Here is a 56314-nt window from a genome sequence, read left to right as displayed (position 1 = left end):
GCTCGCCGCTCGCCACCATGTCGTTGAAGCGCTCGCCGGCCTTGTCCCGCTCGCCGTAGCCGAGCCAGCAGATACGGGCCGGGAGCCCCTGGAAGTGGACCCGCTCGCCGGCCATCTTGATCCAGCGCGCGAGGGACTCGTTCTCGGGGAACAGGTCCAGGATCGCCTTGTCGGTCTTGGCGATGTCGGACGCCTCGCCCGACAGCGCGGCCCAGCGGAAGGGGCCCTTGCCCTCGCAGAACAGCGGGCGAATGTAGGCGGGGACGAAGCCGGGGAAGGCGAACGCCCGCTCGTAACCGGCGAGTTGGGCTTCGCCGCGGATCGAGTTGCCGTAGTCGAAGACCTCCGCGCCGGCGTCCATGAAGCCGACCATCGCCTCGACGTGCTTGGCCATGGCCTCACGGGCACGGGTGGTGAAGCCGGCCGGGTCCTTCACCGCCGCGTCGGCCATGTCGTCGAAGTCGATGCCGAGCGGCAGGTAGGCCAGCGGGTCGTGCGCCGAGGTCTGGTCGGTGACGATGTCGATGGGGGCGCCCATGGCGAGGAGCTGCGGGACCAGCTCGGCCGCGTTGCCGAGGACGCCGATGGAGAGCGGGCGGCGGGCGTCCCGGGCCTCGGTGGCCAGCTGGAGGGCGTGGTCCAGGGAGTCGGCCTTGACGTCCAGGTAGCGGTGCTCGATGCGGCGGTCGATCGCGCGCGGGTCGCAGTCGATGCAGATGGCGACGCCGTCGTTCATGGTCACGGCGAGGGGCTGGGCGCCGCCCATGCCACCGAGGCCGGCCGTCAGCGTGATGGTGCCCGCCAGCGTGCCGTTGAACTTCTTCGCGGCGACCGCGGCGAAGGTCTCGTAGGTGCCCTGGAGGATGCCCTGGGTGCCGATGTAGATCCAGGAACCGGCGGTCATCTGGCCGTACATGGTCAGGCCGAGGGCCTCCAGGCGGCGGAACTCCTCCCAGTTGGCCCAGTCGCCGACCAGGTTGGAGTTGGCGATGAGGACGCGCGGGGCCCACTCGTGGGTCTGCATGACGCCGACCGGGCGGCCGGACTGGACGAGCATGGTCTCGTCCTGCTTCAGCCCCTTCAGGGTCCGCACCATCGCGTCGAAGGAGCGCCAGTCGCGGGCCGCCTTGCCGGTGCCGCCGTAGACGACGAGCTTGTCGGGGTGCTCGGCGACCTCGGGGTCGAGGTTGTTCTGCAGCATCCGCAGGGCGGCTTCCTGCTGCCATCCCAGGGCGCTCAGTTCCGTACCGCGCGGCGCTCGTACGGGGCGGGGTCCTGACATGGTCTGCCTCCTGGTGGATTGTTGCTGCCGTTATTCACATCCTGGCGCCATGAATAGAACTAGTCAATACGTTCTTGGGCCAGCATGGGCCCGCCGCGGGTGTTTGGCTGGTTGCAGCAGGCACGGACAACGGGGACGGCGACGGAGCGGGGGATGTCGTGGGCGGTACGGAGGAGCGGGTGACCCGCCGGGACGAGGCGGTGCGGGCCGCCGTGGAGCAGGGGCTGCTGGGTGCGGGCACCCCCATCGTGGGCCTGCTCGACGTGACCGGCATCCGGGAGTCGGCGCGGGAGCTGCGGGCGGCCTTCGACGCGGTCACCGCGCCCGGCACGCCCGTGCTGCACGCCTTCGCGGTGAAGGCGACCCCGCTGGTGCCGGTGCTGCGGCTGCTGTACGACGAGGGCCTGGGCGCCGAGGTGGCGAGCCCGGGCGAGCTGGCCCTGGCGCGGGCGGCGGGGGTGCCGCCGCACCGGACGGTGCTGGACTCGCCCGCGAAGACGCCGGCCGAGTTGCGTGAGGCGCTGGCGCTGGGGATCGCCGTCAACGCGGACAATCCGCAGGAGCTGGGGCGGATCGACGCTCTGATGCGGTCCGCCGAGAGTCGCTCACCGCTCGGGATCCGGGTGAATCCGCAGGTCGGCGGGGGTTCGATCGGGGCGACCTCGACCGCCACGGCGACCTCGAAGTTCGGGGTGGCGTTGAAGGACGAGGGGGCACGCGAGTGGGTCGTACGGGCGTACGCGCAGCGGCCGTGGCTGACGCGGCTGCACGCGCACACCGGCTCGCAGGGGATCCCGCTGTCGCTGATGGCGCAGGGCGTGGCCCAGGTGTACGCGCTCGCGGAGGAGATCAACGGGCGGCTCGGGCGGCGGCAGATCGACACGCTGGACATCGGCGGCGGGCTGCCGGTGAACTTCGGCTCGGACGAGTCGACGCCGACGTACGCGCAGTACGCGCGGCTGCTGAGTGAGGCGGTGCCGGGCCTGTTCTCCGGGCGGTACGGGCTGGTGACCGAGTTCGGGCGGTCGCTGCTGGCCAAGCACGGGACCGTGGTGGCGCGGGTGGAGTACGCCAAGAGCGCGGGCGGGCGGCCGGTCGCGGTGACGCACGCGGGCGTGCAGGTGGCGGCGCGGACGGTGTACGTACCGGGGTCGTGGCCGCTGCGGATCGCCGCGTACGACGCGAAGGGGCGGCCCAAGGAGGGGCCCGCGGTGGTGCAGGACGTGGCGGGGCCGGCCTGTTTCGCGGGCGACCTGCTCGCCGAGGGGCGGGCGCTGCCGCTGCTGGAGCAGGGGGACTACGCGGCGGCGCTGGACACGGGCGCGTACTACTTCGCGCACCACTACGCGTACAACTCCCTCGCCCGGCCGGGCATCTACGGCTTCGCGCCGGACGGCTCGGGGGGCGTGGGCTTCGCGACCGTGCGGGCGGCGCAGACGCTCGACGAGATCGTGGCCGAGTCCGGAGGGGCGCACGCCACCGCGCTCACCACCCTGCGCGCACCCGGGCGCCGTTGACGCACGCCGGGGGCGCTGCGGTTCAACTGCCCTGAAAACCAGGCAAGTCGACCCACCTTAGTCCCCTGGTCGCATGTTCCACCGGAAAATGCCAGAACCCTCACCCGTCGCACTCACGTTGCGTAGTTTCGGCGTCACTCAGCCGAACCCCAGGGTGGAGGGGAACCACGGTGCCCGGAATCGACGAGTGTCTGCTGGAAGCCATGCGACTGCCCGGTGCCCGCGGCGCCGCGCTGATCGACTGGACGAGCGGGCTTGCCCTGGGCACCGTGGGCGAGTCCCCCGGCGGGGACCAGGAGACGGCCGCGGTCGAGGCCGCCGAGATCGCGCGGCTGGCCGCGGAGCAGCACGCGTTCGCGCCGGACGACGACCCCGACGCGGGGGTGGCGGCCGACGCGGATCCGCCGGTCGAGGACCTCATCGTCAGCAACCGGGACAGCTACCACGTGCTGCGGTTCGTGGGGGCGTCCTTCGACGGCAGCGTCTTCCTGCACCTGTGGCTGGCCCGCACCGAAGGCAACCTCGCGCTGGCCCGCATCCGGCTGGGCGAGATGGCCGAACGGCTGGTGCTGGCATGACGGTTCTCCGTACGGCCGAGCCGCCGCGGCTGCCGGTGCGCGACAAGGCGGCCGCCGCCGCGCGGGGCTGGGGCGGTGTCTCGCCGATGCTGACCCGGCTGGCCGCCGAGCGGGCCACCGGCGTCCTGATGCGCGAGCGCGGCACGCTGCACCTCGCCGACGGACAGGTGGTCCTCGCCGACAGCCCGTTCGCGACCGGGCTGGACGCCCTGCTGACCGCGCGCGGCGTGCTCAGCGCGCAGGCCTGGCAGGAGGCGCTCGCCGCGGCCGGGGACCGGCACCGGGCCGGTCGGCGGCTCGTCGACACCGGGCGGCTCGCGCTCGGCGCGCTGGAGCTGTGCCATCTGACGGCCCTGTACGACGCCGCGTACTTCGCGCTCGCCCCCAGCAGCACGCCCGGCCGCTTCCGCTACGGCACCGCTCCCGGCCCCGGCGTCCTGACGCCCGTGCCGGTGGCGGCCCTGGAGCGCGAGACGCTGCGCCGCCGCGACCTCCTGCACCGCATCTGGCCCAGCCCGGCCATGGACGACACCCCGCTCGTGCGCACCGGACTCCCGGCGGCGCCCACCCTCACCCACCGCCAGCGGCAGGTACTGGCCGAGGTGGACGGCGTGCGCACGGCGACGGACATAGCCCGCCGCCTGGGCCACCTGACGTTCCACACCCTGGTGGACGTACGCAGACTGGCGGCGGCGGGCGTACTGGCCCCGACCCTGCCGGCCCACACCGAACCCGGCCGGCCGCCCTCCCCCACGGAGCCGACCGGTCTGCCCACGCGCGGAGCACCGACAGGCCGCGGGGCCGCGGGCGGTACGTCCACCCGCGGGGCGGCGGGCGGTCTCCCCACCCGCGGGGAGCCGGGCGGTTCCCTCACGCGCGGAACGCCGAACGGCATGCCGAGCCACGGCCGGCCCGCCGCCCCGCCCGCCGGCACCGGACCAGGCGATCCACACACCCGCCCGGAGCCCACCGGCCTGCCGGTCCCAGACGCACCCTTCGGCGTCCCGAGCCACGCGACACCCACCGTCCCGGGCCACACGGCACCCTTCGCCGTCCCGGGCCATACCGCCCCCGCCGACGTCCCACCCCACGGCCAACCCGGCCCGTCGCCCCACGGCCAACCCGGCGCCTCGCCCCACGGCGAACCCGGCCTCCCGCCCCACGGCGACCCCGGCCTCCCGCCCCACGGCCAGCCCGGTCTCCCCACCCGCGGGGAGCCGCCGGACGGCCGCCGTCGGCCGCCGCAGCCAGGCCGTGAGCAGCCGTTCCGCATACCGGAACGGGTGGGCGCGGCCACCGGACCCGCACCCGGCCACGAGACCTCAGCCCCCACCGGAGAGATTCCGGCGGATCCCCACATCACGCTGCTGAAGAGGCTCAGAGATGCGCTGGAGGCCCTTTGAGAGGAGACCCCGGATGGCTGCCGACCCCGACATCCTCGACGAGCTCCGCCGGCTGAGGGCGCGCGTCCCCCAGCTCACCGGCGCCCTCACCACCGGCACCGACGGCGCGATCCTCGCCCAGGACACCCCCGGCGTCGACCCGGGGGCCATGGCCACGCTCACCGGGACCGCGCACGGCACCGCGGCGAAGCTGGCGGACGCGACCGGCCAGGGCGAGTTCCGCGAGCTGCTGGTGCGCGGGATGTACGGCTACGTCGCGACCTTCGCGGCCGGCAGCGGCACCGCCGTACTGACCCTGCTCGCCCAGGACCGGGTGAACCTCGGTCGGCTCCTGCTGGAGGGACGCCGGGCGGCCGCCCGTATCGCCGAACTCCTCGACAGCCGTACGACACCCGCGAAACCGGCCAGGGCGGCCAAGCCGGAGACGAAGGCCGCCGCGAAGACCACCACCACCACTCGGACCAGAACCCCGCGCGCACCACGCACGACGACCACCAACGCGCGCACCACCACGGAAAGTTGAGAGGAACAGCACTGTCATGGCCAACACCGAAACCGCACTGAAAGAGGCACTCGCCTCCATCGAGGGCGCCACCGGCGTCGCACTCGTCGACTACACCAGCGGAATGGCGCTGGGCACGATGGGAGGCAGCAAGGGCTTCGACCTCAACGTCGCCGCCGCCGGCAACACCGACGTCGTCCGCGCGAAGATGCGCACCATGGAGCACCTCGGCCTCAAGGGGCAGATCGAGGACATCCTGATCACCCTGACCGACCAGTACCACCTGATCCGCCTGATCAGCGGCCGCGGCGGCAACGGCCTCTTCCTCTACCTGGTGCTCGACGCCAAGAGGTCCAACCTCGCGATGGCCCGCCACCAGCTGAAGACGATCGAGGCGGACCTGGAGGTCTGATCTCAGAGGTCTGACCTCAGACGAGCGCCGCGGTGCGGCGTCGCGTGCCACCCGGGGCCGCGTCGCCCGCCGCGATGCCCGTGCTGCGGTACGCCTTGACCGCCTTGCCGGCCGGGCGGCCGCCGTTGCCGGCGAGCCAGTCGACCCGCACCCACAGCAGCGCGTCCTCGGCCCGCTCCCGCCGCCCGAGCCAGGCGGCCTTCAGCCGCAGCCCGGTCCCCGCACCGGCGAGCAGCATCCCGCCCGCGGCCGGTACGGCGAAGGAGGAGCCCAGCGCGACCACGAACGCGAGCAGCAGCCACCAGCGGTGTCCGCGCCGCCAGTTGCGCACGCTGACCGCACGGTCCTGCAGCACGTCGTGCCGGCCGGCGCGGGCGGCCGAGCGGGCGAGTCGCGTGTAGCGGCTCCGTCGCGTGTACGACACGACCGCCGCGGCGACGATGAACAGCGCCGCTCCGGCCATGACGCCGATCCGCCGACCGGTGACACCCGGCACCAGCACCCCGACCCCCGCCGCGAACACCCCGGCCCACCACAGTGGTGCGGCTCCGGCCCGTACGACGACGGCCACCCGAGCCAGACCCTGCGCCCTGCCTTCTCCGCGTGCCACGTCCGTCTCCCGTCTCACGTGTGTTCGGCATCCGTGAGACGCACGCTAACGAGCCAACGTGAGACGAGTCTGAAAACGGCCGCCTGCTCGGCCTGCTCGGCCTACTCGACGAACAGCCCCCGTGCCGCCGCCCTCGCGTCGAACTCCTCCAGGCGGGCCTGCGCGTCCGGCAGGTCGTCGCACATCGCCTCCAGCAGCACCCGGCCCAGCAGCATCGGCGCGCAGGCGGTGTCGAAGGCGAGCCCGGTGCCGACGGCGGCGGGCAGCAGCAGGTCGGAGACCTTGGCGACCGGCGCGAAGGCGGAGTCGGCGACGGTGACGACCGTCAGGCCGGCCTCCTTGGCGAAGGCCAGGGTGTCCACCACCTCGCGCGGGTGCCGGGGCAGGGCGAAGCAGAGCAGGGCGGTGGCGCCCGCGAGCACGGCGGCCTCGATGCGGTCGTGGATCATCGTGCCGCCCTCGTCGAGGAGGCGGACGTCCGGGTGGACCTTGGCGGCGAAGTAGGAGAAGCCGTAGGCCTGGGAAGCGGCGGCGCGCAGGCCGAGGACGGGCAGGGGGCGGGAGGCGGCCAGCAGCCGGCCCGCCTTCCGCACCGGCCGGGGGTCGGCGAGCAGTTCGGCGAGGTGCCGGAGGTTCTCGATCTCGGCCTCGACGGCCTGCTGGTACTCGTTGTAGGAGCCCGCCTCGGCCGACTGCTCGGCGGGCGCGACCTCGCGCAGGTGCTTGCGCAGTGCCGGGTAGCCGTCGAAGCCGAGGGCGACGGCGAACCGGGTCACCGAGGGCTGGCTGACCCCGGCCAGCTCGGCCAGTTCCACGCTGGACAGGAACGGCACGTCGGAGGCCCGCCGCACCATGCTGTGCGCGATCCGCCGCTGGGTGGGCGTCAGTCGATGCCCCTCGAACAGCGCCTGGAGCCGCGCGGCCGGGGTGTCGATCACCCCGGGACCCACCGCCGGGCCTCCGCTCACGCCCGCCTCCGCACCGGAACCCGCTCCCGTGTCCACGTGCCCGCCCCTCTCCGCGCCCGTCACTCGCTCCCCCTCCAGATGTCCGTGAACCGGTCGAGGAGGGCGGCCGCCTTGGCCACGTCCTCCGTGAGCGGCCGGTCGGCCTGTTCCTCGTCGAGCACCGACTCGGCGAGCTCCAGCGCCCGGCCCACCGGGAGTTCCGGATCGGGCCGGAGGTCGCGCTGGCGCAGCGCCCGTACGGCGGCGACGAGTTCGCAGCCCACGACGAGACGGTACGCGCGGCAGGCGCGCAGTGTCTGACGTGCGGCGAGCGAGGCGAAGCTGGCCTGTTCCTCGACGCCCCGGGAGAGTACAGCGTGCCCGAGGGAGGCGGGAGCCGAGAACGCGCGCAGATCCCCGAGGGCGGCCGCGGCGGCGTACTCCATGATCATCACGCCGGAGGAGGCGGGCTCGGCGTCGGCGAGGAAGGGGCGCAGGCGGGTGAAGGCGGGCTCGTTCAGCGTCGAGAGGCGAGAGGTGGACAGGCGGGCCACCTGGGTGAGCGAGAGCCTGAAGTGGTCCAGGGCGAGGGCGAGTTCGGCCTGGTAGAAGCCGCCGTGGTGGTACGCGGCCATGTCCTCGGGGGAGATCAGGGGGTTCTCGGCGGCCGCGTTGATCTCCATGGCCAGCACCTCCTCCAGGGCGTCGGCGGCGTCGTGCGCCGGGCCGTGGATCTGGGGCAGACAGCGGAAGCCGTACGGGTCCTGGATACGGCCGAGCGGCGGGGTGGGCCGGTCGGCGGCGCCGATCAGCTCCCGCATCCGACGGGCGACCCTGGCGCTGCCCCGGTGCGGCCGGGCGGCGTGCACGGGGGCGGCGTACGCCTCGTGCGACCCGTCCACGGCCAGCAGGGACAGCGCACCGACGACCTGGGTGGCCTCCACCAGACCCCGCAGTTCGTGCAGGGCGAGCGCGGACTGGCCGAGGGTGAGGGCGTTGGAGCTGATGAAGGCGAGCGCGTCGTTGTTGTCGAGCGGCTGGGGCTTGGGGGCGCCCTCCCCCGACCAGGGGTGTTCTCCGGCCAGCGCCAGTCCCGCCTGGGCCAGCGCCGCGATGTCCCCCGTCCCCACCGAGCCGAACTCGTTGACGACCGGGTACGCCCCGCTCTCCAGCGCCTCGCACAAGGCGGTCACGACGGTCGGCCGCAGGCCCGCGCCGCCCGCCAGCAGCTGGTTGGCGCGCACGGCGAGCATCGCCCGCACCTGCCGGGCCGGCAGTTCGTCGCCGATCGCGCCGGCGTGGCTGCGCAGCAGTCGCAGGCCGTGTTCGGCGGCCGCCTCGGTGGGCACCGGCTCGTTCCGGTTGGCGCCGACGCCGGTCGAGCGGCCGTAGACACGCCCGGTCGCCGCGATCTGCCGGGCCGCGTCCCAGGACTCGGTCACCCGCTTCATCGCGTCGGTCCCCGGCACCGGCCGCGCGCTGCCGTCGGCGAGCCGCACGACGTCCGCGATGCCGAGGCCGATCCCGTCGAGGACGACGAGCCCTGTGTGGACGGAATCGGGCGTGTCCACGATCCGAGACGACATCAAGCCCAAACCCTCCTCAATACGGACATTGGATCTTGCTCTGTGGTCATCCGTTACCTCGGATTAACACCGAACCGTTGACAAGCTATTCAGATACCAAGAACTCTGCATGACGTTATACAGCCGGGCAAGGGACAACTCATGATCCAGTTCGATGCGGTCCACAAGCGCTTCCCCAACGGCACGACAGCAGTCCACGACCTCACCCTCCGGATGCCGGAGGGCGGGGTGACCGTCCTCGTCGGATCCTCCGGTTGCGGCAAGACGACCACCCTCAGGATGATCAACCGGATGGTAGAGCCGACCTCGGGCACCATCCGCGTCGGGGGCAAGGACGTGACCCGGCAGGACGCCGCCGAGCTGCGCCGCTCCATCGGTTACGTCATCCAGCAGGCGGGCCTGTTCCCGCACCGCACGGTGCTGGACAACATCGCCACCGTGCCGCTGCTGCTCGGCCACGGCCGCCGCAGGGCACGCGCGAAAGCGGCCGAGCTGCTGGAGACCGTCGGCCTCACCGCCGAGGCCGGCAAGCGCTACCCGCACCAGCTCTCCGGCGGCCAGCAGCAGCGCGTCGGCGTGGCCCGCGCCCTCGCCGCCGACCCGCCGGTGCTGCTCATGGACGAGCCCTTCGGCGCCGTCGACCCGGTGGTCCGCACCCAGCTCCAGGACGAACTGCTCAGGCTCCAGAAGGAGTTGAGCAAGACCATCGTCTTCGTCACGCACGACGTCGACGAGGCCGTACGGCTCGGCGACCAGATCGCGATCTTCCGCACCGGCGGCCACCTCGTCCAGTGCGCCTCCCCCGCCGAGCTCCTGGCCCGCCCGGCCGACGACTTCGTGGCCGACTTCCTCGGCGCCGAGCGCGGCCTGAAGCTGCTCTCGCTGAAGACCCTCGCCGGGGTCCCGCAGGGCCCCGCGCCGGAGGGCGAGGCATGGACCCTCGTACTCGACGCGGCGGACAAGCCCCTGCACTGGGCGTCGAAGGACGGCGCGGAGATCCCCGTACGACCGCTCAAGGACGGCGACTCCCTGCTCGCCGCACTCGACGAGTCCATCGCCTCCCCCACCGGCCTGGTCGCCCGCGTCGACGCCGCGGGCAGGCTCACCGGCGTCACCTCCCGCGACGACATCCACCGGCATGCGGGCCAGGCGCACTCGGAAGCGCGGGTGGCCGCATGACCATCGACTGGTCGTGGATAGGCGACCACACCGACGACCTCACCTCGCTCACGCTCTCGCACCTCCAGGCGGCCATGACCGCCGTCTTCCTCGGCGTCCTGATCTCGCTCCCGCTCGCGGTCGTCGCCCACCGGATCCGCCCCCTGCGCGGCTTCCTGCTCGGCGTCTCCAACGTGCTCTTCACGATCCCGTCGATCGCGATCTTCGTCCTCCTGCTGCCGGTCAGCGGCCTGACCCGCACCACCACGGTCATCGGCCTGACCGTCTACACGCTGGTCGTGCTGCTGCGGAACACCGTCGAGGGCCTCGACTCGGTCCCCGCGAAGACCAAGGAGGCGGCCAAGGCGATGGGCACGCGCCCCCTGCGCACGCTGCTCACCGTCGAGTTCCCGCTCGCGCTCCCCGTGATCATGGCGGGCGTCCGCATCGCCACGGTCATGTCGATCTCCCTGGTGTCCGTCGCGACCTACATCGGCGACGGCGGCCTCGGCCAGCTCTTCACCGACGGCTTCCAGCGCAACTTCCCCACCCCGGTGATCGCCGGCGTGGTCCTCACGATCCTGCTCGCGGTGGTCGCCGACGCGCTGCTGGTGGCCGTGCAGTACGTCCTGACCCCGTGGCGGCGGAGGCGAGCCTGACATGTACGAACTCTTCAAGAACCTCGGCACCTGGCTGACCAGCGGCGCCAACTGGTCCGGCTCGGACGGCATCGCCCACCGCCTCGCCGAGCACCTCCAGTACTCGCTGCTCGCCACCCTCATCGCGGCCGCGATCGGCCTCCCCCTCGGCCTGCTGATCGGCCACACCGGCAAGGGCGCCTTCGTCGCCATCAACCTCGCGTCCTTCGGGCGCGCGCTGCCGACGGTCGGCCTGGTCGTGCTCGTCTTCCTGGCCGGCGGCCTGTCGATGCTCCCGGTGTACGTCGCCCTGGTCGCCCTCGCGGTCCCGGCGATCGTCACCAACACCTACGCCGGCATGACGGCCGTCGACCCGGAGGTCCGCGACGCCGCCCGCGGCCAGGGCATGCGCGGCCACCAGGTGCTGTTCCAGGTCGAGTTGCCCCTCGCCCTCCCCCTGATCATGACCGGCCTGCGCCTGGCGCTCATCCAGGTCGTCGCCACGGCCACGATCGCCGCGTACGTCTCCTTCGGCGGCCTCGGCCGCTACGTCTTCGACGGCCTCGCCCAGCGCGACCTCGTGCAGGTGCTGGGCGGCGCGGTGCTGGTCGCCGTGGTCGCCGTAGCCCTCGATCTGCTGCTGTCCGGCCTCCAGCGCTTCCTCTTCCGCCACCGCACCGCCTAGGGACTCTCCGATGAACCGACGCACTCTCCTCGGCGGCCTCTTCGCCGCGGCATCCGTCCCCGCCCTCTCCGCCTGCGCGAGCGGCATCACCTCCCTCGACAGCCAGGGGAGTTCGTCCGGTGGGGGCGGCTCCAGCAAGGGCGGAGTCACCATCGGCACCGCCAACTTCACCGAGAACCAGGTGCTCGGCTACCTGTACGCGGCCGTCCTCCGGAAGGCCGGCGTGAAGGTCAAGGTCCGCCCGAACCTCGGCACCCGCGAGATCGTCATCCCCGCGCTCAAGGCCGGTGACATCGACCTGCTGCCCGAGTACCAGGGCGCCCTCCTCAACTACCTCGCCCCGAAGGACGACTCCGCCGAACCCGGCACCATGCAGAACGCCCTCACGCTGGCCATGCCCAGCGGCCTCCAGGTGCTGCCCTACGGCCAGGCCGCCGACTCCGACTGCTTCGTCGTCACCCGCGAGACCGCCAGGAAGTACGGCCTGACCACGCTCGCCGACCTCGCCAAGCAGAACGGCAAGCTGGTCATCGGCGCGGCGCCCGAGGTGAAGAAGCGCCGGGTGGGCGCGATCGGGCTCAAGGAGGTGTACGGCGTCGAGTTCAAGGAGTTCAAGTCGCTCGACTCCGACGGGCCACTGGTCAAGGGCGCACTGAAGAAGGGCGACGTGGACGTGGCGAACCTCTTCACCACCGACACGGACATCGCGGCCGACGACTGGGTGGTGCTGACCGACCCGAAGAACCTGATCCCCAGCCAGCACATCGTCCCGCTGATCGCCGACCGCGTCGCCGACGACACGGTCCGCAAGGCGCTCGCCAGGATCGGCAACGTGCTGACCACCGCCCAGCTGACCGAGCTCAACCGCCTGGTCGACAAGGACAAGAAGGACCCCGAGGACGTGGCGAACGACTACGCCAGGCAGCACGGGCTGGCTTGATCAAGAGGGAGTATCCCCGGGGCGATGATCTGACGACGAATCGACCAAGTGTCGTTAAATGCATACACAGAGTCACAAGTCGGGTGCTTACGGTGATGGTGCGCCACCCGCACCGCACCTGAGAGAAGCTCATGGCCTCGAACCGCAGGGCCCTCCTGACGGCCACCGCCGCCCACCCCCCGACAAGCGCCCGCGCCGCCCTGGCCGAGCTGCTCGCCGGCAACCGCCGCTACGCCACCGGCCACTCCCGCCACCCCGACGAGGAACTCCGGCGACGGCACACCCTGGCCACCGCCCAGCACCCCTTCGCGGTGGTCGTCGGCTGCGTCGACTCGCGCGTACCGCCGGAGCTGGTCTTCGACCAGGGCCTCGGCGACCTGCTGTGCACAAGGACGGCCGGCCAGGTCCTGGACGAGGCGGTGCTCGGCTCCATCCAGTACGGCGTCGAGGAGCTGGGCATCCGCCTGGTCCTGGTCCTCGGGCACGAGCGCTGCGGGGCGGTGGCGGCCACCCTCGACCATCTGCGCACCGGCGCGCCCGTCCCCGGCCACCTGGAACTCCTGGTCGACGAGATCGCCCCGGCCGCCCGCCGCACCCACGCCCTGCCCGGCGACTGGGCCGAACACACCATGCGGGCCCACACGGCCTGGGTCCGCGACGCGATCCGCGCGGACCCGTCCTTCACCCCGGCACACGTCACGGCGGCGAGGTTCGACCTCGACACGGGCCTCGTCTCGCCGCTGCCCTGAGCCCGGCGAACCCCCTCCCCGACAGGGGGGCTATCCCCAGTGCGGCAAGCGCTCCGGCTGCCTAACGTGGTGTCCCATGACGATGGGGACGGAGACCACGATGGACGCGCGGGACGCCGAGCTCAAGAAGGAACTCAACGCCACCCTGCAGGCCCGCAGGGAGCTGGGTGAGGAGTACGAGTCCGCGCTCGTCGACTCGTTCCTGGAGAAGGTCGACGCGCGCATCGACGGCGCGGTCGAGCGGCGGGTGCGGCGGCAGATGGCCGAGCAGCAGATGGTGGTGGCCCGGGGTTCGCGGGCGCCGAAGGCCACCGACTCCTGGAGCGAGCGCTTCGGCTTCGGCATCGTGACGCTGGTCCTGGCGATCCCGCTGTCCGCGATCGGCGGCGGCATCGCCCACCTGCCCGGCCTGTTCGTCACCTGGGCCGGCATCGTCGGCGTCAACGCCTTCCAGGCGGTGCGCGCCAACCCGAACCTCTTCACCGGCCGCCACCACCGCCGCCAGGCCAAGGACGGCGACCGCTGGGAGGAGTGACCTCCCAGGGCCTCCGGGGCCTCCGGCGCCTCCCGGGACCTGGGGGGGACCTCCCGGGACCTCCCGCCGCCGTCACGCCTGCCGGGTGGGCAGCGCCACGATCTGCCGCAGGTTGACGTGCCGGGGGCGGCTGGTGACGTAGGCGACGAGATCGGCGAGGTCGCCGGCCGCGAGGGTGCCCATCGCCTCGACCATCCCGCCGACCTGCTCGCGCAGGCCGTCGTTGTCGATGTGCGAGGCGAGCTCGCTCTCCGTCAGCCCCGGCTCGATGTTGGTGACCCGCACGTCACGCGGCCCGAACTCGCCCCGCAGCAGCGCCGAGAGGTGGGTGACCGCGGCCTTCGTCGCCCCGTACACGGCGTAGTTCGTGAAGCCGGTGACGTGCGCGCCGATGGACGAGACGTTCACCAGGTCCGCGCTGCGGCCCTGCGCGGCCGCCTCCGTCAGATCCTTGGCGAAGGCGCCGATCACCCGCAGGACGCCGGTGACATTGGTGTCGATCATCCGCTGCCACTCGTCGACGCGGGCGTCCTCGATCGGGTTGGGCAGCATCACGCCGGCGTTGTTGACGACCAGGTCGACGGTCCCGTACGCCTCGTGGATCCGCTGCGCGGCGGCGTCCACGGACGCACCGTCGGTCACGTCGGCGACCACGGCGAGCGCCTGCCCGCCGTCCGCCCGGATCTTCCCGACGACGGCCTCCAGCCGCTCGGCCCGCCGCGCCAGCAGAGCGACCTTCGCGCCCTGCGCGGCCAGCGCGACGGCGACGGCCTCACCGATCCCGCTCGCGGCTCCGGTGACGACGGCGGTACGGCCGGCCAGGTTCTCGTACGACATGAGTACTCCTCGGTGGGAAAGTCGCCCGGTGTCTCCCGGCGACGTCCACCACCCTGCGCCGCCCGGCGCGGCCTACCCAGGGATGAGCTTTTCCTGGGTCTGGCAGAACCAGGTTGGAATCCCGCCGCTCCCCTACGATCGAACTCATGGACGGGGACCTCGGAGATTTCCTGCGCTCGCGCCGCGCCCGCATCCAGCCGGAGGAGGTGGGGCTGGCTTCGCACGGCCGCCGCCGCGTGCCCGGCCTGCGCCGCGAGGAGGTGGCGCAGCTGGCGGGCGTGAGCGTCGACTACTACATCCGCCTTGAGCAGGGGCGCGGCCCGAGCGTGTCGGATGCCGTACTCGACGCCATCGCGCGCGTACTGCGCCTCGACGAGACCGAGCACGCCTATCTGCACGCGGTGGCCCGCCCCCGCCGGCAGGCCGAGCGCCCGGTGACGCCACGCGTCCGGCCGGGCGTCCAGGCCCTGCTGGACGGCATGGAGCGCACGCCGGCCCTGGTGATGGACCGCCGTATGACCGTCCTGGCCTGGAACGCCCTGGCCAACGCGGTCTTCGGCTTCAGTGATTCGGCGCCCCGGGCCCGCAGCATGCCGCGTCAGGTCTTCCTCGACCCCGCCGCCCGCGACCTCTACCCGGAGTGGCAGGCGGTGGCCGCGCAGACCGTGGCCCACCTGCGCGTCCTGGCCGGCCATCACCAGGACGACCGTGAACTGACCTCGCTCGTCGGCGAACTCTCCCTCAAGAGCGAGGACTTCCGCCGCCTGTGGGCCGACCACCAGGTCAAGGAGTGCGCGTACGGCGTCAAACGCCTCCGCCATCCTGTGGCGGGCCTGCTGACGCTCCCGTACGAGAGCCTGGCGCTCCCGGGCGACGGCGACCAGACGCTGCTCGTGTACACACCGGAGCGGGGGTCGGAGACAGCGGAGAGGCTCGCGCTGCTGGGCAGCTGGGCCACCACGGGCGCGTAACAAGGAGCGCGTGGGAAGGATTGTGCGCGGGGACCGCCGCACCCCCGTTACCGGGGGGCGGGACGACGGCGGTCCCCGCGAGGGACGCTGACCGGGTCAGGGCCGGGTCTCGCGTCCGGCGTCCATGGAGGTCCGGGAGCCGCTCCGGAGGTCCTTGGACGTTCGGTGCCGGCTCGGGCGGGGAGCCGCTCCCGCCCTGCCGACACCCACTAATGTGCCGGACCCGTGTTAAGCGTGTGCTGCGTGGACGTGACACGCTCGTACCACTTCCGCGAAGTCACGAACCCTGATGATCACCGCAAGTTCGACACGTCCACGGCCCGTTCACCGCATGTTTGCCGCTACTTCCCGCCCTTGGCCAGGAAGGCCAGCAGGTCCTGGCGGCTGATCACGCCCGTGGGCTTGCCCTCGACGAGGACGATCGCCGCGTCCGCCGCGCCGAGCACGGACATCAGGTCGCCGACCGGCTCGCCGGAGCCGACCTGGGGCAGCGGGGGCGACATGTGCTTCTCGAGCGGGTCCTCCAGGGAGGCCCGCTTGGCGAACAGGGCGTCGAGCAGCTCGCGTTCGACGACCGAGCCGACGACCTCGGCGGCCATCACGTCGGGGTGGCCGGCCCCCGGCTTCACGATCGGCATCTGCGAGACGCCGTACTCCCGCAGCACCTCGATCGCCTCGCCGACGGTCTCGTCCGGGTGCATGTGGACGAGGGAGGGGATGGCGCCGTGCTCCTTGTCGTTGAGGACGTCGGCGACGCGGGCGCTGGGGCCCTCGTCCTCCAGGAAGCCGTAGTCGGCCATCCACTCGTCGTTGAAGATCTTGCTGAGGTAGCCGCGCCCGCTGTCGGGCAGCAGGACGACCACGACGCCGTTCTCGTCCAGCCGCTCCGCGACCCGCAGTGCCGCCACGACCGCCATGCCGCAGGAGCCGCCCACCAGGAGGCCCTCCTCCTTGGCGAGGCGGCGGGTCATCTGGAAGGAGTCCTTGTCGGAGACGGCGACGATCTCGTCGGCGACCGTGCGGTCGTAGGCGGTCGGCCAGAAGTCCTCGCCGACGCCCTCGACCAGGTACGGCCGTCCGGAGCCGCCGGAGTAGACCGAGCCCTCGGGGTCGGCGCCGATCACCTGGACCTTGCCGTCGCTCGCGTCCTTGAGGTAGCGGCCGGTGCCGGAGATCGTGCCGCCGGTGCCGACGCCCGCGACGAAGTGGGTGATCCTCCCCTCCGTCTGCTCCCACAGCTCGGGGCCGGTCGAGTGGTAGTGGGAGAGCGGGTTGTTGGGGTTGGAGTACTGGTCGGGCTTCCACGCGCCCGGCGTCTCACGGACCAGCCGGTCGGAGACGTTGTAGTACGAGTCCGGGTGCTCGGGGTCCACGGCGGTGGGGCACACGACCACCTCGGCGCCGTACGCCCGCAGCACGTTGATCTTGTCGGTGCTCACCTTGTCGGGGCACACGAAGATGCACTTGTACCCCTTCTGCTGTGCCACGATGGCGAGCCCCACGCCGGTGTTACCGCTGGTCGGCTCGACGATCGTGCCGCCGGGCTTGAGCGCGCCGCTCTCCTCCGCCGCCTCGATCATGCGCAGGGCGATGCGGTCCTTGACCGAGCCGCCCGGGTTGAAGTACTCGACCTTGGCCAGGACGGTCGCCTTGATGCCCTTGGTCACGCTGTTGAGCCTCACCAGCGGGGTGTTGCCGACGAGGCTGATCATCGAGTCGTGGAATTGCACCGTTGTCTCCGGATGCTGCAAAAGAAGTGGTCGTGATGGTCCCGCCAGACTACGGCCCGCGAGGTTCGTTCACTCCACGTTGAGATTGGTGGACGGTCTGTACGGGGCAAGGAGTGGATGTACGGCAACGAGGAGGTGGCGGCGGCGCATGACGAGCATGTCGAGGGCACGGGTGGCCCGGCGGATCGCGGCCGGTGCGGCATACGGGGGCGGCGGGATCGGGCTGGCCGGTGCGGCCGCCGTCGGTCTGCTGCTGGCCGAGGCGCAACTGGCCAAGCGCCATGTGGGCAACGGCAACAGCGGCCGGGTCCCGGTGGCGGACGGCCTGTACGGCACCGCGTACACCGTCCCCGACGAACCTCCCCTGCGCCTGACGATGCTCGGCGACTCCACGGCCGCGGGCCAGGGCGTGCACCGGGCGGGCCAGACGCCGGGCGCACTGCTGGCCTCGGGCCTGTCGGCGGTGGCCGAGCGGCCGGTGGAACTCCACAACGTGGCCCTCCCGGGGGCCACGTCCGACGACCTGGACCGCCAGGTCGCGCTGGTGCTGGCCGACCCGGCCCGGGTGCCGGACGTCTGCGTGATCATGATCGGCGCGAACGACGTCACCCACCGCATGCCGGCCACCCGCTCGGTCCGCCATCTCTCGGCGGCGGTACGGCGGCTGCGCACGGCCGGCGCGGAGGTGGTGGTCGGCACCTGTCCCGACCTGGGCACGGTGGAGCAGGTCGGGCAGCCCCTGCGCTGGCTGGCCCGCCGGGCCTCCCGGCAGCTGGCGGCCGCCCAGACGATCGGCACGGTCGAGCAGGGCGGCCGGACGGTGTCGCTGGGCGATCTGCTGGGCCCGGAGTTCGAGGCCAACCCGCGCGAGCTGTTCGGGCCCGACAACTACCACCCCTCCGCGGAGGGCTATGCGACGGCGGCCATGGCGGTGCTGCCGACGGTCTGCGCGGCCCTGGCGCTGTGGCCGGCGGAGGAGGAGCGGCCGGACGTGTCCCGGCGCGAGGGCTTCCTGCCGGTGGCGCGGGCGGCGGCGGAGGCGGCCTCGGAGGCCGGTACGGAGGTCGCGGCGGCGATGCCGACGGGTCCGCGCGGGCCCTGGGCGCTGCTCAAGCGGAGGAAGCGGCGCCGGGTGCAGGAGCCGGAGCCGCGGGCGGCGTCGGTTCCTTCGACGCAGAGAACGCCCTGAGCGGGGTCGAGCGGACAGGCAAAAAGCAAGCGCTTAGAAAACTGCGGCCAGGGTCACACCGCCACCCACGTGACCCTGGCCATACGTACGGGTAACTTCCCAAGCAGCCCTGCCTGAAGAAACACCCCCCGTACGCCAATGGAGCCGTGATGCCCGAAGCAGTGATCGTCTCGACCGCCCGCTCCCCCATCGGCCGCGCTTTCAAGGGCTCCCTCAAGGATCTGCGCCCGGACGACCTCACCGCCACGATCATCCAGGCCGCCCTCGCCAAGGTCCCCGAGCTGGACCCGCGCGACATCGACGACCTGCACCTCGGCTGCGGTCTGCCCGGCGGCGAGCAGGGCAACAACCTCGGCCGGATCGTCGCCGTGCAGATGGGCATGGACCACCTGCCGGGCTGCACGATCACCCGTTACTGTTCCTCGTCGCTGCAGACGTCCCGCATGGCCCTGCACGCCATCAAGGCCGGCGAGGGCGACGTCTTCATCTCGGCCGGCGTCGAGATGGTGTCGCGGTACGTGAAGGGGAACTCCGACAGCCTCCCGGACACGCACAACCCGATCTTCGCCGAGGCGGAGGCCCGCACCGAGGCCGTCGCCCAGCAGGAGGGCACCAGCTGGCACGACCCGCGTGAGGACGGCCTGGTCCCCGACCCCTACATCGCGATGGGCCAGACCGCGGAGAACCTCGCCCGCGTCAAGGGCGTCACCCGCCAGGACATGGACGAGTTCGGCGTCCGCTCGCAGAACCTCGCCGAGGAGGCCATCAAGAACGGCTTCTGGGAGCGCGAGATCACCCCGGTGACGCTGCCCGACGGCACGGTCGTCGCCAAGGACGACGGTCCGCGCGCCGGCGTCACCATGGAGGGCGTCGCGGGCCTCAAGCCCGTCTTCCGCCCCGACGGCCTGGTCACCGCGGGCAACTGCTGCCCGCTGAACGACGGCGCCGCCGCGGTCGTCATCATGAGCGACACCAAGGCCCGCGAGCTGGGCCTGACCCCGCTCGCCCGCATCGTGTCGACCGGCGTCTCGGGTCTGTCCCCCGAGATCATGGGCCTCGGCCCGGTGGAGGCCTCGCAGCGCGCCCTGCGCCTGGCCGGACTCACCATCGACGACATCGACCTGGTCGAGATCAACGAGGCGTTCGCCGCCCAGGTGATCCCCTCCTACCGCGACCTGAACATCCCGCTGGAGAAGCTGAACGTGAACGGCGGCGCCATCGCCGTCGGCCACCCCTTCGGCATGACCGGCGCCCGCATCACCGGCACGCTCATCAACTCCCTCCAGTTCCACGACAAGCAGTTCGGTCTGGAGACGATGTGCGTCGGCGGCGGCCAGGGCATGGCGATGGTCATCGAGCGCCTCAGCTGACGCGTTCCGTAACCGCCGAGGCACCAACCGTGAGCCTCTGGCCCGGAGTCCGGGAAACTTCCGGACTCCGGGCCGTTTTGTGATCCAATCTCCCCCAGGATGTGACCTATCTCCCTTAGCGAAGGGAGATACGCAGGTCAGCGCGGTACCACCAGTAAACACCGGGCCCAAAGTCCTGCCCGATTCGTGACGTTACGCACTGACAGCTGGTTAGTCCGCCCTTCAAGCTGATGTAGGAAGTCGGGGGTCGACTTTGAACCGGGAGTACGTCAGTGAGCGCCATGCCGATCGCCTTGCTGGTCATCACGGCCGCCACGGGCGCCGTGGGCCTCGCCGTCCTGCGCACCCTCATGGTGCTGCGTCGTGAGGTCGCCGCCCTGCACACCCAGCTCGCCGCACAGCACGTCCCGCACGCTCTCGTGCCGGCCGCCCGCACCGCCGCCGAGGCCGACGAGATACGCGCCGCGGTGGCCGAGGCACTCGCCGAGGAGCGTGAGCGCGAACTGGCCGAGGCGCGCGCCTTCTGGGCCGCCCAGGAGGCCCGTGACGCCTCCGACGCGCCTTCCCTGCTCGGCCTGCCCGACAGTGAGCTGTTCCTGCCCCGACAGAGCGATTTCGTGGGCCTGGAGCCGGTGACCGAGACGGGCGCGGACGCCGACGAGTTCGCCGGGGACTCCCCCGAACTGGCCGCGGCCCGCCGCCGGCACCCCTCCCACCCGGACTTCGTACCGGTCCAGTCACCGGTCGTGGGCGACCATGAGCGCACGGTGGCCACCCTTGAGGAACTCGCCGCGTCCCGCGTCGAACTGGCCGACGTCCGCCCGGGCCCGCTGGGCACCCTGGACGTCTACGTCTTCGCCGACGGCACGACCCTGTGCATGACCCCGGGCCACCGCGAAACGGCGGAACGCCTCTCGGCGGCCCTGCGCGCGGGCGAGACCCCGGTGCTGCTGGGCGGCTCGGGGATATCGGGGGCGTACACGCTGACGTTCGAGTGCGGCGAGGAGAACGTGTACATCCTGGCCGACCGGGTCATAGCGTCCCTGTAGTCACACCCCGGCCCGCTGCTGGGCCTCGGCCACCAGCGCGACCGCTTCTTCCAACTGGCCCTCGTCATCCAGGACGAGGGCCAAGTCGTGTGCGGCGACGGTGATTTGGTCGGCCGCCGCGAACATCCCCGCGTCCGGCATGACCCTGGGCTCCGCCGCGGGCTCCTCCAGCAGCTGGGCCCGGCGGGACAACTCCCTGGCAAGCTCAAGGGCCTCGGAGGCCCCTCCCCGTTGCAGCCGGCTCTGCGGCGCGGCGCGCAGACGGTCGGCGAAGTGATCCACGGCTCGCGTCAAGGGCGTCGTATCAACCACGGGACGAGCCTACGCGGCGCCGCCAGACTGTTGCCAACAGGCGAACGCTCAGGCACGGTGACCTGAAGGACCGGCTTACATCCCCTTTTCGTCCGGAGGCGCCGATGTCCCACGTCCTCTCCGAGGAGACCCACCGCAACATGCTCGCCCGCATCCCCCACTGCACCGGTCGTGAAGTCGCCGACTGGTTGCGCACCGTCGAAGAAGGCCCCGCCCTCTTCCGCTTCGAGGAAAAGGTCAGCTGGCTCCGCCACGAGCACAACCTCGCGTACGGCCACGCGAAGGCGATCGTCCACGAATACGACCTGAGGAGGGCCGCGCGCAAACTGCTCTAGCGCGCACCAAGACATGCCGAAGGGCCCCGGGTCGTAGGAGAACCGAACCCAGGGCCCTTCGCGCCGGCCGTCGTACGACTGCTCGTCTGCTCGTCCGGCTAGTCGTTGCTGTTGAGGATCGCGATGATCCGCAGGAACTCCAGGTAGATCCAGACCAGCGTCAGCGTGAGGCCGAAGGCCGCCAGCCACGCCTCCTGCTTCGGCGCGCCGTAGGCGATGCCGTCCTCGACCTGCTTGAAGTCCAGGGCGAGGAAGCAGGCGCCGAGGATGATGCCGACGACGCCGAAGAAGATGCCGAGCGGACCGCTGCGGAAGCCGAGGCCGTCACCGCCGCCGAAGACCGCGAACAGCATGTTCACGACCATCAGCAGGATGAAGCCGACCGCGGCCGCCATCACGAAGCCGTAGAAGCGGCGGTTGACGCGGATCCAGCCCGCCTTGTAGGCGACCAGGACACCGGCGAAGACGGCCATCGTGCCGAGCACGGCCTGCATGGCCGCGCCGCTCGCGATGCGGTTGTCGACGATGCTGGACAGGACGCCCAGGAAGACGCCCTCGAACGCGGCGTACGACAGGATCAGCGCCGGCGTGGCCGTGCGCTTGAAGGACTGGACGAACGCCAGGACCATGCCGATCAGCGCGGCGCCGACGGCGATGCCGTAGGACCGGTTGATGTTGGCGTCGTCGACCGGCAGCAGCGCCCAGGCGAGCGCGGCCGTGACGATCAGGGTGCCGAGCGTGGAGGCCGTGCGCAGGACGACGTCGTCCATGGTCATCCGGCCGGTGGTGGCCGGGGCCTGGGGCGGGGCGCCCTGCTGAAGGTCCGCCTGCGCGTACGGGTTGTTCGCGTAGGGGTTGCCCTGCGCGTACGGGTTGGCCTGCGTACCGACGGCGGGTCCCCCGGCCTGCGGCGAGGCGTTGAAGCCCGCGTAGCCGTTGTCGCGGCTGAACCCCCGTCGCGAGAAGACCGGGTTTCTGCTCCTCATTTCACTCCTCCATGGCCGCACGTCGCGGCCTTGGCTCAAGAGTAATAGGTAGGCAAAGGATTGACCCTAGTGCTTGGGGAGGATCTTTCCCTCGTCGTGCTGCGCAACACGCTACGCGGGCCGGTGATTCCCCTCACCGCAGGGTCTCAATCGAAGGCGAAGCCCGTGTATCCCTCGGCCAGATCGGTCTCGGCCGCGCGGGAGCCCGCGATCCTGTCGAGCCGGGCGAGCTGGAGCCGGGCGTCGAAGGGGGTGGCGCCGGGCGCCGGGTGCAGCATCGTCGTCATGTCGTACGAGAACCGCTCGGCCTGCCAGACGCGGCGCAGGCAGGTCGCGGAGTAGGCGTCGAGCAGTTCCGCCGATCCGGTGTCCTTCTCGTACGTCAGTGCCCTCGCGAAGGTGACGACGTCCCCGACGGCCAGGTTGAGCCCCTTCGCGCCGGTCGGCGGGACGATGTGCGCGGCGTCGCCGGCCAGGAACAGCCGGCCGTACCGCATGGGCTCGTGGACGTAGGACCGCATGGGCGTGACCGACTTCTGGGTGATCGGCCCGCGCTCCAGCCGCCACCCGTCCTCGGTCTCGAAGCGGCGCTCCAGCTCGTCCCAGATCTCCTCGTCGCTCCAGGACTCGGCCTCGGTGCCCTCAGGGACCTGGAGGTAGAGGCGGGAGACGGACGGGGAGCGCATGGAGAGGAGGGCGAAGCCGCGGTCGTGGCGGGCGTAGACGAGCTCGTCGTGCGAGGGCGGGACGTCGGCGAGGACGCCGAGCCAGCCGAAGGGGTACGTCCGCTCGAAGACGCGGGTCAGCTCGGCGGGGACCGCCTTGCGGGCGACACCCCAGAAGCCGTCGCAGCCGACGACGTAGTCGCAGTCGAGGACGTCCTCGCGGCCCTCGTGCCGGAAGCGGACGCGCGGTGTGTCGGTGTCGGCGCCCTCGACGGCCAGGGCCTCGGCCTCGAAGAGCAGCGGGCCGCCCTCCTTCAGCTGAAGGGCGATGAGGTCCTTGCAGACCTCGGTCTGCGCGTACACCATCACGGACCGCCCGCCGGTGAGAACGGGGAAATCTACCCTGTGCCGCTTCTTCTCGTACCGCAGCTCGATGCCGTCGTGCCGGAGGCCCTCGCGGTCCATGCGCTCGCCGGCGCCGGCCGCGCGCAGCACGTCCACCGTGCCCTGCTCCAGGATCCCGGCGCGCTGGCGCTGCTCGACGTAGGCGCGGTCGCGGCTCTCGAGGACGACCGAGTCGATGCCGGCGTTGTGCAGCAGGCGGGCGAGGAGGAGGCCGGCCGGGCCGGCGCCGATGATGCCGACGGTGGTGCGCATCTCGCATCCTTTGTTTCGTCTGGTGTTTCGTCTGGTGTTTCGTCGTCTGGTTCGTCCAGTGAAATTTACTTCACCACTCACTTCCGGTTGCGAGTTTGCGCCCGCCTCCACTCCGTGTCAATGGCCCCGGTGGCCGGCCGCGGGCCCGTGGCAGACGGGTGGGACGCGGCCGGCCACCGGTGCGGTCACTTGGCCGGCGGCCAGCCGTCCATGTGCCGGTGCACCGCGACGTCCGGCTTGTCCTCGCCCTTGGGCGCCTTCGCGGCGGCGTCATTGAGGATGCCGGTGACCTCGGCGGCCAGGGCGTCGACCTTGGTCCGCAGCTGGGCGGCGGGCAGCGTGGAGCGGCTGAGCGCGTCCAGCCTGCGGTGGACGTCCGCGAGGTGCCGCTTGGCGGTGGTGTCGAGGGTCAGCGGCCTGGGCGTGGAGACCACGAACTGGTAGGCCCCGGCGAGGGTCTGGCAGCCGGTGCACTCCTTGTTGACGGCGTCGCTGAGGTTCACGGCGTTCAGGTGCGTGTGCTCACCGGCGATCGTCACGATCTGGAAGGACAGCGCGACCGAGCGGCAGGCGTCGTCGGCCGTGCAGCCCGTGGAGACCGCGTTGGCCTGGTTGCGGGCGGCGGCCGCGTTCACCGTGCCGAACTGGCGGATCGTGAAGGAGTCCTTGGCCTGGGTGTGGTGCAGCCGGTCGGCGTGGCTGAAGACGTGGTCCGAGGCGAAGGCGGCGTGCCCGGACCCGGTCGTGGCCTGGGCCGGCACGGCGGTGGCCGCGCCAGCGACACCGGCAGCGAACAGCCCGAGCCCGAGGGCACGCCGGGTCAGCGGGTTGTGGGCTGATCGTGGTTTTCGATGACTGCTCAAGGGAGCTCCTTGGTGGGTGGGTCAGTGGATAGGTGGGTGGGTCTGGTTTCGGTTACCGGGTGGGGGGTGGCGTAGGGCGGATGGCGAGGGTGCGCTTCCGGGTGGTGGGGCGCGGCGCATGGGGGGCCGACGTGGGGGTCGGTGCGTGCGGCGCGCGTCGGGCGGGACCGGCTGGTGTGTCCGGCGCGGTCGGGCGGTGTGTCCGGCGACCATCCGGTGCGCGTCCGGGGTGGCTGGCCGGGGTGTCCGGCAGGACCCACCGGTGTGCGGCCGAGGTGACCGGCGCGGCCAGCTGGTGCGCGTCCAACGCGGCCGACGGATGCGCGTCCGGGGTGGCCGACCGGTGTGTACGGCGCGACCGGCCGGGGCACGTCCGGTGTGACCGGCTGGGGCGCTGCTGGCGCTGTCGGCCGGTGTGTCGGTGCTCCGACGCGTACCGCCGGTGCGCCGACGCCTCACCCCTTCGGCAGGCCGGGGACGTCCACCCCTGGCCTGCCGACGGAACGCGCCCGCCCTCTTGAGAGGCGCCCCGACGGCGGGCCGACCGGTGGTCGGGTGGCTCCCGACACCCCTTCGGCCTGCCCCCAAGAACCTCCGACGGCCGGCCGCCTGGCGGTCAGACAGCCCCCGACGCCCCATCAGCCCGCCCTCCTGACACCCTCGACCAACCAGCCGACCGCCTCAGCACGCCCCCGACGACCGGCCAACTGGCGGTCAGGTGGCTCCCGACAACCCTTCGGCCTGCCCCCAAGAACCCCCGGCGACCGGCCGATTGGTGATCGGACGGCCCCCGACGACCCATCGCCCCGCCCTCCCGACGCCCTCGACCGACCAACCCCCGCCTCAGGACGCCCCCGGCGACTGACTCACCGGCGGTGACGAGGGGGCCTCGGAGGGCGATGCCGGGACGCTCTCCGAGGGGGTCGGCGAGGGCGGGGGGTCCGAGGGGCCCGTGCCGGACGGCGTGGTCGGTCCCTCCGATGGGCCCTGGGAGGTCGGTCGGGCCGTGCCGTCGGTCGGGTGGGGCGACTCCGGCGCGGACGCAGACGCGGAGGCCGAGGCGGACGTACTCCCGGAGGCTTTGTCCGAAGGACCGGCGGAGGGTCCCGACGCGCCCGGTGACACCGACGCCGAGGGTGAGGAACCGTCCTGGCCACCGGGGTCCCGCGAGGAGTCGTCGCCGACCCGCGAGGCGTCCTGCGGGCCGGGCGCCTCGGTCGACACCCCCGGCTGCAGGATCGGCGCGATGGGCGGCTGCTTCGGCAGGGGCTGCGGGGTCATCCCGGACACCCACGCGTAGCTGAGGCCGGTCAGGCCGGCCAGGGCGAGCGCGCAGAGGGTGATCCGCAGTTTCGGGCGCCCGGACGTGGTGCGTTTCGCGGCGCGGAAGAGGCGGCCGCTCATCTTCACCGAGAGGTACACGACACCCGCCATCGGGCACATCAGCATGATGCTGCCGATCACGCCGACGAGCCCGGCGACGATCTGCCCGTCCGTGAACGCCCACCAGGTGCCGAGGAGTTGCTCGGTCAGCGAGCGGGTCATGGTGCTGAGGATCCGCGGCAGGTTCCACAGGGCGTAGCCCAGTTCGCCGGCCAGCAGCGGCACCATGGTCAGCACCCACGTGGCGACGATCCGCCGGGCCGACTTCTTGAGGCCGGTCACCTCCTTGCGGGCCGCCTTCCCCTTCGCGCCCGGCACCAGCGCCAGCAGGATCGGCTTGATCTTGCCGTACAGGTCGGGCACGCCCGCCAGGTCGCCCAGGATGTAGTAGCCGTCCAGCCGGACGGCCGGCATCAACTGCTCCAGGATCTCGAAGTGCCCGAGGTAGACCGCGGCCAGGAAGAACTGGGCGCCGGTGGCGAAGTAGGCCGCGGCCATGGCGAGCATGAAGACGACGTTGAAGTACACCCCGCCCAGGTCGGTGCGGATGCGCCCGCCCCGGCCGATCCGGTAGACGTCGGTGACGTCGGTGTACATCGACGGCCAGATCAGGAACAGCCCGCAGCCGATGCAGCCGGGCCGGGCCCCGCCGTACTTGCAGGCGGAGGCGTGGCCGAACTCGTGGAAGACGAGCGAGGCCACGGTGAGCCCGAAGACGATCAGGATCAGCACCGGCTGGTCGAGCACCTGGAGGACCGGCTCGATCGCCCCGAAGAACCCGAACAGCCACACGTCCATGGCCACCGCGCCGATCAGCACGGCCGCGACCACGACCGGCCGGTGCAGCCAGCTGAACGTCTTCGCGATCCGTGCGGTGCGCTTCTCGTTGAAGATGACCCGGTGCCCTTTGAGGGCGAGCAGCAGGTCGGAGCGCGGGGCGTCGACCTCGTCGCTCTCCTGCCCCTCGGGGACCGTCACCCCGAGCGGCTGGAGCTTCTTCTCCACCAGGTAGCGGATGTTGTCGCCGCTGACCTCCCGGCCGAACCGCGCGCTGACGCGGTAGGCGATGGTCTCGACGTCCCGGACGCCGTCGATGCTCGACGCCACGAGATACAGCAGCCGGGACAGCTGCACGACCTGCCCGTCCCCCCGGCGGGCGATGTACTTGGGCTCGGTGAAGCCCGAGCCCTGGTATTCGCCGTGCAGCTTGAGCCCCGCGCTCAGCCGCGGCACCAGCGACGGCTCTACGACCGGCAGGCTGCCGGTGGCGACCTGCGCGTAGGTCACCGGCCAGCCGCCGGGTCCGGGCACCGGCCCGGTGTCGTAGAGCGTCGCGGGCCCGTTCCCGAGCACTGTCATGTGTGGTCTCCCCCCACGTGTCCCCCATGTCCGCGCGTGTCCCCCGTGTGCGCGCCGCGTTCCCCCCGGATCGCGGCGGGCTGTCTCCGCAAAGAGGCGGTTCCCCCCGGAAGGCACCGCGGGGGCGGACCGCTCCGCACATGAGCGCGGTCCGCCCCCGGGCCGTCGTCCCCTTGTTGCTTGTTACTGGGAGACGCTGATGTGCTGCGAGGCCGAGGACTCGGCGGCCGAGAACGACGAGTGGTCGTTGACGGCCGCGGACTCGTTGACCGCCTGGATGTTGGCGACGTGCTTGGTGATGTTGGTGGTCCGGTTGAAGCTGAACTTCAGCTTGCCCAGCGCCTCACGGCCCGGCAGCAGCTCCGCGGACTCGGTGTCCAGCTCGTGCATGTCCATGCTCATGACGGATGTCCCTTCTGAATGTTTCCGACTGCTCTGGATGCTTGGGGTTCGGTTTCGCGGCGGAGCGCGAGCGTTACTGCTTGACGCTGATGGTCTGACCGGCGCCGGAGTCGGCCACCGAGAACGACGAGTGGTCGTTGAGGGCGGCGGAGGAGTTGGCCGCCTGGATGTTGGCGATGTGCTTGGTGACGTTGGTCGTCCGGTTGAAGCTGAACTTCAGCTTGCCCAGCGCCTCGCGACCCGGCAGCAGCTCCGCGGACTCGGCCTCAAGCTCGTGAGCGTCCATCATGATCAATTCCCCCTCAGGGATAGGCAGTTCCGATCGGAGAGAGTCAGGTTCCCCCCGGACTCTGTCCAATCTGGTCGGACGAGCTGTCCAACGAGATTGGACACTAGGGCCTCCTGGGGCCGTTGCGCAACCCGTTCGGGGAATCACCCTTTCGGCGGCCCGGGGACGCGACCGTAGAATCGGCGCCGACAAGCTCCGACAAGGACGAACAGCCCGTCAGCCGAGCGGCGAGCAGGAAGTGACCCACCCGTGGCCAACGCACTGCAGCAGTTGATCCGTGAGCGCCTCGACCGCAAGGGCTGGTCCTACGGCGAGGTCGCGCGCCGCGGCGAGATCCCGCGCTCGACCGTCCACCACCTGGCCACCACGGAACGCGTCGTGCGGATGCCCCAGTCGGCCACGCTGGAGGGACTGTCCAAGGGGCTGGAGCTCCCGTTGGACACCGTCCGCCGCGCCGCCGCGGAGGCCTGCGGGATCCATGTGTACGGCACCCCCGAGGCCGGGGACGCCGCCGCCGACCCCGAGGTCGACCTCCTCATCGCCAGCGTCCAGAAACTCTCGGCCGACGACCGCAGACACGTGGCGGCCCTGGTGGAGTCCCTCCTGGACCGCTCGACACCGCAGACCCCGGAGAAGTGACCGCCCGACGTCAACTTCCGCCAACTCGGAAAAAGATGTCAACTACCCCCGAACACCCCGAGATCCCCCGCTAGTCTCTCGTCCTGCCCACGGAGCGAGCCGCAAGTCCCCGGGGGCTCCCAGGGGGGAATGTGTTGTTCGTGCATGGTGGGCCGGCCACGGCTGTGGTCCGTGGGCCCGCAGGAGAGTCGGTCGTGCTGCTGTCCGGTGAGCTGCCGGACGTGCTCACCGAGGCGTCCGTCGCCGAGCTCGTCGACCTCGCCGCCGCCATTCTGGACGCGGACGAGCTGGTGCTGTTCCACGACTGCCTGCGCACCCTGAGCACCGAGGGAATGCGCGCCGGCCGCCGCGTCGAGGTGGAGGGCGCGGTGCTCACCGTCTACGAGGGATGACGACCGGCGTCGTACACGAAGGGTGACGTCCGCCCACGGAACGCGCTGTCCCGCGGGCGCGGAAGTGCCCGGAGCCGGACTTGAACCGGCACGCCCGCGAAGGGGCAGCGAGGTTTAAGCTCGCCGTGTCTGCATTCCACCATCCGGGCAGGCCATGGGCTCCGCGTCGAGGTTCCGAGCCTATCGGGATGCTTCCCCCGAACAGCCGAACCACGGACCGATGTTGTCTTATTTTATTGACGTCTGAGGGTGCATCAGCCCGTGGAACGAGCCATCCGCACTTGCCAATAGCCTTACGCGCAACCGTGGCCGGTGCATGCGGAATGACGGAATTTCACCGCCCGAACGAGGGTGCTCCACCGGTTCTCGACGGTTCACGGCGCAAGCGCTTGCGCGCGACCCCCGAGAGCGCCGCCCCCAGGGTTGCCCGTCATCCCCAGGTATGACACGGCGGCCGGGGGTCCGACCCGAGTCGCCCCTGTGAACCGGAACAGCGGCTGACTACATGGCGGGGATCGGCCACGACGATGGAACACGTCCCTTCAAGACGCCGTCCCCCGAGGAGTTCCGACCCGTGACCACCACACCCGTCGCCGACCGGTCCACCGCGACCGTGGCCGCACGCGCCACGGATCTGTCGAAGATCTACGGACAGGGCGAGACCCAGGTGGTCGCCCTCGACCGGGTCTCCGTCGACTTCCGGCAGGCCGAGTTCACCGCGATCATGGGCCCCTCCGGTTCGGGCAAGTCCACGCTGATGCACTGCGTGGCCGGCCTGGACACCTTCTCCTCGGGCTCCGTCCGCATCGGCGAGACCGAGCTCGGCTCGCTCAAGGACCGGCAGCTCACCAAGCTCCGCCGGGACAAGATCGGCTTCATCTTCCAGGCCTTCAACCTGCTGCCGACCCTGACCGCCCTGGAGAACATCACCCTCCCGATGGACATCGCGGGCCGCAAGCCGGACAAGCAGTGGCTGGACACCGTCATCCAGATGGTGGGTCTGAGGGACCGGCTCGGCCACCGCCCGGCCCAGCTCTCCGGCGGCCAGCAGCAGCGCGTCGCCGTCGCCCGCGCCCTCGCCTCCCGCCCGGACATCATCTTCGGCGACGAGCCCACCGGAAACCTCGACTCCCGCTCCGGCGCCGAGGTCCTGGGCTTCCTGCGCAACTCCGTGCGGGAGCTCGGGCAGACGGTCGTGATGGTGACCCACGACCCGGTCGCGGCGGCGTACGCGGACCGTGTCGTCTTCCTCGCGGACGGACGGATCGTGGACGAGATGTACCGGCCGACGGCCGACAACGTGCTTGATTTCATGAAGCAGTTCGACGCGAAGGGCCGCACCAGCTGATGTTCCGCACCGCCCTGCGCAACGTCCTCGCGCACAAGGCCAGGCTGCTGATGACCGTGCTCGCCGTGATGCTCGGCGTCGCGTTCGTGTCCGGCACGCTGGTCTTCACCAACACCATCTCCGAGGCCTACCAGAACAGTTCGGCCAAGGGCTTCGACCAGGTCGACGTCGCCGTCCAGCCCAAGTCCCAGGAGGACAAGGGCAATACGATCAACAAGACGCCCGAGCTGACGAAGGCTCAGCTGGACACCGCGGCCAAGGTGCCGGGCGCCGCCGACACCATCGGCGTCGTCAGCGGCTTCACCGCCATGGCCGACAAGGACGGCAAGCTCATCGGCGGCGGCTTCCAGTCGCAGGGCGGGAACTACTGGGGCGACAAGGACCCCCGGTACCCGCTGAAGGAGGGCCGCGCCCCGCACGGTGACAACCAGGTCGCCATCGACTCGGAGACCGCGAAGCGGGCCGGCTACAAGGTCGGCGACCAGGTGCGGCTCTCGGTCGACGGCCCGGTCCTCACCCCGACCGTCACCGGCATCTTCACCACGGACGACGGCAATGTCGCGGCCGGCGGCAGCCTCGCCCTGTACGACACGGCCACCGCGCAGAAGCTCTTCGGCAAGCCGGGCACGTACGACGAGATCGACGTGAAGGCCGCCTCCGGCACCTCCCAGACCGCGCTGAAGGCAGGCCTCGACAAGGCGCTCGGCACGAAGCTCGTCGAGACCACCACCGGCAAGCAGCTCGCCGACGACCAGGCCGAGCAGATCTCCGCCTCGATGAGCGGCCTGAAGCAGGGCCTGCTGGTCTTCGCCGGCATCGCGCTCTTCGTCGGCACCTTCATCATCGCCAACACCTTCACCATGCTCGTCGCCCAGCGCACCAAGGAGCTGGCGCTGCTGCGCGCGGTCGGCGCCTCCCGCCGCCAGGTCACCCGCTCGGTGCTGATCGAGGCGTTCGTGGTCGGCACGGTCGCCGGCCTCACCGGTCTGGTCGCGGGCATCGGCATCGGCGCGGGCCTGCGCTCCCTGATGGGCACGCTGGGCGCCACGGTCCCGGACGGGCCGCTGATCATCACGCCCGGCACGGTCGCGACGGCCCTCGCGGTCGGCGTCGTCATCACCATGCTGGCGGCCTGGCTGCCCGGCCGCCGGGCGGCGAAGATCCCGCCGGTCGCCGCGATGAGCAGCGTGCACGCGAAGGCGACGACCAAGTCGCTGGTGCTGCGCAACACGCTGGGCGCGCTGTTCAGTGCCGCCGGCATCGCGACGGTCCTCGCGGCGACCACGATGGACGGCTCCGACGGCCAGGCCCCGATGGGCTTCGGCGCGGTCCTGCTCATCATCGGCGTCTTCATCCTCACGCCTCTCCTCTCCCGCCCGCTGATCGCGGCCGCGGCCCCGGTGCTCAGGATCTTCGGCGTCTCCGGCAAGCTGGCCCGCCAGAACTCGGTGCGCAACCCGCGCCGTACGGCCGCCACCGCCTCCGCGCTGATGATCGGGCTCACCCTGATCACCGGCATGACGGTGATGGCGGGCAGTCTGCAGAAGTCCATCGACAAGATGGCGAGTTCGGCGATCCGCGCGGACTACGTGGTCTCGATGGCGAACGGCAACGCGCTCTCGCCGGACGTCGACAAGAAGCTCAGGGCCACCGACGGGGTCACCGCCACCAGCCCGCTGCGGAACGTCTACTCGCGCATCGACGGCCAGGGCGAGTCCCTGACCGGCGTGAACGGCTCGGCGATCGCGAAGCTCACCGACCTCAAGGTCGACAGCGGCACCTTCGAGGTGGGCGGCGACCAGGTCGTCGTCGACGAGGACACCGCCAAGTCGTACGGCTGGAAGGCGGGTTCGGCCTTCACCGCGCACTACGAGGACGGCAGGTCCACCCGTCTGACGGTGGCCGGCGTCTACGAGGGCAACGAGCTGATCCGGGGCATCCTGCTCGACAGCGCGGTCGTCACCCCGCACGTGAGCGACCCCGGCGACATGCAGGTCCTGGTGAAGACGGCCGACGGCGCGAACGGCGCGACCAAGGACAGGCTGGAGAAGGCGCTCGGCACCAACCCGGCCATCAAGGTGCAGAGCAAGCAGGACCTGTCGAACGACATCGCGCAGATGTTCACGCTGATGCTGAACATGCTCTACGGCCTGCTGGCCATGGCGGTGATCGTGGCCGTCCTGGGCGTGATCAACACCCTCGCCATGTCGGTCTTCGAACGCTCGCAGGAGATCGGCATGCTCCGCGCGATCGGCCTCGACCGCAAGTCCGTCAAGCGCATGGTCCGCCTGGAGTCCCTGGTGATCTCCCTGTTCGGCGGAGTGCTCGGCATCGGCCTGGGCGTCTTCTTCGGCTGGGCGGCCGGCGAGCTCCTCGGCACGAAGATGGCGACGTACGAACTGGTCCTCCCCTGGACCAGGATGGCCGTCTTCCTCCTGCTGGCCGCGACCGTCGGCATCCTGGCGGCCCTCTGGCCGGCCCGCCGCGCGGCCCGCCTGAACATGCTCACGGCGATCAAGTCCGAATAGCGGTACGGCACTTGGGGCCCCGTCCGGAACCGACCGGGCGGGGCCCCTTCGTGCGTACGCCCGCCCTCAGCCGGTCCCCCAGGTCCGCGCCCGCAACGGCAGCCCGGACTCGCCGCTCTCCGGGGTCCGTACCGCCAGCACCTGGTTGACGCCGATGCGGTTGCGCTCGAAGGCGACGGCGCAGGCGGCCATGTAGAGCCGCCAGACGCGCGCCCGACCGGGCCCGGCGAGGGCGAGGCCACGCCGCCAGTCGGCCTCCAGATCGGCCACCCAGCGGCGCAGGGTGAGCGCGTAGTGCTCGCGGATCGACTCGACGTCGCGCACCTCGAACCCGGCGCGTTCGAGCTGGGTCACGGTGGTGCCGAGCGGGGCGAGTTCACCGTCGGGAAAGACGTAGGCGTCGATGAACTCGTCGAGGTCGTAGGCGGATTCGTCGCGCTGCGGCCGCCGCGCGATCTGGTGGTTGAGCAGCCGCCCCCCGGGCTTCAGCAGCCGGTACAGATCCTCGGCGTACTCCAAGTACCGTTCGCTGCCCACGTGTTCGGCCATCCCGATCGACGAGATGGCGTCGTACGGCCCGTCGGCGACGTCCCGGTAGTCCTGCACCCGGATCTCGACCAGGTCGGTCAGCCCCGCGTCGGCGACGCGCTTGCGGGCGTAGGAGGCCTGCTCCTGCGACAGGGTGATCCCGACGACGCTCACGCCGTACTCCCGGGCGGCGTGGATGGCCATCGACCCCCACCCGCACCCGACGTCCAGCAACCGCTGACCACTCGTCAACCCGAGCTTCCTGCACACGAGTTCGAGCTTGTCGCGCTGAGCGCTCTCGAGTGTCCCCCCGTCCTCCCAGTAGGCGCACGAGTAGACCATCGAGGGCCCGAGGACGATCTCGTAGAAGTCGTTCCCGACGTCGTAGTGATGGCTGATGGCCCGCCGGTCGCTCCATCTGGTGTGCAGACGGGTACGGCTCCTGCGCACCTCCTCCCGCGGCGGCGCGGGCGGCAGCGGCACCCCGGCCACCTTCACCAGCCCTCGCACGGCCGCCCGCGCCCGCGGATCCCGCAGCATCTGTACGAGGCTCCGCGCGTCCTCCCCGCGCTCCCACACCAGCGTCGACATCAGGTCGAGGGCGACGTACAGGTCCCCCTCGATCTCCAGGTCCCCGGCGACCCAGGCCCGCGCCAGCCCCAGCTCGCCCGGCTTCCACAGCAGCCGGCGCACGGCCCGCCGGTTGCGCACGACCAGCGCGGGCGCGTCCGGCGGCCCCGCGGTCGACCCGTCCCAGGCCCGGATGCGCACCGGCAACGGCACTCCCAGCAACTGTTCGACGAGGCTCTTCAGCCGCGACGCGGCGTCGGCCATGGCGCACACCTCCGTGACACGATCCCGGAACGTCCAACACCACGTAAACACCAACGGTGCGGCTGCGCAGTCCCCCGGCCGCGTTACAGCCGGGCAAAATACATGCAGCAGCCACCCACCAGCCCGTCCGGCGTTTGAGGACGAGGCCGTCCAGGCCGAAGGGGGTCTGGGGCGCAGCCCCAGGAACGCCGAAGGACCTCCCGCACCACGGATGGCGGAAGGCCCTTCGGTTCGTTCGGTGACCGGAGCCGGTCAGGAGGCCTTGGCCTCGGACTTCTCCTGCTTCGGCGCCGCGGGCACGGGCTTCGCGGCCTCGTAGAACTCCTCGCGCGGGTGCTCCATCGCGCCGAGGGAGACGACCTCGCGCTTGAGGAACATGCCGAGGGTCCAGTCGGCGAAGACGCGGACCTTGCGGTTCCAGGTCGGCATCGCGAGGCCGTGGTAGCCGCGGTGCATGTACCAGGCGAGACGGCCCTTGAGCTTGATCTTCATCTTGCCCATGACGATCATCGCGACGCCCTTGTGGAGGCCGAGACCGGCCACCGCGCCCTTGTTGGCGTGCGAGTAGTCCGCCTGCGGGAAGCCCCGCATGCCGGAGATCACGTTGTCGCCGAGGACCTTGGCCTGGCGCAGCGCGTGCTGGGCGTTCGGCGGGCACCAGGCGTTCTCGTTGCCCGCCTTGCGGCCGACGAGGTCCGGGACCTGGGCGTTGTCGCCGGCGGCCCAGATGTAGTCGGTGCCCTTGACCTGGAGGGTCGGCTCGCAGTCGACGTGACCGCGGGGGCCGAGCGGCAGGCCGTAGCGGGCGAGGGCCGGGTTCGGCTTCACACCGGCGGTCCACACGATGGTGTTGGAGTCGACCTCCAGGCCGTTCTTCAGCACCACGTGCCCGTCGACGCAGGAGTCCATCGAGGTGGAGAGGTAGATCTCCACGCCCCGGCTCTCCAGGTGCTCCTTGCCGTAGGCGCCCAGCTTGGGGCCGACCTCGGGCAGGATCTTGTCGGCGGCGTCGACGAGGATGAACCGCATGTCCTCGCGGGAGACGTTGTTGTAGTACTTGGCCGCGTCGCGGGCCAGGTCCTCGACCTCACCGATGGTCTCGGCGCCGGCGAAGCCACCGCCGATGAAGACGAAGGTGAGCGCCTTGCGGCGGATCTCCTCGTCGGTCGTGGAGTCGGCCTTGTCGAGCTGCTCCAGCACGTGGTTGCGCAGGCCGATGGCCTCCTCGATGCCCTTCATGCCGATGCCCTGCTCGGCGAGGCCGGGGATCGGGAAGGTGCGGGAGACCGCGCCGAGCGCGATCACCAGGTAGTCGAAGGGCAGCTCGTACGCCTCGCCGACCAGCGGCGAGACCGTGGCGACCTTGCGGTCCTGGTCGATGGTGGTGACCCGGCCGGTGAGGACCTCCGCCTTGGGCAGCACGCGTCGCAGCGGGACGACGACGTGGCGCGGGGAGATGTTGCCGGCGGCGGTTTCGGGAAGGAAGGGCTGGTAGGTCATGTACGACCGGGGGTCGACGACCGTGACGGTCGCCTCGCCGTAGCGCATCTTCTTGAGGATGCGCCGAGCTGCGTACAGGCCTACGTACCCACCGCCTACTACGAGGATCCTGGGACGCTCCGTGGTGCTCATGCCATCGAGTATCCACCCGCCCCCAGGGGGTCGCTCGTGCGCCCCTTCACAAGCTCTTGCAGGGGGTGTGTTATCCTCCGCGGCCCGCGTGATCCAGGTCATGATCCGGAGGGGAACCGCGGGTCCGGTACGACCCGTTGTCAATGCCGCGTGAGCTGCCTCTCCGGGCTGCCGAGGCCCCGGTGAGCAGTCCGGAACGGGTGCTCCCGAGGACCCCTCGCCGAACCTTCATACCACGCTTCTGAACATGTTCAAGGGCCTGTTCGGCCCCCGGAAGGGCCAACCGGCCCCTTTTCGTGGTTCCACAGGACGGAATTCCTTGTGAAGAACTTCACGAACTTTCTCGGCGGCACGTCACGGGGGACCCCGGAAGATCCCCCGGAACGCACTCAGACGCTACCCGACCTGCTCATCCGAGAGCTACCGATCGGTAACAAAGGAGACCTACGCCACCGACCACGCGATGCCGTCGAGGATGTCGTGCTCGCTGACGACGACCTCCTCGGCGCCGACGCGCTCCATGATCGACAGGAGTACGAGGGCGCCCGCGGCGATGACGTCGACGCGGCCGGGGTGCATGGAGGGGACGGCCGCGCGCTCGGCGTGGGTCGAGTGGAGCAGCCAGTCGGTGATCTCGCGGACGCGGTCGTGGGAGACGCGGGAGTGGTGGATGCGCGCGGAGTCGTACTCGGGCAGCTCCTGGGCGATCGCCGACACGGTCGTCACGGAGCCCGCGAGACCGACCAGGGTGCGTGCCTCGCGCAGCGGGACCGTCTCCTCGGCGAGGTCCAGGGCCCGCTCGATGTCGGCCCGCATGGCGGCGATCTGCTCGGCGGCGGGCGGGTCGGTGACCGCGCCGTCCCGGACCAGGTGCCGCTCGGTCATCCGCACACAGCCGACGTCGACGGAGCGGGCGGCGCGCACGTGCTCCTCGCCGACGACGAACTCCGTCGACCCGCCCCCGATGTCCACCACCAGGTACGGCTTGGCGAGATGATCGCTGCCCGCCAGCTCCCTGGTCGCCCCGGTGAAGGAGAACTCGGCCTCCTGGTCCCCGGAGATCACCTCGGGCTCCACACCCAGGATGTCCAGGACCCCGCGCACGAACTCGTCGCGGTTCTCGGCGTCCCGGGAGGCGGAGGTGGCCACGAACCGCAGCCGCTCGGCGCCGTGCTCCTTGATGACCGCGGCGTACTCCCGGCACGCGGCGAAGGTCCGCTCCAGCGCCTCGGGCGCGAGCCGCCCGGTCCGGTCGACGCCCTGCCCGAGCCGCACGATGGTCATACGGCGGTCCAGGTCGACCAGTTCACCGGTGGCGGGGTCCGCGTCGGCGACGAGGAGCCGGATCGAGTTGGTACCGCAGTCGATGGCGGCGACGCGGGTCACTTGGCATCCTCCGTCTGCTCGGTGACGGTCACGCAGGCGCCCTTGCGCCACCACTCCGGCAGCATCGCGATCGCCTCGTCCCCCAGCGGGTTCACGCCGGGTCCCGCGGCCAGCGAGTGGCCCACCAGCACATGCAGGCACTTCACCCGGTCCGGCATGCCGCCCGCGCTGGGGAAGCCCTCCAGCACCTCGATCTCGTCCCGGCGCCGGATGTAGTCCTCGTGCGCGGAGCGATACGCGGCGGCGAGTTCCGGATCGGTCCGCAGCCGCTCGGTCATCTCCTTCATGACGCCGTTCGCCTCCAGCGTGCCGATCGCCGAGGCAGCGCGCGGGCACGTCAGGTAGTACGTCGTCGGGAAGGGCGTGCCGTCGGGCAGCCGCGGGGCCGTCTCCACGACGTCCGGCTGCCCGCAGGGGCACCGGTGGGCGATGGCGCGCAGCCCGCGCGGCGGGCGCCCGAGCTGCTGCTCGAATGCCTCGACGTCCGCGTCGGTGGGCTCGGTGCGCGGGGTGGTCGGCGGAGGCGTTTCCATGCTTCGGGGAGTGTCTCTCTAGTCTCGGTTCACTGGTCGGAGGCGTCGGACTTGTCGACCCCGTCCCAGACGTTCGTGTACCAGGGCCGGTCGGCGGCGCCCAGGTCGGCACGGGACTGCTTGGCCGCGTCCGGGTCGATGACGACGTAACCCGTCTCGCCCGGCAGCACGTAGTGCAGCCGCTGCCGGATCTGCTGCTCGGCGTACGAGTCGTCCTGCCAGCGTGCCTTGAGGTCGCGCAGCTGCTCGACGCGCCGGGCGGCCTGCTGCTTCTGCCGCTGCAGATCGGCGATCTCGGCGCGCTGGGAGACGTACTGCCTTATGGGATAGGCGAGCGCGACGACCAGGGTGCACAGCACGAGCGCGAGCAGGGCCGCGCGGCCGGTGAGGCGGGAGCGGCGGGCCTGCCGCTTGGTCTGGGAGCGGTAGACCCGGGCCGCGGTCTGCTCGCCGAGCAGCCTGAGCCTGGTCGCGGTGGAGAACCGGTCCCGGTCCTTCACGGCCATGTCCCCGCCTCCCGTTCATACGCGCGTACGTCCCCGCACACGGTACGGGACCGGTACGGGGACGTACGTACGACTGGCTAAGGCTTAGCCCCTTAAGGGTCAGCCCTTGAAGCGCGGGAAGGCGCTGCGGCCCGCGTACACCGCGGCGTCGTCGAGGATCTCCTCGATGCGCAGCAGCTGGTTGTACTTGGCGACGCGCTCGGAACGGGCCGGGGCGCCGGTCTTGATCTGGCCGCAGTTGGTGGCGACGGCCAGGTCGGCGATGGTGACGTCCTCGGTCTCGCCGGAGCGGTGGGACATCATGCACTTGAAGCCGTTGCGCTGGGCGAGCTCGACGGCGTCCAGGGTCTCGGTGAGCGAGCCGATCTGGTTCACCTTCACGAGCAGGGCGTTGGCGGCGCCGTCCTCGATGCCGCGGGCCAGGCGCTCCGGGTTGGTGACGAACAGGTCGTCGCCGACGATCTGGACCTTGTCGCCCAGCTTGTCGGTGAGGACCTTCCAGCCGGCCCAGTCGTCCTCGAACAGCGGGTCCTCGATGGAGACGAGCGGGTAGGCCGCGACGAGCTCCTCGTAGTACTCCGTCATCTCGGCGGCGGAGCGCTCCTTGCCCTCGAAGAGGTACTTGCCGTCCTTGTAGAACTCGGAGGCGGCGACGTCGAGCGCGAGGGCGATCTGCTCGCCGGGGGCGTAGCCGGCTTCCTTGATCGCTTCGAGGATGAGGTCGAGGGCGGCGCGGTTGGAGTCCAGGTTCGGGGCGAAGCCGCCCTCGTCGCCGAGGCCGGTGGACAGGCCGCGGCCCTTCAGGACCTTCTTGAGGGTGTGGTAGACCTCGGTGCCCCAGCGCAGCGCCTCGGAGAAGGACTCCGCGCCGATCGGGGCGATCATGAACTCCTGGATGTCGACGTTGGAGTCCGCGTGGGATCCGCCGTTCAGGATGTTCATCATCGGGACGGGCAGCAGGTGCGCGTTCGGGCCGCCCAGGTAGCGGAAGAGCGGGAGGTCGCTGGCCTCGGAGGCGGCGTGGGCGACGGCGAGGGAGACGCCGAGGATGGCGTTGGCGCCGAGGGAGCCCTTGTTGTCGGTGGCGTCCAGGTCGAACATCGCCTGGTCGATCAGGCGCTGCTCGGTGGCGTCGTAGCCGACCAGCTCCGGGCCGATCTGCTCGATGACGGCGAGGACGGCCTTCTCGACGCCCTTGCCCTGGTAGCGGTTCGGGTCACCGTCGCGGAGCTCGATGGCCTCGAAGGCGCCCGTGGAGGCGCCGGAGGGGACGGCGGCACGACCCGTGCTGCCGTCGTCGAGGCCGACCTCGACCTCGACCGTGGGGTTGCCTCGGGAGTCCAGGATTTCCCGGGCTACGACGACGTCGATGGACGGCACGAGCATCTCCTTCTTGGGATGTGACGCGGCTACGGGGCTGCCGCAGCGGCTCTGCGAGACGAGCCTAACCGGCTCCGGCGGATCGGCCACGCTGCCGACCATCTCTTGGGCAGAACCGAGAGTAAATTGTTTCCGAACGGAACAAAAACCCGCGCGTACGCGCGCACAAAAAGCCCCGCCCCGGTGCGTACGGGGGAACACGCACCGAGGCGGGGAGTCCGTGGGGACGGGGGAGGCCCTCACGTGTCCTCCATATTGGTGGACACGGCTGTGAAGGCGCTGTGGTTCAGCTGGGTCTTACTTCAGGTGCAGCTGCTGACCCGGGTAGATGAGGTTGGCGTCCTCGACGATGTCCTTGTTCAGCTCGAACAGCTTCTTCCAGCCGCCCTTCACCTTGTGCTTCTCGGCGATGGAGCTGAGGGTGTCGCCCTTGACGACCTTGTACTCGCCGTCGCCCTTCTTGACCTTCTTGCCGGTCGGGGTGGTGACGGTCTTCGTCGACTTCTTCACGGTCGTGCGCTCGGAGGAGCGGGACGCGGCCTGGGAGTCGGTCGAACGGGTGGTGGTGTTCGAGGAGCTGCTGGAGCCCGACGCGCTGCTGCCGTTGTAGGCGGCGCTGGACAGGCCCGTACCGCAGACCGGCCAGGCGCCCTTGCCCTGGGAGGCGAGGACCTTCTCGGCGACGGCGATCTGCTGCGCCTTGGAGGCCTGGTTGGCCTGCGCGGCGTAGGCGGTGCCGCCGTACGCGGCCCAGGTGGAGGCGGAGAACTGCAGGCCGCCGTAGTAGCCGTTGCCGGTGTTGATGGACCAGTTGCCGCCGGACTCGCACTGGGCGACGGCGTCCCACTCGGAGGCGGTGGCGGCGGAGGCGCTGCCGGCGGCCATCAGCGGGGCGGCGACGGCGGCGGCACCGGTGACGCCGACGACGGCGATGGCACGGGCGGTCTTGGACGGACGACGGTGCTTGCCCTTGCTGGAAAACAGCATGGATGGATCCCCTCACCGACGCCTGCGAGGTGAGCTGTCGGGTTCGGGCCGGTTGAGTTGCCCGGCCGCGCCCTCGTCTCCACGAGGCGCGGCTACACCCCAAGCCGCCACCGTCAACCACCCGGTGGGGCGCTTACCTTGGGTCCCCCGCTCCTGCCTACGGCGCTGTTGAGCGACGACTGTTCCCGTCCGGCCGCTGGCAGGATTCGGCGTTGCGACCGACGGGGCTCGGGTTGCCGAGCGGTGACGACCGTAGACAGGGAATCCGGCGAATTTCAAAGACGATCAGGGCTTCTGAGACTCATCCCACACTTTCGCCAAAACGGACATTCAGCGCGAAGCGTGACGTGAACTCCCGTCGCTTTTCGCCCCGTTCGAGGCCTATTCGACGCCCGTTCGAGGCCTATTCGGCGGGGAGGTCCAGGGTCTGACCGGCGGCGATGCGGTTCGGGTCGGTGCCGATGTCCTGCTTGTTCGCGTCATAGAGGGCGCGCCACCCGCCGTCCAGGTCAAGGGAGTCGGCGATCGAGGCGAGAGTGTCGCCGGAGTGGACGGTGTAGGTGTCGCTCGTACGACCCGCGTCCGCGTCCTCCCCCGCGCCCTCCTCGGCGGCGGCGCCGCGGTGCCGGCCGCTGCCGATCGCGCCGGTGTCGACGAGGCTCCAAGAGCCGACGGCCTGCTCGGAGTTGTCCGAGTCGTCACCGTTCGCCCGACCTGTGGACGAGCTGTCGGTCTCCTGTGACTTGGAGGGGGAAGCGGAAGGCGACGAGGAATTGCCGGATTTGGCGGAGTTGGCGGAGTTGTCCGCGCTGCCGACGGAGGCGCTCGGCGAGGCGGAGCTGTCGGATCCGTCACCGGAGGACGAGGATCCCGATCCCGTATCGCCGGACGAGTTGGACAAGCCGGTGGAGTCGGAACTGTCGGACGAGTCAGAATTCCCGGACGAACCGGACGAGTCGTCCGCGACACCGGTGTCCACGTCGGCCGAGCCGGAGTCCTTGGTCAGCCCGGTGGTCAGTCCGCAGGTGTGGAACGCGCCCACACCCTGGTCGTCGAGGAGCTTCTCGGCAACGGCGATCTGCTGGTTACGGCTGGCCAGGTCGGCGCTCGGGGCGTAGTCGAGGCCGCCGTACTTCTCCCAGTTCTCCTGGGTCAGCTTCAGCCCGCCGTAGAACCCGTCACCGTTGTTCTCGCTCCAGGAGCCGCCGGTCTCGCACTGCGCCACCTTGTCCCAGGTGCTTCCGTCGGCGGCGCTGGCGCCACTCGCGGCGAAGAGCGGGATCGCGATGGCGGAGCCGGTCACGCCGGCCGCGACGAGGAGTGCCGGAGCCTGGCGGGGGCGACGGTGACGACCGTTCCCGGAGAGCATGCGGGGGCCTTTCGCGAGACAGCAGTGACCGCGGCGCGTGAAGCTTGGGCCAAGCCTTGGCGCCGCCATGGTCCGTGAACCTATCGACTGACGATCACTTGTCACAAGTTAATGCCGCGTAGATCACGTGAAGATCACAGAGTTGAGTGCTTGTCACGTTCGGCCGGATGTGCGCGGTGCCTCAACAGGGCTGAATTCAACCGGAAGCGTACGAAGTCCACGCATGATGAGCCCGCCGCGCCACCTCAACTCGGCGGGATCGACGGCGAGTTGCAGATCGGGCAGCCGGGTGAGGAGGGTGGCGAGCGCGGTCTGCCCCTCAAGTCGGGCCAGCGGAGCGCCCAGACAGTAGTGGATGCCGTGCCCGTATCCGAGGTGCTGGTTGTCACGGCGGGAGAGGTCGAGGGTGTCCGGCTCGGCGAACCGCTCCGGATCCCGGTCGGCCGCGGCGAGTACGACGAGAACCGGATCGCCGGTCGCGATGTCCTGCCCGCCGATGCGGAGCGGCTCGGTGGCGAACCGCCAGGTGGCGAGCTCCACGGGCCCGTCGTAGCGCAGGAGTTCCTCCACGCCGGTTTCGAGGAGGCCGCGGTCGCCGGCGGCGAGGGAGGACTGGAGGCGGTGGCGCTGGTCGGGGTGGGTGAGGAGGGCGTAGGTGCCGTTGCCGATGAGGTTGACGGTGGTCTCGAAACCGGCGAACAGCAGGATGAAGGCCATCGCGGCGGCTTCGTTCTCGGTGAGGTGCTCGCCGTGGTCGGAGGCGCGGATGAGCCCGGAGATGAGGTCTTCGCCGGGGGCGGGTTCGGAGGGCAGCGCTTCCCGCTTCCGGTGGATGAGCTCGGCGAGATAACCACGCATCTTCTTCACGGACCGCGCGACGCCCCCACGGGGCCCGCCCCCGTGCCGGATCATCATCCCGGCCCAGTCCCGGAAGTCGTCCTGGTCCTCGGGAGGGACGCCGAGCAGATCGCAGATGGCGTAGATGGGAAGGGGGAAGGCGAACTCATGAATGAGGTCGGCCTCACCCTTCGCCGCGAACTGGTCGATGAGGTGGTCGGTGAGCTGCTGGACGCGGGGGGTGAACTCGGCGACGCGGCGGGGCGTGAAGGCCTTGGAGACGAGCCGACGGAGCCGGGTGTGGTCCGGCGGGTCGATGTTGAGGAGGTGAGTCATCAACTCGGCCTTCCGCTCCCCCGGGATACCGGTCTTCCCCTTGGCGTGAGCGGGCTCGTCGTGGTGCGCGGGGTTCTTGGAGAGGCGGGGGTCGGCGAGGGTCTGCTTGGCGTCGGCGTAACGGGTGACCAGCCAGGCTTCCACGCCGCTGGGGAGGGTGGTGCGGTGGACGGGGGCGTGCTGGCGGAGCCAGGCGTAGGCGGGGTAGGGGTCTGTGGCGAATTCCCAGGTGAAGAGTTCGGGGGTGGGGATGGCGGGGGTGGGGTGGCTGGTCACTCCTTGACGGTATCCGGAGGGGCGGTGGGAGGAGGGCCGGGTGGGCGCGGGAGGCGTTGGAGCAGGTCGGGAGGATTCTCCTCGGCGGCCTTGCGGGACCACTCCTCCGCTTCCTCGCTCCTGCCCTGCCGGCGCAGCAGATCCGCGATGCCCTGCTCGGTGCCCATGACACCGGCTCGATGAGCCCGCAGGAGCAACGCCATCACCTCGTCGGCCCGGTTCTCGTCCGACTCCCACCACACGGCGAGGTTGCGCGCCGCGTCGGCGTCTCCGGCGGCTATCGCCTGCTGGTAGAGGCGCACGACCTCCTCCCCGTCGCTGTCGGACTGCCAGGAGAGATGGGCCCCGAGTTCGCATGCGGCACGTGGATCGCCCCATTCGATCGCGTACCGGAGCCACTCCTTGCCCCCGGCCTCGTCCGAGCTGACGAGGAGCGCGCCCAGACTCGCGGCCACCTCCCGGTGCCCAGCAACCGCGGCCCTGTAGTACCAGCGGAGCGCCTCGCCCTCGTACCCCGCCCCCACCAGCATGTCCCCCAGCTCATGCGCCGCCGCCCCGTCCCCCTCCTCGGCGGCCTTGCGCAGCCACCGCTCGGCCCGCTGCCGCAGCAGGCTGCCGAGCCGAGCGGCGGCCTCGGTACTGCCTTCCTGGGCCGCCTGCTCCAGATGGCGCAGCGCACGGTCCTCGTGACCGCGGTCCTGCAGCATCCCCGCCAGCTGCACACGCGCCGACAGGTGCCCCAGCTTCGCCGCCACCCATAACCACGCCTCGCGCTCCTGGCCTTCGGTGCGCTGGGCGAATCCGAGCGCCAGGTCCACGTCCCCGGCCTCGATCCGGGGCTGCAAGGCTGTCCGAGCCGCCTCGTGGACGCCGGCGAAGTCGAGCGTGGAACCCTGCTCCCGGAACGTGTCGAGCAGCGTCCACCACACCTCGTCCGGCACCGGCTCCAGGTCCCCCGAACCCACCGCCTCCGCGACCAGAGCCCCGTACGCCCGCCAGGTGTCCTCCTCGTCGCCCGGCACCAGCAGCCCCGAGACCCCGAACATCGGGGTCGTGGCCCAGGCGAAGGCGTCCTCGAACGACTCGCGTTCCTCCGCCGGGTACTGTCCCTGCACTCTCCTGAGGAGCTCGGCCGACACCCCCTCGACCCCGCACCGGGCGATGTCGACCGCCGCCCGGACCAGCAACTGCCCTCCCGGATGCTCCAGTTGGGTCCCCACCCGGCGCCACTCGTCGAACAGGTGGTGTCCGACGGCGAAGTACGTGGCCACGCCCTCCGCGCCGCTCCACATGTACGCCGGATATGCCCGCGGGTCTTCGAGCGCGGCCAGCCGGTCCAGCTCGGCCGCGCTCCAGTCCCGGCCCAGTTCCACCGTGCGGGCATCGGCAACCACTCGCTCGCCGGGCCCTGTCCCTCTTCGGCGCCGGTAGTACTCGTCAGTGCTCATCGTGCCGAGCACCACAACGCCAAGGCTGGTGAGCCGCCCGAGCAACCGGTGGTCGAGGCCACCGTCGCCCAGATGGTCGGTCAGCTCGTCGAGCCAGACGACGTACTTGCCCGGACGCCCTTTCAGCGCGGCGAGCACCGGGCGCAGATCCTCGCCCGGATCCGGCACGTACAGCCGGTGCCCCTCCAGCGACCGCACTCCCTGCCACGCCGTGTAGGACTTGCCGACGCACGACTCTCCCAGGATCAGCACCAGGCCCGGGGTGACGAGCATGGCGCGTAGGGCGTCGTCGCAATCGCGCGGCACGTACGGCGGCACATCGGACAGCCCCGGCACGTGCCGGGTCGGCCGCACCCCGAACTCCAACGGCTGCACCTGATCCACCGACCGCCACTCCGCCGGCGCGGGAACGGTCCCGTAGTGGTTGTGCTGCACCCCGACGACCCGGTCGTGGAAGGTGCTGTCACGGAAGTCGACATGGTCGCCGGCGACGTAGGTGCTGTGGTCGCCGGTGATGGCTACGCCGATGCTGCCGCCGACGGCGACGGAGCGGGGGCCGGTGGCCGTGACGGAGGGCGCCGGGTTTCTCGGTGCGGGCTTGGGGCCGTACTCGATCGCGATGGCCTGAAGTTCGGAGATGGCCGACGGGTAGTCACGGCCCAGTTCCTCCAACGTCGCGTGCCAGTGCACGGCCGCGGCCTGCCGGGTCGGGCGGAGGGTCGAGAACCCATTGGCCCAGACCCGTTCAAACACCTGCTTGACCCTCAGGGCCGCCGCCGGCACCCGCATCGCCTGCGTCAGTGCCTCTGCCAGCTCCCCGAACTCCGCTGCCACACCGGCCCCCACACCTAGCACCCACCCGTTCCCCCAACCGTACTAAGCGGACACCCCCTCAGCAGCCCGAACCGCATCCCGGTAAGCCCGCGCGGCGACCCGCAGCGCCGCCTCCGGATCCACCCCCTCCGCCTCCGCCCGCACCGCCAGCGCCAGCAACTCGTAGCCGAGGCCCTCTCCTTGGGGCAGCGGGACCTCAAGTCCCGCCGTACGCACCCGGGACGCAAGCTTCGCGGCGAGCGCGAGGCCCGGCTGGCCGAGGGGGATGCCGTCCGTCACCGACTCGCGCTGCTTCTCGACGGCCTTGAGGCGCAGCCAGTTCTCCCTGACCTCCTCCGGGGTCGTCACTGTCTCGTCGCCGAAGACATGCGGGTGCCGGTGGATGAGTTTGGCGACGATGCCTCCCGCCACGTCGTCGATCGAGAAGGGCTCGTCCTCGTCCTCCTCCGCGATGCGCGCGTGGAAGACGACCTGGAGGAGGACGTCGCCCAGCTCCTCTCTCAGCTCCTCCCGGTCGCCCTCCTCGATCGCCTCGACCAGCTCGTACGCCTCCTCGATGCCGTACTTCGCCAGGCCCTTGTGGGTCTGCTGGGAGGACCAGGGGCACTGGGCGCGGATCCGGTCCATGACCTGGACGAGGTCGAGGAGGCGGGCGCCGGGGAGGTCGTAGGAGGCGGGGAGGAGTTCCAGTTCCGGCATCGAGAGGCGTCCGGAGCCGGCCAGGCGGGCCAGGCCGTCCGTGAGGGTCGGTTCGCCCTCGCCGGAGGCCACGACCACGACCGTGCGGCCGTCGGCGCACGCGGACACCAGTTCCTCCGCCGTCGGGGACGTCTCGTCGACCCGTATGCCCGCCTCACGCAGATACGGCAGCTGCGGATGCGCGGCGTCCGCGCACAGCACCCGGTCGGCCGCGTGCAGCGCCTGCCAGGCGGGCCAGGAGAGGAGTCCGGGCGCGACGCGGTGGCTGGTGGTGAGGAGGACGATGCGGCCGGGGGCCGCCGGTGCGGAGCTGGTTGCGTTCACGGTTCGAAGCTAACCCACGCCGCCGACAACCCCTGAGTTATCCACAGGGGGCACCGGCCATCCCGTATCTACGCCGTCCCCTGCGAAGCCTGCGCCGTCACCTCGCGCACCCACGGCGTCTTCGCGTCCACGCGGCTGCTCTTCTGGACGTCCCAGGCGCCGTAGCGCGGGTTGAGGTCGACCTTCAGTTCCTTGGACGCCTTGGACAGGGCGTTCCAGAAGGCGGGCTTGCTGGTGTCGGTGCCGAGGGTCTGGGCGAGTTTCTGGGCCTCCAGCTGGAGGCGGAGGTTGTCGTCGAGGCGCTTCGGGGCGACGCCGTACTGCTGGAGCCAGGCCGTTTCGAGCGCCTTGGAGCCGCCGACCTGCTGCTCCAGGCCGGAGCGCATCTGCTGGATCTCCTTGGTGGTGACGGAGACGCCCGCGTCCTGGGCGGCGCGGTGCAGCACCCGGTCGAGGACCATGCCGTGCAGAGTGTCGCGGGTGAGGCTGCCGGTCTGGGCGACGGCCTGCTTGTACTGCGCGTCGTTCGCCACGGCCGCGCGCTGTGCCGTGCGCACCTCGTTCACCCGGTTCTCCAACTGCGCCACGGAGATCCGCTGGCCGCCGACGACGGCCGCCGCGCCGGGATGCGCGTCGCTTCCGCAGGCGGTGAGGAGGGGGGCCGCGGCGGCGATCGCGGCGGTGAGCAGGAGCGCGGTGCGACGGCGGCGGTGCAAGGAAGCCTCCCGAGGAGATTGTGCGACGGTGCACAAAGTCTTGCGGTGATCGATGGTAGGCAGTGGGACGGCTGGGGCCAACCCATTCGACCAACGATTCATCGGCGCTTCGGGCACCGCCACGCCCCCGCGGGGTCCGGTCCAAGGGCGGAAGCCCTCAGCCCCGTGCGTCGACCGCCTGCTTCACCGCGGCCGCGACACCCGCGCGCAGTCCGTCGTCGGCGGGTACCCAGGCCACGTTGTCCGTGCCGGCCTTGTCCTTGCTCCCGTTCCCGCTGCCACTTCCACTGCCCACGAGCACGAAGCCCAGCTTCGCGTACCGTCGCGTCGCCTCCTGTGCCGCCTTCACCTCGGGGCCGCCCACCGCGAGGACGACCTCGCAGGAGCCCTGGAGCATGGCGTTGAGGAAGGGGCGGGCGTTGGCGGTGCTCTGTTCTCCGGTCACCGAGGAGTAGCTCACGCGCGCGTGCGTCGCGAGGGAGGCGTCCTGCATGCCCTGCCAGACGGCCGCGGCGTCCTTGGCGTTGATGCCGTTCCGGTCGGTGAGCAGGCACGCGTCGGTCTCGGTGTAGTGGCGGGCCCGGGTGGCCGGGATCGGTGGGCGGCTGCTGCCGTGGTTGTAGAGGAGGAACCCGGTCACGATCACCGCCAGGGCGACCCCGACCGCCGTACCGATCATGGCGAGGGTACGTCCGCCGAGCGAACGCAGCCCGGCCACCGCCGCGCGCCCCACGGCGGCGAGCCGCGACGTCCCTTCGGCCCGGACCGGCCGTGTCCGCGTGACCTGTCGGACCTGCTTGACCATGTAGTGCTACTCCTCCACGCGCTCGGTCGCCGGGCCGACCACCTGGTCCGCACCCGTGTGCCCCGCGTCTCCCGCCAGTTCCTCAAGTCCCGTGCGCCCGGCGCCAACGGCGTCTCTCGCGCCCCCTACCCGCTCCCCCGCCGCCGCGAGCGCCGGTGCGCCGGCGCGCCCGCGGATCCACCGGCGCGCACGCCCCTCCACACTCCCGTCCGCACTCCCGTCCGCACGCCCCTCCGCGCGCCGGGGCCACGCCGTCCACGCGTGCGCCGCGGCGCCCGCCATCGACAGCGTGATCAGCAGCAGGTCCACCCCGAACAGCGCGCCGTGCGTGTCGTCCGGCGTGAGCGCGAGTTCAGTGAGCCAGGCCACGAAGACCGCGCTGAAGCCGCCGAAGGCCAGCCAGTCGGCGCGGGCGCGGCGCCGCAGGGCGAGGACCAGGGACGGTACGGGACAGAGCAGGCCGAGACTGAGCACCGGCAGCGCGGCGAAACCCGCGCGCACGGCGGGCAGTCGCAGCGCCGGCGCGGCAGGCAGCTTGAGCGCCCGCTCCAACAGCCTCGGCATCCTCATCGCCCTCGCCCTCCAGTCGTAGGCTTTCGGCTCCGTCTTCAACAGGCACTGCTCAGCCGACAGCAGCCGGAAGGAGATATTCAGCCGGTGATGGCGACCGGCCCGTCCCACGCGTCGCGGTCCACGGTGATCGTGTAACCGCCGCGGGACTCCTTGCTGTTGACCATGTACTGGTGACCCCGGCTGTGGTTGGTGAACTGGGTGCTGCCCCACGGCCAGTCCGAGGTGGTCGTGTTGGTCTTGTCCCAGAGCGCGTACCAGAGGTTGCCCGGCAGGTCCGTCTTGTCGGTCGCCGTCGCGATCGCCTTGGCGCTGGAGCTGGTGAAGCCGTAGTAGCCGGTGCGGTACGTCTTGGCGTGCAGTTCCTTGTCGAAGGCGCGCACGTAGGTCAGCACGGCGTTGTTGCAGGAGGTGTTCGTGATGTCGTACGCCTCCATGTCGAGGAAGATCGGGCTGCCGGCCTTCATGCCGAGCGCCGAGGCCTTGGCCACCGCGTCGTCGGCCTCGCTCTTGCCGACGGAGGCGGCGGTGGAGGCGCTGATCTTCACCGAGCCGCCGGAGCCGCAGGACGGCTGGGAACCGACGTAGAGCGGGATGAGCTTCCAGCCGACCGTGCTGACGGACTTGACCCAGGACGCGGTGAGGTTGGGCTGGCTGCAACCGCGGTTCTTGCCGCCGATGTAGACGGCGGCGGCGCCGTAGAAACCGGTGTGCCAGGCCTTCATCGCGGCGAGGGAGGGCGCGGCGCAGGTGTCGAAGGCGCGGCCCGTGTAGGTCTTCTGGGCCGGCCAGGTGGTGGCCGCCATCGAGGTCGTCGCGGCGATCCCCCCACCCGCGACGACGACGGCACCGGCCACGCCCCACGAGATGTACCTGCGCTTCTTCGACTGCCGATGGTCGGCCATCCCCACCCCTGTTCATGACAAGCGGACCTGTACGACGACGCGTACACGTCCGACGAAAGATTCTGCGGGTGCCCTGAGGTGGCGCGAGTCCGGCACGGCGAGGCGGTACGGCGGGGGCCGCGCGACTCCTGTGTGGAACTGCTTCTGCGCACACGGAAGTCGGACACCATGAGCGGATCGCAACGTAACCGATGGAGTCCCTGGGCTCGGGAAACGGGTTCTATGGATCATCACAAGATTCCCTCAGGGCACGGCAAAAAACTTCCGCACCGGGGGACAGCGGGCCGGAACAGAGCGTCACCGCGCCGAAGAAATAACGGTCCTTTCCCCGCTCACCCCCGGGCGACGGGTCATTGCCCTAGCCTTGCCTCGACCTTGGGGGGTTGTTCGGCATGGAAAGACGTCCGAAACGGCTGGAAGCCGGTTGGTGGCAGCGGATCGGCTGGGCGGTCCTCGCCTTGGGTTCGTGCGGCCTGCTGATCTGGGTGCCCTTCCTGTACGCGGCGATCCGCCGCGGCCGGGGTTCGGACTGGGGCGCCTTCGCCACCCTCGTGTTCTACGAGTGCGTGACCCTGCCGTGGGCGGCGGTGCGCGGCGACGGGGCCGGCGACCCGTTCCTCGGCCTGGTGGTCGTACTGACCATTCTGCTGACGGCCGGCCTGCTGCTGTTCGGGTTCTTCGACAACCCGACTCCGAAACAGCCCGGATACGGGGCCGCGCCGGTGCCGCCGACGGCGCAGGGGAATCCGTATCTGCGGTAGGTCACATCCTCCGGGTGCGCCGCACGATCCGTACGACGGGCCAGGTCGGCGGCCCGGTGACGGCCCGGAGGAAGCCCGCGAGGGCGATCCATTCGCCGGTGCCGGTCTCGGGGTCGCCACCGCCGAAGACACTGCCGGACGGAGGCCCAGTCGGCGGCGGTCGCGGTTGCCGCAGCCAGGTGACCTCCGGGTAGGCGGAGGCAAGTTCGAAATCGGGGTCGGGGTAGGGCCCGGGCCCGGCGTCGGGTGGTGGCGTGCGGCGGATACCAAGCGACGCCGCCAGACCGAACGCCGCCTTGCGGGCGACCTTCTTGGCCAGCGCCTTCGCTCCCGCCTTCACGCTCTGCTTCGCGGTGGAGTCGGCCGTCGCCTTGATGGCCAGGTCCACAAATTCGTGGTCCGTATGCGTCACGATCACCGCGGTGACCTTGTGCGCCTCCACAGCCACAACTCCCAGCATGGGGTTGGCAATCGCTTCGCTCATCTACGCAAGATGGTCGCCGAAATTTTACAGAAACCACTCTGCCGAACGAGAGAACCTGCACAGATACGACTTTACGAGGCCCAAAGTCATCTCATTACTGCATTCGTCACAGAGGTCCAGCAGTTGACGGCCCGGCGTAGAGGAGAGTAGCTCCTCCCTTTCTGAAGAGATCACTGACGATCGACGCCTCCAGACTGGGACCCGAACGTCATACAACCGGGGGCAACCTTCGGAGACCGCCCGTAAAAAACCAGCCTCAGTCTTCGACTGGCTCCACGCTAATGGGTTCGGCACCGCCCAGATAGAGCATGCATCCCGCATCCTCCACATCCATGTTCTCCGGTGGGACCACATAGATTCCCGCAGTGGGTGCGGGAGCCCAGCCGAGGTTGCGCGGAGAATCATACTCTTCGTAATGCCCTACATAAAGCCGCGTCGGCGGGATGGAAACCGTGCAGATGTCCCCCGGCTGGAGTTCAGAAAAATCCGGCTCAAGCCGATAAGGAACCCATTCAGCGTTCGAATCGCCGTACGGCAAGGAGAATTTTCCATCCCACCGAAAATTCGAGGAGTCGTCGATCACCCCCCACGGCCATTCGAGAGTGACTTGCCGTGAATCCGCCTCGACCACTCGAGCACTTTCCGGCTCGCAAGAGATGACGACTTCGTCGCCAATCCGAGGAATCATATCTCGCCACCATTTGCTCTCATCGTGAACAGAGCAGGTATGCACGGGCCCATACACGCCAGTGCATGCCGCATTGGGAGGGAATTGGCTTTGCATTTAAGCCGCCAGAACATTCGGAACCGTGTGGTTGCTGGACCGCCTCGGAACCGCTCTCCACCGAGGAGCGGCCGTAGGTTGATCGATAGGGCTTAGTGACACTCGACGCAGATATTTCGGGCGGCTACGCCGAGCACAAAACCTTCGTCGTCGGCGAGACTGATCAAATCATCGTCTCAGCGCACCTCTCGCCCTGTAAGAAAGAATCCTGCACCCACTGCTGCCAGCTATCAAATGCGGGTCCACGTATCGACGAACACCGACTGGGTCCCGCCGTGGAACGGCTGGCGGAACGTCGTCTTTGGCTAAGCGCCCTAGTCGTCCGACCGTTTCAGATGAGAGCGATTGGCTCGGCCCACGCTGCATAGGCGAGAACGTCCCGAATCTTCACCTGAATCCCAGTCTCATCGATGAGTGAACGCCGGACCCTGGGTCCATAGTGCACTCTGTAGGAGATACCTTCGATTGCCAAGGTACCGCACGTGGTTTCAGCCCGCTCAGTGTCAGCTTGGATGGAACTCACCTCCCATCCTGCCTTATTGGCCAGATGAATCCACACTTCGAAGGCGCGAGATTTTCCGCCAAAGTCGGGGTTCACGCCACCCACGCGGGCAATAATCTCAACCGGATCCACTCGGCGATCATCATCCGACATTTTCATCGAACCCTTCCTATCGCATTTTCTTCAAGGGATTGAGAGCCTGCCATATCCTGAGTTCACCGGATTCAGTGGTCCAGAGATATACGAAATTTGCACCGGTGGCTTTAGCTGCACGGTTCATCGCACCCTGGCATGTGGTGCTCGGCGGCCTAGTACCAGTGAGAATCACAGATTCGCCCTCACTGACCTGCGCAAGACCTGCGTAAGGGTCACCAGGAATGGGGGTCTTGCCAATGACTGACGGTCCGCCAGACATGCGAGCCGCGCGATTCTCGGTGTGGCTCGCGATCCTGCTGCGCCCATCCCCGATCGCAAGTTCTTCATCCTCCCAGTTGCCGCTCCGCAGACTGTAGGAGAGTCGCACATTTCCTGCCACATCATGAACATCCACGTCCACGGTGTGCGTTTCGCACGTCATCGCTTGGGGGTTGGAGTTTGTGTTGTGCACCAACACCCGGGTGCCGCCGGCCTCCACATAGTAGGTGTGCAGGCTCCCGATGGTCAGGTCGTACGTCGTGGTGTTCGCGTGGTACAGCCGGACACCGGTGACCTCGGCCGTTCCCGTCGGCGTCTGGAGGACGTCGCCGGCCTTCAGGTCCTTCGCGTCGACGAACGCCGACTGGGTCTCGTCGTAGAACGGGTGGTGGAAGGTCGTCGTCAGGTGCGCGCCCCGCGCATCGGACTCGGACGTGGTCCCGGCAGCCGCCGTGGCACTCTTCCCGGACGTCGCCGACGAGACCGCCGCGACCGTCCTGGTCGCCGGCTCCTGAGCGGTGCCGTGGCCGTGGCTCGCTGCCAGCGCCCCCAGGACCGCCGCCGACGCGGCCAGGCCGAACGCTGCCTTGCGGGCGACCTTCTTGGCCAGCGACTTCGCTCCCGCCTTCACACCCTGCTTCGCAGCGGAGCCGGCCGTCGCCTTGATCGTCAGGTCCACGAAGTCGTGGTCCGTGTGCGTCACGATCACCGCGGTGACCTTGTGCGCCTGCGTACCCGCCACACTCAGCACCGGGTTGGCAATCGTGTCGCACACCCGCGACTGATCGATCGCCTTCGTCGAACCGTCGGCCAACAGCACCACGCCGAACCTGTGAAGGTCTGCTTGAGGCCACGTCCCGACCAGGACTGCGAATTCGTCCCACCATTCGGGCCCTGCCGCCGAGGCCGCCTCGAACTGACAAAAGGGTAAAATTCCTGAGCTGCAGATCAAGAATTGATTCCCGCATCCTCGTCTCTGTAGTAGCCCGCAATAAAATCAGCATACAGGCGGCTGAAAGCCTCACTCCTAGGCAAGGCAACGGATGGGTCTAGATCACCCTGCACATCCTGATCACGAGCCTCTGATTCCAGCCGAGCAAACTCCACAGGTTCCCAGTCACCGGTAGGCCAGTCATCGCGCCCCATCTCTTCATGGCCCTCAGCCAGCTCCTCGGCACGCTCAAAAGCCCGACCAAGAAGATCCATGCTGTCGGGGGAGCCAATGAAATCAAGAACCTCATCCGCAAAAACCAGATGATCAAAGATTTCGGCGGCAAACGGCGGGCCATCGGGGTCGTTTTCCTCCAGTACTCCCCGGAGCACCGTCTTTAGCTCTGCCAGGTCAGTCGCGCTACCAGCACCACGTACAAAATCCGCGCCAGCCTGCGCTACCCGAGCAAGGGCCTCCCGCTCGTTCTCAAACCATGGAGAGAACCTGCGGTCCCGATGAAACCCGCAATACCGCACCAGAAGAAGCGCGCCCACCTTCATGCGCTCGTCTCCTCGAAGGCGCTCCGCATGCTCGACGGCTTCCTCGATATCACCCACGCCCAAACATCCTCTCACCCATGAAACCAAACACACGACCCAACGCCTTGACTCGCCCAGGGAATATATCTCCCACGAGTTCACCGCCGCCATCTCTGATCGCATTCTCACGGAATGCGCATATATTGCGATTTGCTGCGCCGCCGAGGAATGTCCAGTTGTTTTTTCGATGTACTTCAGGGCTGTGACTTCGACATGCCCACGACCATTAGCCCAGACTTCTCCTGCTTCGCTGTCCAGCTGCCCCGGCCGATCTCGCCTACCAGGGCGGCGGCCCCTGGCGGATCTTCCGCAGATCCCGATGCAGCCCCAACCGCATGACGTCAATCGCCAAATCTGTTCTCACCCTGGAGCGGCAACGCTGAAGAAGCTCATTAAGAGCGTCTTCAACCTCGTCATGGTCAACCGAGATAGGCCCATCGAACCAGATTTCCACGAAATCTACTGTCGCCTCACCGAGAAAGGTTGAGGCAGTGGTGGGATGGCGGCGGGTAGAGATTTGACAAGGTGACGGAACAGCGTGACCCCATCGCCGGCATCGACGAGCCCGCTCTCGCACACATCAGGGTTCCGGGAGACCTTCTGCGATGACGTGGCGATCAGGATCTACACATACTGGTATAAAAGCTTCGGGGGCTAAATTTCGAAGCCAGGCTCAACCATCAGTCCACCGGAAAAGCAGTGAGAGCCAGAGTCATCTCATTGCTGTATTCATCACAGAGATCCAACAGCTGACGGCCCGAGAAAAGCGTGTCTTCGCTCGCCGGGGGATGGATCGCGATCTCCGAAGCCCCGGAGCTACCCCCGCCCTCCACAGGACTTCTTAGAGCTACCCCTTCTACATCGATGTCAAGCTCGCCAGGAGCCGGAGTATACAGCTCAATTCCATACCCAGTCAGCACACATCCAGAGTCATCGAGGGCGAAGTCAATCGAATTCGAACACAATTCATCCAGAACTTCACCGAAAGGCCTTCCGGAGAGTTGAATTCCAGTAAATGAAAGCCCTGATGCGGCTGTCGCCTCAATAAAATCCAGGCGGTCAGCCTCGTCAAAGTGAAGCATCAGCCCAATCGAAGAATAATGGTCAACGAGAGATTCCCCGGAACTCCTCCTGAAGGAAGAGAAACTTCCCAACCTTTCGCGAATCCCCTTCCGCGAATCGCCGAAACGGACGCACTCAGTCCCAATCCATGGAATTGCCTCATTCACAAGAACCTCCGTCCACGATGATCCCAGCATCCGAAAGTGTGCAGACGGCGGCACGACTACAGCAGACGCACTGCTGTACGCCGAGGGCTCACTGTTCGCTGATCTTGTGGGGATGCGAGGCGTCCAAGGTGCATACGAAAATACGCAATGACCCTGCCCTTCCAACGACTACCTGTGTCGGTTTACTCAAACCGTAAGCCGGGTTCCCGGCATCTTCGACCGGCCTCCAGCTCAAGGAGCCGTTGTCCCATTCCTTGCTGTCAACGGTGATCAGCAGGCGCATGGGGGCGCCACAGTCGCACAGCATTTCCCGAGGACCCGTCAAGTGCCAGGAAGCGAACCCACCCGCCTTCCAACCAGGCGCAATCGACAGGTCGTACTGATAGTGCGGGGCATCCTCGTCTTCCCAGTCCTCCCACCCTTCCAGCGACTCCTGAAGATCTTCCGGAAGGAGCTCGAAGGCCTGGTGCTCAAGGATTTCCTCCGGGTCCACGAGGCAAGGTTCGGGAACATATCCTGCACGCCCTACAACCTTGAGCTGTGGCGCCATCGACAGTGGCTCGTGAATGCTTGCAGAATTCCGCCAGACCAGGCGGACATCAATTTCTTTCTCAGCCCCGTGAGCATCGAATGGGCACCAGAGAATCTGCAACAGGTCACTCCCGTCTGGAAACTCCAGACCAGGGATGTCTCGCTGAAAAATCTGGAGTACCGGGAGCATCGGGATTTCCGCGTCGTCGGCCAGCTCGGGGGCGTAGTTCCCTCTCTTGTTGAGCGCGTTCAACTCATCACGCTCTTCGTCTGTGGGGCCGATCGGTCGGCCATCGGAACCGAGCCGCGCCCAGGCCGCTTCCAGGAT

56 protein-coding genes, 1 tRNA gene, 1 pseudogene and 1 riboswitch (2 of these 59 cut by a window edge) are annotated in these 56314 nt (G+C 69.8%); of the genes and pseudogenes, 22 read left to right on the top strand and 36 right to left on the bottom strand.

The genetic code is table 11. The annotated features are described in order from the left end of the window. Positions 1–1282: the 5' portion of a urocanate hydratase gene (gene hutU / locus MQP27_RS15980; RefSeq protein WP_242765808.1), read on the bottom strand. Its footprint begins 383 nt before the window's first position; only the first 1282 of its 1665 coding nucleotides appear in the window; it begins with the start codon at positions 1280–1282; its stop codon lies beyond the left edge, outside the window. A 158-nt stretch (positions 1283–1440) separates the two neighbouring features. On the opposite strand from hutU, the gene MQP27_RS15975 reads away from it, so the two are divergent. From MQP27_RS15975 to MQP27_RS15955, 5 genes are all read left to right on the top strand, one after another. Further along, positions 1441–2799 (top strand): type III PLP-dependent enzyme domain-containing protein, encoded by a 1359-nt coding sequence (locus MQP27_RS15975; protein WP_242765807.1) that lies wholly within the window; start codon positions 1441–1443, stop codon positions 2797–2799. A gap of 170 nt (positions 2800–2969) precedes the next feature. Further along, entirely contained in the window at positions 2970–3377 is a 408-nt protein-coding gene (locus MQP27_RS15970; protein ID WP_242765806.1) for a hypothetical protein, read from the top strand. After that, positions 3374–4780, top strand: coding sequence for a helix-turn-helix transcriptional regulator (locus MQP27_RS51640; RefSeq protein ID WP_372511196.1), 1407 nt, complete (start codon positions 3374–3376; stop codon positions 4778–4780). Before MQP27_RS15970 ends, MQP27_RS51640 begins: the two co-directional genes overlap by 4 nt. Positions 4781–4793: 13 nt before the next feature. Then, on the top strand, positions 4794–5303 hold the full coding sequence (locus MQP27_RS15960) for a roadblock/LC7 domain-containing protein (RefSeq protein WP_242765805.1): 510 nt from the start codon (positions 4794–4796) through the stop codon (positions 5301–5303). A gap of 16 nt (positions 5304–5319) precedes the next feature. Further along, complete coding sequence (locus MQP27_RS15955; protein WP_242765804.1) at positions 5320–5694, top strand: hypothetical protein; 375 nt, start codon at positions 5320–5322, stop codon at positions 5692–5694. A gap of 16 nt (positions 5695–5710) precedes the next feature. Here MQP27_RS15955 and MQP27_RS15950 read toward each other — a convergent pair whose 3' ends face one another. From MQP27_RS15950 to MQP27_RS15940, 3 genes are all read right to left on the bottom strand, one after another. Then, positions 5711–6304, bottom strand: a complete 594-nt coding sequence (locus MQP27_RS15950; RefSeq protein WP_242765803.1) for a hypothetical protein — start codon at positions 6302–6304, stop codon at positions 5711–5713. A gap of 101 nt (positions 6305–6405) precedes the next feature. Further along, a complete protein-coding gene (locus MQP27_RS15945; protein ID WP_242765802.1) occupies positions 6406–7272 on the bottom strand; it encodes a MurR/RpiR family transcriptional regulator in 867 nt (288 codons plus the stop codon). A 59-nt stretch (positions 7273–7331) separates the two neighbouring features. Beyond that, entirely contained in the window at positions 7332–8837 is a 1506-nt protein-coding gene (locus MQP27_RS15940) for an aromatic amino acid ammonia-lyase (protein WP_242765801.1), read from the bottom strand. A gap of 141 nt (positions 8838–8978) precedes the next feature. Between MQP27_RS15940 and MQP27_RS15935 the strand changes: the two genes are divergently transcribed. The 6 genes from MQP27_RS15935 to MQP27_RS15910 all read left to right on the top strand — a co-directional run bounded on the left by MQP27_RS15935 (position 8979) and on the right by MQP27_RS15910 (position 13542). Continuing rightward, complete coding sequence (locus MQP27_RS15935) at positions 8979–10016, top strand: ABC transporter ATP-binding protein (RefSeq protein ID WP_242765800.1); 1038 nt, start codon at positions 8979–8981, stop codon at positions 10014–10016. Continuing rightward, on the top strand, positions 10013–10654 hold the full coding sequence (locus MQP27_RS15930; protein WP_242765799.1) for an ABC transporter permease: 642 nt from the start codon (positions 10013–10015) through the stop codon (positions 10652–10654). Before MQP27_RS15935 ends, MQP27_RS15930 begins: the two co-directional genes overlap by 4 nt. 1 nt (position 10655) lies before the next feature. Further along, positions 10656–11318 carry an ABC transporter permease gene (locus MQP27_RS15925; RefSeq protein ID WP_242765798.1) on the top strand — a complete coding sequence of 221 codons (663 nt, stop codon included), beginning with the start codon at positions 10656–10658 and terminating at the stop codon, positions 11316–11318. Positions 11319–11328: 10 nt separating this feature from the next. Next, entirely contained in the window at positions 11329–12258 is a 930-nt protein-coding gene (locus MQP27_RS15920; protein WP_242765797.1) for an ABC transporter substrate-binding protein, read from the top strand. A gap of 131 nt (positions 12259–12389) precedes the next feature. Further along, a complete protein-coding gene (locus tag MQP27_RS15915; protein ID WP_242765796.1) occupies positions 12390–13007 on the top strand; it encodes a carbonic anhydrase in 618 nt (205 codons plus the stop codon). A 100-nt stretch (positions 13008–13107) separates the two neighbouring features. Next, the gene (locus tag MQP27_RS15910) at positions 13108–13542 is read left to right on the top strand and encodes a hypothetical protein (RefSeq protein ID WP_242765897.1); all 435 of its coding nucleotides are present in this window, start codon (positions 13108–13110) and stop codon (positions 13540–13542) included. Between the two features lie 72 nt (positions 13543–13614). On the opposite strand, the gene MQP27_RS15905 is transcribed toward MQP27_RS15910, so the two are convergent. Further along, a complete protein-coding gene (locus tag MQP27_RS15905; protein ID WP_242765795.1) occupies positions 13615–14379 on the bottom strand; it encodes an SDR family oxidoreductase in 765 nt (254 codons plus the stop codon). A gap of 146 nt (positions 14380–14525) precedes the next feature. On the opposite strand from MQP27_RS15905, the gene MQP27_RS15900 reads away from it, so the two are divergent. Then, positions 14526–15350 (top strand): helix-turn-helix transcriptional regulator, encoded by an 825-nt coding sequence (locus MQP27_RS15900; RefSeq protein WP_242765794.1) that lies wholly within the window; start codon positions 14526–14528, stop codon positions 15348–15350. Between the two features lie 341 nt (positions 15351–15691). On the opposite strand, the gene MQP27_RS15895 is transcribed toward MQP27_RS15900, so the two are convergent. Continuing rightward, entirely contained in the window at positions 15692–17080 is a 1389-nt protein-coding gene (locus tag MQP27_RS15895; RefSeq protein ID WP_242765793.1) for a cystathionine beta-synthase, read from the bottom strand. A 148-nt stretch (positions 17081–17228) separates the two neighbouring features. Between MQP27_RS15895 and MQP27_RS15890 the strand changes: the two genes are divergently transcribed. The 3 genes from MQP27_RS15890 (at position 17229) to MQP27_RS15880 (ending at position 20688) form a co-directional block, all read left to right on the top strand. After that, positions 17229–18269 carry an SGNH/GDSL hydrolase family protein gene (locus tag MQP27_RS15890; protein ID WP_242765792.1) on the top strand — a complete coding sequence of 347 codons (1041 nt, stop codon included), beginning with the start codon at positions 17229–17231 and terminating at the stop codon, positions 18267–18269. 149 nt (positions 18270–18418) lie between these two features. Next, a complete protein-coding gene (locus MQP27_RS15885) occupies positions 18419–19639 on the top strand; it encodes an acetyl-CoA C-acetyltransferase (RefSeq protein ID WP_242765791.1) in 1221 nt (406 codons plus the stop codon). 272 nt (positions 19640–19911) lie between these two features. Further along, the gene (locus MQP27_RS15880; RefSeq protein WP_242765790.1) at positions 19912–20688 is read left to right on the top strand and encodes a hypothetical protein; all 777 of its coding nucleotides are present in this window, start codon (positions 19912–19914) and stop codon (positions 20686–20688) included. Here MQP27_RS15880 and MQP27_RS15875 read toward each other — a convergent pair whose 3' ends face one another. Then, positions 20689–21000 (bottom strand): hypothetical protein, encoded by a 312-nt coding sequence (locus MQP27_RS15875; protein WP_242765789.1) that lies wholly within the window; start codon positions 20998–21000, stop codon positions 20689–20691. A 104-nt stretch (positions 21001–21104) separates the two neighbouring features. Here MQP27_RS15875 and MQP27_RS15870 point away from each other — a divergent pair, with 104 nt between their 5' ends. Then, positions 21105–21335, top strand: coding sequence for a DUF4287 domain-containing protein (locus MQP27_RS15870; protein WP_242765788.1), 231 nt, complete (start codon positions 21105–21107; stop codon positions 21333–21335). 98 nt (positions 21336–21433) lie between these two features. Here the strand turns inward: MQP27_RS15870 and MQP27_RS15865 are convergent, their stop codons facing one another. The 6 genes from MQP27_RS15865 to MQP27_RS15840 all read right to left on the bottom strand — a co-directional run bounded on the left by MQP27_RS15865 (position 21434) and on the right by MQP27_RS15840 (position 27939). After that, complete coding sequence (locus tag MQP27_RS15865) at positions 21434–22321, bottom strand: Bax inhibitor-1/YccA family protein (RefSeq protein ID WP_242765787.1); 888 nt, start codon at positions 22319–22321, stop codon at positions 21434–21436. Positions 22322–22467: 146 nt separating this feature from the next. Next, positions 22468–23643: a 4-hydroxybenzoate 3-monooxygenase gene (locus tag MQP27_RS15860; RefSeq protein WP_242765786.1), complete on the bottom strand. Its 1176-nt coding sequence runs from the start codon at positions 23641–23643 to the stop codon at positions 22468–22470. A gap of 185 nt (positions 23644–23828) precedes the next feature. Then, the gene (locus MQP27_RS15855) at positions 23829–24506 is read right to left on the bottom strand and encodes a hypothetical protein (RefSeq protein ID WP_242765785.1); all 678 of its coding nucleotides are present in this window, start codon (positions 24504–24506) and stop codon (positions 23829–23831) included. Positions 24507–25349: 843 nt separating this feature from the next. Continuing rightward, on the bottom strand, positions 25350–27248 hold the full coding sequence (locus MQP27_RS15850; RefSeq protein ID WP_242765784.1) for a zinc metalloprotease: 1899 nt from the start codon (positions 27246–27248) through the stop codon (positions 25350–25352). A gap of 183 nt (positions 27249–27431) precedes the next feature. Then, the gene (locus tag MQP27_RS15845) at positions 27432–27650 is read right to left on the bottom strand and encodes a hypothetical protein (protein ID WP_242765783.1); all 219 of its coding nucleotides are present in this window, start codon (positions 27648–27650) and stop codon (positions 27432–27434) included. Between the two features lie 73 nt (positions 27651–27723). Further along, the gene (locus MQP27_RS15840) at positions 27724–27939 is read right to left on the bottom strand and encodes a hypothetical protein (RefSeq protein ID WP_242765782.1); all 216 of its coding nucleotides are present in this window, start codon (positions 27937–27939) and stop codon (positions 27724–27726) included. 249 nt (positions 27940–28188) lie between these two features. On the opposite strand from MQP27_RS15840, the gene MQP27_RS15835 reads away from it, so the two are divergent. Together MQP27_RS15835 and MQP27_RS15830 are read left to right on the top strand one after the other, a co-directional pair. Beyond that, a complete protein-coding gene (locus MQP27_RS15835; RefSeq protein ID WP_242765781.1) occupies positions 28189–28578 on the top strand; it encodes a helix-turn-helix domain-containing protein in 390 nt (129 codons plus the stop codon). A gap of 194 nt (positions 28579–28772) precedes the next feature. Continuing rightward, positions 28773–28970: a hypothetical protein gene (locus MQP27_RS15830; RefSeq protein WP_242765780.1), complete on the top strand. Its 198-nt coding sequence runs from the start codon at positions 28773–28775 to the stop codon at positions 28968–28970. 65 nt (positions 28971–29035) lie between these two features. Here MQP27_RS15830 and MQP27_RS15825 read toward each other — a convergent pair. Beyond that, positions 29036–29119: transfer RNA gene (locus MQP27_RS15825), tRNA-Leu, on the bottom strand. 425 nt (positions 29120–29544) lie between these two features. On the opposite strand from MQP27_RS15825, the gene MQP27_RS15820 reads away from it, so the two are divergent. Then, positions 29545–30318, top strand: a complete 774-nt coding sequence (locus tag MQP27_RS15820) for an ABC transporter ATP-binding protein (RefSeq protein ID WP_242765779.1) — start codon at positions 29545–29547, stop codon at positions 30316–30318. Then, positions 30318–32846, top strand: coding sequence for an ABC transporter permease (locus tag MQP27_RS15815; protein ID WP_242765778.1), 2529 nt, complete (start codon positions 30318–30320; stop codon positions 32844–32846). The genes MQP27_RS15820 and MQP27_RS15815 overlap by 1 nt, the downstream gene beginning before the upstream one ends. A gap of 66 nt (positions 32847–32912) precedes the next feature. Here MQP27_RS15815 and MQP27_RS15810 read toward each other — a convergent pair whose 3' ends face one another. The 15 genes from MQP27_RS15810 to MQP27_RS15740 all read right to left on the bottom strand — a co-directional run bounded on the left by MQP27_RS15810 (position 32913) and on the right by MQP27_RS15740 (position 49751). Further along, a complete protein-coding gene (locus MQP27_RS15810; protein WP_242765777.1) occupies positions 32913–34208 on the bottom strand; it encodes an SAM-dependent methyltransferase in 1296 nt (431 codons plus the stop codon). Between the two features lie 252 nt (positions 34209–34460). Continuing rightward, positions 34461–35840 carry an NAD(P)/FAD-dependent oxidoreductase gene (locus tag MQP27_RS15805; RefSeq protein ID WP_242765776.1) on the bottom strand — a complete coding sequence of 460 codons (1380 nt, stop codon included), beginning with the start codon at positions 35838–35840 and terminating at the stop codon, positions 34461–34463. Positions 35841–36284: 444 nt separating this feature from the next. After that, positions 36285–37226: a Ppx/GppA phosphatase family protein gene (locus MQP27_RS15800; protein WP_242765775.1), complete on the bottom strand. Its 942-nt coding sequence runs from the start codon at positions 37224–37226 to the stop codon at positions 36285–36287. Beyond that, positions 37223–37759: a DUF501 domain-containing protein gene (locus tag MQP27_RS15795; RefSeq protein WP_242765774.1), complete on the bottom strand. Its 537-nt coding sequence runs from the start codon at positions 37757–37759 to the stop codon at positions 37223–37225. Before MQP27_RS15795 ends, MQP27_RS15800 begins: the two co-directional genes overlap by 4 nt. A 29-nt stretch (positions 37760–37788) precedes the next feature. After that, a complete protein-coding gene (locus tag MQP27_RS15790) occupies positions 37789–38265 on the bottom strand; it encodes an FtsB family cell division protein (protein WP_242765773.1) in 477 nt (158 codons plus the stop codon). A 99-nt stretch (positions 38266–38364) separates the two neighbouring features. Continuing rightward, positions 38365–39651, bottom strand: a complete 1287-nt coding sequence (eno, locus tag MQP27_RS15785) for a phosphopyruvate hydratase (protein ID WP_242765772.1) — start codon at positions 39649–39651, stop codon at positions 38365–38367. Positions 39652–39942: 291 nt separating this feature from the next. Then, positions 39943–40632, bottom strand: a complete 690-nt coding sequence (locus tag MQP27_RS15780) for a LysM peptidoglycan-binding domain-containing protein (RefSeq protein WP_242765771.1) — start codon at positions 40630–40632, stop codon at positions 39943–39945. Positions 40633–40636: 4 nt separating this feature from the next. Beyond that, positions 40637–40807: riboswitch (cyclic di-AMP (ydaO/yuaA leader) on the bottom strand. A 228-nt stretch (positions 40808–41035) separates the two neighbouring features. After that, positions 41036–42001 carry a LysM peptidoglycan-binding domain-containing protein gene (locus tag MQP27_RS15775; RefSeq protein WP_242765770.1) on the bottom strand — a complete coding sequence of 322 codons (966 nt, stop codon included), beginning with the start codon at positions 41999–42001 and terminating at the stop codon, positions 41036–41038. 153 nt (positions 42002–42154) lie between these two features. After that, positions 42155–43450, bottom strand: coding sequence for a cytochrome P450 family protein (locus tag MQP27_RS15770; RefSeq protein ID WP_242765769.1), 1296 nt, complete (start codon positions 43448–43450; stop codon positions 42155–42157). After that, a complete protein-coding gene (locus tag MQP27_RS15765) occupies positions 43447–45732 on the bottom strand; it encodes a tetratricopeptide repeat protein (RefSeq protein ID WP_242765768.1) in 2286 nt (761 codons plus the stop codon). Before MQP27_RS15765 ends, MQP27_RS15770 begins: the two co-directional genes overlap by 4 nt. A gap of 42 nt (positions 45733–45774) precedes the next feature. After that, a complete protein-coding gene (locus tag MQP27_RS15760) occupies positions 45775–46755 on the bottom strand; it encodes a nucleoside triphosphate pyrophosphohydrolase (RefSeq protein WP_242765767.1) in 981 nt (326 codons plus the stop codon). 68 nt (positions 46756–46823) lie between these two features. After that, the gene (locus tag MQP27_RS15755) at positions 46824–47471 is read right to left on the bottom strand and encodes a SurA N-terminal domain-containing protein (RefSeq protein ID WP_242765765.1); all 648 of its coding nucleotides are present in this window, start codon (positions 47469–47471) and stop codon (positions 46824–46826) included. 157 nt (positions 47472–47628) lie between these two features. Further along, complete coding sequence (locus MQP27_RS15750; protein WP_242765763.1) at positions 47629–48276, bottom strand: hypothetical protein; 648 nt, start codon at positions 48274–48276, stop codon at positions 47629–47631. A 6-nt stretch (positions 48277–48282) separates the two neighbouring features. Further along, positions 48283–48846, bottom strand: a complete 564-nt coding sequence (locus MQP27_RS15745; RefSeq protein WP_242765761.1) for a hypothetical protein — start codon at positions 48844–48846, stop codon at positions 48283–48285. Between the two features lie 80 nt (positions 48847–48926). Continuing rightward, positions 48927–49751, bottom strand: a complete 825-nt coding sequence (locus MQP27_RS15740) for a glycoside hydrolase domain-containing protein (protein ID WP_242765759.1) — start codon at positions 49749–49751, stop codon at positions 48927–48929. A 392-nt stretch (positions 49752–50143) separates the two neighbouring features. On the opposite strand from MQP27_RS15740, the gene MQP27_RS15735 reads away from it, so the two are divergent. Beyond that, on the top strand, positions 50144–50512 hold the full coding sequence (locus MQP27_RS15735; protein ID WP_242765757.1) for a diguanylate cyclase family protein: 369 nt from the start codon (positions 50144–50146) through the stop codon (positions 50510–50512). 1 nt (position 50513) lies between these two features. Here the strand turns inward: MQP27_RS15735 and MQP27_RS15730 are convergent, their stop codons facing one another. The 5 genes from MQP27_RS15730 to MQP27_RS15710 form a co-directional block, all read right to left on the bottom strand. Then, positions 50514–50996, bottom strand: coding sequence for a hypothetical protein (locus MQP27_RS15730; RefSeq protein ID WP_242765755.1), 483 nt, complete (start codon positions 50994–50996; stop codon positions 50514–50516). A 256-nt stretch (positions 50997–51252) separates the two neighbouring features. After that, entirely contained in the window at positions 51253–51684 is a 432-nt protein-coding gene (locus MQP27_RS15725; RefSeq protein ID WP_242765753.1) for a hypothetical protein, read from the bottom strand. 427 nt (positions 51685–52111) lie between these two features. Then, positions 52112–52441 (bottom strand): hypothetical protein, encoded by a 330-nt coding sequence (locus MQP27_RS15720; protein ID WP_242765751.1) that lies wholly within the window; start codon positions 52439–52441, stop codon positions 52112–52114. A gap of 10 nt (positions 52442–52451) precedes the next feature. Further along, positions 52452–53519, bottom strand: coding sequence for a polymorphic toxin-type HINT domain-containing protein (locus MQP27_RS15715; protein WP_242765749.1), 1068 nt, complete (start codon positions 53517–53519; stop codon positions 52452–52454). 125 nt (positions 53520–53644) lie between these two features. Further along, on the bottom strand, positions 53645–54244 hold the full coding sequence (locus tag MQP27_RS15710; protein ID WP_242765747.1) for a hypothetical protein: 600 nt from the start codon (positions 54242–54244) through the stop codon (positions 53645–53647). 272 nt (positions 54245–54516) lie between these two features. Here MQP27_RS15710 and MQP27_RS15705 point away from each other — a divergent pair. Further along, positions 54517–54609 (top strand): annotated as a pseudogene (locus MQP27_RS15705) (IS5/IS1182 family transposase); the annotation flags it as partial. 297 nt (positions 54610–54906) lie between these two features. On the opposite strand, the gene MQP27_RS15700 reads toward MQP27_RS15705, so the two are convergent. Beyond that, positions 54907–55308 (bottom strand): hypothetical protein, encoded by a 402-nt coding sequence (locus MQP27_RS15700; RefSeq protein WP_242765745.1) that lies wholly within the window; start codon positions 55306–55308, stop codon positions 54907–54909. Positions 55309–55543: 235 nt separating this feature from the next. Beyond that, positions 55544–56314 carry the 3' portion of a hypothetical protein gene (locus MQP27_RS15695; RefSeq protein ID WP_308289934.1) on the bottom strand. The gene runs 108 nt beyond the window's last position, so only the last 771 of its 879 coding nucleotides appear in the window; the start codon falls outside the window, past its right edge; it ends in the stop codon at positions 55544–55546.

This window comes from Streptomyces cylindrosporus, assembly GCF_022698165.1.
Lineage (GTDB): Bacteria > Actinomycetota > Actinomycetes > Streptomycetales > Streptomycetaceae > Streptomyces > Streptomyces cylindrosporus.
Note: the sequence above shows the minus strand (reverse complement) of the source record. Positions and strands in the feature narration are given on the sequence as shown.

What these genes read in the sequence shown, in the direction of transcription:
- MQP27_RS15740 (WP_242765759.1), bottom strand. Translation starts at nt 49,751, where the DNA reads ATGGCCGACCATCGGCAGTCGAAGAAGCGCAGGTACATCTCGTGGGGC.
- MQP27_RS15960 (WP_242765805.1), top strand. Translation starts at nt 4,794, where the DNA reads ATGGCTGCCGACCCCGACATCCTCGACGAGCTCCGCCGGCTGAGGGCG.
- MQP27_RS15885 (WP_242765791.1), top strand. Translation starts at nt 18,419, where the DNA reads ATGCCCGAAGCAGTGATCGTCTCGACCGCCCGCTCCCCCATCGGCCGC.
- MQP27_RS15745 (WP_242765761.1), bottom strand. Translation starts at nt 48,846, where the DNA reads ATGAGGATGCCGAGGCTGTTGGAGCGGGCGCTCAAGCTGCCTGCCGCG.
- MQP27_RS15735 (WP_242765757.1), top strand. Translation starts at nt 50,144, where the DNA reads ATGGAAAGACGTCCGAAACGGCTGGAAGCCGGTTGGTGGCAGCGGATC.
- MQP27_RS15810 (WP_242765777.1), bottom strand. Translation starts at nt 34,208, where the DNA reads ATGGCCGACGCCGCGTCGCGGCTGAAGAGCCTCGTCGAACAGTTGCTG.
- MQP27_RS15915 (WP_242765796.1), top strand. Translation starts at nt 12,390, where the DNA reads ATGGCCTCGAACCGCAGGGCCCTCCTGACGGCCACCGCCGCCCACCCC.
- eno (WP_242765772.1), bottom strand. Translation starts at nt 39,651, where the DNA reads ATGCTCGTGCCGTCCATCGACGTCGTCGTAGCCCGGGAAATCCTGGAC.
- MQP27_RS15795 (WP_242765774.1), bottom strand. Translation starts at nt 37,759, where the DNA reads ATGGAAACGCCTCCGCCGACCACCCCGCGCACCGAGCCCACCGACGCG.
- MQP27_RS15850 (WP_242765784.1), bottom strand. Translation starts at nt 27,248, where the DNA reads ATGACAGTGCTCGGGAACGGGCCCGCGACGCTCTACGACACCGGGCCG.
- MQP27_RS15860 (WP_242765786.1), bottom strand. Translation starts at nt 23,643, where the DNA reads ATGCGCACCACCGTCGGCATCATCGGCGCCGGCCCGGCCGGCCTCCTC.
- MQP27_RS15920 (WP_242765797.1), top strand. Translation starts at nt 11,329, where the DNA reads ATGAACCGACGCACTCTCCTCGGCGGCCTCTTCGCCGCGGCATCCGTC.
- MQP27_RS15815 (WP_242765778.1), top strand. Translation starts at nt 30,318, where the DNA reads ATGTTCCGCACCGCCCTGCGCAACGTCCTCGCGCACAAGGCCAGGCTG.
- MQP27_RS15730 (WP_242765755.1), bottom strand. Translation starts at nt 50,996, where the DNA reads ATGAGCGAAGCGATTGCCAACCCCATGCTGGGAGTTGTGGCTGTGGAG.
- MQP27_RS51640 (WP_372511196.1), top strand. Translation starts at nt 3,374, where the DNA reads ATGACGGTTCTCCGTACGGCCGAGCCGCCGCGGCTGCCGGTGCGCGAC.
- MQP27_RS15900 (WP_242765794.1), top strand. Translation starts at nt 14,526, where the DNA reads ATGGACGGGGACCTCGGAGATTTCCTGCGCTCGCGCCGCGCCCGCATC.
- MQP27_RS15935 (WP_242765800.1), top strand. Translation starts at nt 8,979, where the DNA reads ATGATCCAGTTCGATGCGGTCCACAAGCGCTTCCCCAACGGCACGACA.
- MQP27_RS15845 (WP_242765783.1), bottom strand. Translation starts at nt 27,650, where the DNA reads ATGAGCATGGACATGCACGAGCTGGACACCGAGTCCGCGGAGCTGCTG.
- MQP27_RS15790 (WP_242765773.1), bottom strand. Translation starts at nt 38,265, where the DNA reads ATGGCCGTGAAGGACCGGGACCGGTTCTCCACCGCGACCAGGCTCAGG.
- MQP27_RS15750 (WP_242765763.1), bottom strand. Translation starts at nt 48,276, where the DNA reads ATGGTCAAGCAGGTCCGACAGGTCACGCGGACACGGCCGGTCCGGGCC.
- MQP27_RS15805 (WP_242765776.1), bottom strand. Translation starts at nt 35,840, where the DNA reads ATGAGCACCACGGAGCGTCCCAGGATCCTCGTAGTAGGCGGTGGGTAC.
- MQP27_RS15905 (WP_242765795.1), bottom strand. Translation starts at nt 14,379, where the DNA reads ATGTCGTACGAGAACCTGGCCGGCCGTACCGCCGTCGTCACCGGAGCC.
- MQP27_RS15840 (WP_242765782.1), bottom strand. Translation starts at nt 27,939, where the DNA reads ATGATGGACGCTCACGAGCTTGAGGCCGAGTCCGCGGAGCTGCTGCCG.
- MQP27_RS15865 (WP_242765787.1), bottom strand. Translation starts at nt 22,321, where the DNA reads ATGAGGAGCAGAAACCCGGTCTTCTCGCGACGGGGGTTCAGCCGCGAC.
- MQP27_RS15720 (WP_242765751.1), bottom strand. Translation starts at nt 52,441, where the DNA reads ATGAAAATGTCGGATGATGATCGCCGAGTGGATCCGGTTGAGATTATT.
- MQP27_RS15700 (WP_242765745.1), bottom strand. Translation starts at nt 55,308, where the DNA reads ATGCTTCACTTTGACGAGGCTGACCGCCTGGATTTTATTGAGGCGACA.
- MQP27_RS15930 (WP_242765799.1), top strand. Translation starts at nt 10,013, where the DNA reads ATGACCATCGACTGGTCGTGGATAGGCGACCACACCGACGACCTCACC.
- MQP27_RS15775 (WP_242765770.1), bottom strand. Translation starts at nt 42,001, where the DNA reads ATGCTCTCCGGGAACGGTCGTCACCGTCGCCCCCGCCAGGCTCCGGCA.
- MQP27_RS15890 (WP_242765792.1), top strand. Translation starts at nt 17,229, where the DNA reads ATGACGAGCATGTCGAGGGCACGGGTGGCCCGGCGGATCGCGGCCGGT.
- MQP27_RS15910 (WP_242765897.1), top strand. Translation starts at nt 13,108, where the DNA reads ATGGACGCGCGGGACGCCGAGCTCAAGAAGGAACTCAACGCCACCCTG.
- MQP27_RS15780 (WP_242765771.1), bottom strand. Translation starts at nt 40,632, where the DNA reads ATGCTGTTTTCCAGCAAGGGCAAGCACCGTCGTCCGTCCAAGACCGCC.
- MQP27_RS15955 (WP_242765804.1), top strand. Translation starts at nt 5,320, where the DNA reads ATGGCCAACACCGAAACCGCACTGAAAGAGGCACTCGCCTCCATCGAG.
- MQP27_RS15725 (WP_242765753.1), bottom strand. Translation starts at nt 51,684, where the DNA reads ATGATTCCTCGGATTGGCGACGAAGTCGTCATCTCTTGCGAGCCGGAA.
- MQP27_RS15870 (WP_242765788.1), top strand. Translation starts at nt 21,105, where the DNA reads ATGTCCCACGTCCTCTCCGAGGAGACCCACCGCAACATGCTCGCCCGC.
- MQP27_RS15925 (WP_242765798.1), top strand. Translation starts at nt 10,656, where the DNA reads ATGTACGAACTCTTCAAGAACCTCGGCACCTGGCTGACCAGCGGCGCC.
- MQP27_RS15940 (WP_242765801.1), bottom strand. Translation starts at nt 8,837, where the DNA reads ATGTCGTCTCGGATCGTGGACACGCCCGATTCCGTCCACACAGGGCTC.